This window comes from Cupriavidus basilensis (assembly GCF_008801925.2).
GTDB lineage: Bacteria > Pseudomonadota > Gammaproteobacteria > Burkholderiales > Burkholderiaceae > Cupriavidus > Cupriavidus basilensis.
In genome coordinates this window covers 680,760-737,741 of record NZ_CP062804.1, presented here as the reverse complement: position 1 = coordinate 737,741, position 56,982 = coordinate 680,760, and the positions used below count along the sequence as shown (strand labels likewise).

Sequence of the window (56,982 nt, the reverse complement as noted above, 5' to 3'; positions counted from 1 at the left end):
CTCATGACATTCGGATACGGCTTGCGGCAGCGCTGCCGGCGGCTGGCCCAGCATGACGGCGAGCCGGTAGGCCGCGCCCTCCTTCTCCGCCTTGAAGCGCGGCAATGCCGCGCGCAAGGTCTCGGCCTGCGCGCGGGCGCGCAGCATGTCGGAAGGCTGGCCACGGCCGGCGGCCACCATCTTGGCGGCGATCTCCACGCCGCGCGTCTGCAGCGCGAGCTGCTCCTGCGCCACCGCCAGCTCATGCGTGGCTGCGCAACCCTGCACATAGGACCGCACGGTTTGCGCGACCACGCTCACGCGCGCCATGTCCAGCGCGGCTTGGCTGGCCTGCGCGCTGGCCAGCGCGGCCTCGTCGGCGCGGGCCAGCTTGCCGAAGAAGTCCACCAGGTACGACACCGAGAAGCCGACGTCGCCCAGGTTGAAGACCGGCACCTTCTCCTTGAGCAGGAAGCTCTCGCCCGCGATCTGCGCGCGTTCGGCCTTGGCGGAGAAGGCCGCCTGCGGCAGGTTCTCCGCTTCCACCTCGTGATAGGTCGCCACGGCCCGGCGCAGGTTGGCGGCGGCCACGCGCAGGCTGGTATTGGCGCTGAGCGCCTGCTGCACCAGTGCGTTGAGCTTGGGGTCGTCGTACAGGCGCCACCAGTCGTCCGGGACCGGCGTCACCGAGACGGCGGGGCTGTCCGTGCCGAGCAAGGGGCCGTTGGCCTCGGGCGCGCGCACGGCCGCCTGCTCCGGCACGTGATAGTCAGGGCCCACGGTGGTGCAGGCAAACAGCAACGGGACCAAGGCTGGCAGCAGGGCAACGCAGAGCTTGCTCATTGCGCGCGCTCCTCCGTGGCCTCGTCGCGCAGCACGGCGATGGTATTGCGCGGCTGCGCCACGGAGACCGTCGCCGTGCGGCCCGACACCAGCCGCACATCCGCCGGCACGTCGTCCAGCGCGATGCGCACCGGCACACGCTGCGCCAGCCGCACCCAGTTGAACGTGGGGTTCACATTGGGCAACAGGTTGCTGCCATTGCTGCGGTCGCGGTCCTCGATGCCGGCGGCGATGCTCTGCACGTGGCCATGCAGGATCGTGCGCTCGCCCATGATGTGCACGGAGACCGGGTTGCCAATGCGGATACCCCCCAGCTTGGTTTCTTCGAAATAGCCTTCGACGTAGAACGAGTTCAGGTCGACCATCGACAGCACCGGCCGGCCCAGAGCCACATAGTCGCCCAGGCGCGGCAGGCGGTCGTTGAGAAAGCCATCCACGGGGCTGGCCACCCGGGTGCGGGCGAGGTTGAGCCTGGCCAGCGCGACCGCCGCCTCCGCCTGCGCCAGCGCCGCCTCGCCCTGCTGCACGCGCGCCTGCCCTTCTTCCACCACCTCGGTAGCAACCACCTCGGACAAGGCGTGGCTGCGGGCGGCCTCCCGGCGCGCCTGCGCCAGCGTGGCGCGCTGCGCGGCAGCACTCGCCATGGCCTGCTGCAGCGCCAGCTGGTAGCGGTCCTGGTCGATCACGAACAGCACCTGCCCGCGCCGCACGCGCTGGTTGTCCTTGACGAGTACCTGCGTCACCAGCCCCGAGACATCCGGCGCGACCTGCACCACGTCGGCCCGCACGTGGCCGTCGCGCGTCCACGGCGCCACGGTGTAGTAATCCCACAGATGCTTGCCGACAAAGAGCGCGGCCACGGTGGCCAGCAGGGTCAACATCACGGGGACCAGCAAACGGAACTTGAATTTCATGATTGCAGCCAGCGGGCCATGGCGGCCACGCCACCCAGCACGATGACGTAAAGGGCTAGATTGAAAAGCGACCGGTGCCAGACCAGCCGGTAAAAGCCTGCGCGCGCAAGGGCCGCGCGCATGCAGGCGGTGATGACGAAGGTGAGGAGCATCAACGCCAGCAAGCCGGGCACGAAGACGCCGTAGAGATCGATTTCCGCGCTTAGCATCGGGGCTCCGCGCGTAACGGGCGGGGCACGGCCCGCGACGGCTGCTCCTGCGGCGCCGCGGCTTGCGGCAGGGTCTGCGTCTGCGTCTGCGTCTGCGTCTGCGTCTGCGTCTGCGTCGGATACAGCGTGACCCGCAACGCAATCAGCGCGCCCAGTGCGCTGCACGCATGCTCGCCGGGACTTTGCGATGCGCCGCCTTGCATGGCCACCTCGCGCAGCGCCTTGTCGATCCGCTCGGATAGCGCATCCGGCGGCGCCATCGCGTGGCCGGCCTTCAGGCGCGCACGGAAATGCAAGGCAACCGCGTTGAGCACCCTGGCCACGGCGCGGCGCGCGGCCGGGCGCTGCCCAGGCAGGCTGCGCTGCAGCGCCAGCGCGCCAAACCCGACCTGCAGCTCGGCAAAGCCATCCGAAGCCATCTTGTCGTCGCTGGCCGCAAGCCTTGGCACCAGCTGGCTGAGCCGGTCCAGCATGCGCCCGCCGAGCCGGGCGTGCTCGCCCGGCTCGCGTCGCGTGGCGGCTTGCGCCAGGTCCTTCCAGCTCGCGCGGATCAGCCGGTGCGCCGCCACGCGCGCGCCGAACGGCCGCGTCGCCATGGCCCACAAAGGCGCGAACAGCATGCCGCCGATGCTGGCCAGGCTGCCGTTGAAGGTGGTCAGGAAATTCGTGTCGTAGACGCTCTGCACATTGGCGAACGACGCCGTATTGACCGACAGCAGCATGGCGATCAGGTTGAAGCCGGGCCGCGATATCAGCATGCCGATGCCCATGTAGGGCAACGCCAGCATGCCCACCAGGGTTTCGAAGTTGTGCGCGTTCGGCACCACCAGGAACAGGTAGAAGGACGATACGGCGAAGCAGAATCCGCTCCAGCGCAAGAACGAATGCGCGACCGGCCGGGGCTCCTCGATGGTGGCAAAGAAGCAGCAGGCGATGGACGCCACCGCGACCGATCCCGCGCCGTCCTCCCATCCCGAGGCGATCCACAGCATGCCCGCGCAAAACACTGCCAGGCTGGTGGAGCAGGCATAGAACAGCAACATGGCGTGATCGTGGTGATGCGCCCGGTCGGCGCGCTCGGCGCCGCGCCCAGGCGCGCGCACGGATGGCGCGGCGGCGCCGGGCGCCTGGTCGCCAATGCCGTGCTGCAGGGCGTGGCAGTCTTCGCACAGCGCGGCCAGCGTGCGCAGCTGATCGTTGGCGGTGGCAACCAGCCCGCCATGCCAGCCCGGCGCGCGCGCATAGTCCGCCCACGGGAGCGCTTCCGGCTCCAGCGCGGGCGCGGGGCCGTCGAAGCCCGCGCGAATCCAGGCAGACATGGCGGCCATATGGCGCGCCAGGCTATCGGGTATGCCCTCGGCGTGGCGCCGCAGTGCCTGCAGCACGCCGGCCAGCGAGGACAGCACGGGCAGCAGCATCGTCATCCGCTCGCGCAAGGCGCGCGCGTGGCGCAGCGTGTGCGCGCTTTCCGTGTCGTAGGAGAGCTGGGTGATGAGCTGGTCCAGCGCGAGGATGTCGGCGGCCAGCCGGTGGCGGCTGCCGTGGCGCGTGGCATTGGCATCAGGATCGGCGGACAACATGTCGGTGGCCCACAGTGCCGCGTCGGCCATCCAGGTGGCGGAACGGGCACGCAGCGCGGGCGCCACCTTGGCCGGGAAGACAATGGAGCCCACCATGCCGGCGCACAGGATGCCGATGACGATCTCCTCGATGCGCGCCACGGCAATGTCGAAGACTTGCGCCGGCTCGCTGACCGCCGGCAGCGCCACGATCGGCAACGTATAGGCGGCCAGCAGGAAGACATAGCTGCGCGGCGTGCGCTGCAGCAGCGAGAAATAGAGCAAGCCCCCCGTCCACAGGGCGATCGCGGCCATCAGCAACACCGGCGCATTGACCAGCAAGGGCACCGTGACCACCGCGGCCGTCGCGCCCAGCACCGTGCCCGCCACGCGATAAGCGGCCTTGGAGCGGGTCGCGCCGGTCAGCGGGTGAGAAACAAAATAGACGGTTGCCATGGCCCAGTACGGGCGGGGCAAACCCAGCGCAAGCGCGATATAGAGCGCTAGCATCGAGGCGGCAAACGCCTTCAGTGAAAAGAGCCACTGTCGTGCGCTGGGCCAGCTAGCCATGACGCGAATATCCATTGGAAAGAGCGTAGGCCCGAAGTGTAGCCAACTGGCGAACATTCCTCACATGATTTAAAATTGCAAATCACATTCGCTTTTTTCATGAAAAGGAAGTGCCTGATGCCCATCGACATCCGCGCGTTGCGCTACTTCGTTGAAACCGTTCGGCTGAAGAGCTTCACCCAGGCGGCGACGTCCCTGTTCGTCACGCAATCCACCATCAGCAAGATGGTGCGGCAACTGGAAGACGAGATCGGCCAGCCACTGCTGATCCGCGAAGGCAAGCAGGTGCGGCTGACTGACGTGGGGCGGGTGGTCTACGAGCGCGGGCAGGAAGCGCTTGGCGTGGTGCACCGGCTTACGCTGGAAGTGGCCGACCTCTCCTCGCTGGGCCGCGGCCAGCTGACGGTGGGAATCCCGCCCATGGCCAACCTGTTCTTCTCGCCGGCCGTCAGCGCCTTCCGCCAGCGCTATCCCAACCTGGAGCTCAGCCTGGCAGAACATGGCGGCCATATGGTGGAGCAGCAAGTGGCGAGTGGCGAACTCGAAGTCGGCGCCACCGTACTGCCCCGGGACAGCGGCCTGGAACTGGCCACGCGCGAATTCGCCAAATACCCGATCTGGGTCGCGGGCCCCCGCAAGGCCAGCTGGGCCAAGGGCAAGACCGTGACGCTGGCCGCGCTGCGCGACGAGCCCCTGCTGCTGCTGACCGAAGACTTCTCCCTGACCCGCAAGCTGCGGCAGGCCTTTCTCGACGCCCGGCTTGAGCCCCGCATCGTGGCCCAAAGCGGGCACTGGGACTTCCTCGCCTCGATGGCCGCGGCCGGGCTGGGCACCACCTTCCTGCCGCAACCGCTGCTGGACAAGCTCGATATCCGCGACAAGCTCGCCGTGGCACGGCTGACGGAGCCGGCCATGGACTGGGCGCTCGCCCATATCTGGTCGCCGGGCCGCTATCTATCGCATGCGGCGCGGGCGTGGTTTTCGGTTTGCGAGGAAGTGCTGGGGGCGTAGGCACGGACCGGCGCCTACGCCCCCAGTGCGAATGCGCAGTGTCAGAAATCCAGCTGGTCGGCAGCAATGCCAAGGGCGGCAGCGATCTTTCCGCGCGACGCCTTGCGCAGTTTGTCACTGCGCTCCTGCTGCGCGTATGCCGATTGCGAAATGCCAAGACGCTCGGCAACCTCGGCCTGAGTCAAGCCCAGGTGTTCCCGCCAGGCCCGGGCGGGGCTCGCACCGCCGACGGTGCGCGTAACCACATCATGCGGCACAAGATTGCGCTCGCTCGCTTGGCTGGCCACATACTCTGCGTAGGGGATCACCACAAAGGCGGGATTCCCATCCGGCCCATGGATCACTTGGACGTTAGTAGGTGCGTTCATCGCGTTTCCTCACTTCCTGAATTTCGACGATCTTGATGCCGCCGTCCCAATCGAACAGAACCCGGTAGTTGCCAACCCGAAGCCTGTAGCCGTAGTCGTGCTTCGTCAGGGCCTTCACGTTCTGACAATCCGGCATTGCGGCCAGATCGCCAACGGCATCCACCACGGTCCGTTGATGCTGGCGGTCCAGCTTACGGAGCTGCCTGGCTGCTTTCAGGGTCCAGTTGATCGCGTTCATGGGCACAAATTATAAGTCAATTATAAGTTTCCAGAAACAAACTCAAGCCCTCATCGAAAGAGCGCGATCATATGCGCCTTAAGCACCGCTACCTCGAAAACTCCTCAAACACCACTTGCCGCAACCATTGGTTAGCCGGTTCCCGATTGTTCCTGGCGTGCCAGAGCACGTTGATCACGATATCGGGGATCTTCACCGGGCACGGCGCCGTCTCCAGCCCGAAGGGCGTTAACGTGCGCTCGGCGTAGGCCTGCGGCACCACCGCGATCAGGTCGGTCGTCTGCAGGATATGGCCCACCGCCACGAAATGCGGGACGTGCAGGCGGACCTGGCGCGGCACGCCGGCGCGCTGGATCACTTCGTCCACCATGCTGTGCCCGGTGCCTGCCGCGACGATGGCCACGTGCTCGGCACTGCCGAACGACTTGAGGGTCATGCCCTCGCGGGCCAGCGGATGGCCCTGGCGGAACAGGCAGACGTAGCGCTGGCGGAACAGCCGCCGCTGGAAGAAGCCCGCCTTGAGGTCGGGCATGAAGCCGATCGCCAGGTCCACGCGGCTGCTTTCCATTTCCTCGCGCAAGTTCACCGTATGGTTGCGCACCGTGCTGATGGTCACGCCGGGCGCCACCTCGGACAGCCGCTTCATCAACTCGGGCAGGAAATAGATCTCGCCGATATCCGTCATGGCGATGGTGAAGCCGCGCGTGCTGGTGGCCGGCTCGAACACGGACTGCGCGTTGAGCGTGTTGTGGATGGCGCCGAGCGCGTAGCCGATCGGCTCCGCCAGGTTCTCCGCGAAGGGCGTGGGCACCATGCCCTTGGAGGTCCGCAGGAACAGTTCGTCGCCCAGCAGCTTGCGCAGGCGATTGAGCGCGTTGCTGATGGCCGGCTGCGAAGTGCCCAGCGTTTCGGCCACGGCGGACACCCGCCTCAGGCGCAGTAGTTCATTGAACACGACCAGCAGGTTCAGGTCGATCTCCCGCAACTCCATCCCAGCCCCCTTTATCACTCACAGTGATATGACGTATCACCTTCCTTCTATTTATTAATTCTACCCGCGGCGCCAACATACGCCCATCGGCAAACGGATGCCAAGAAGAACTAGTTGGAGACGCCCCCATGGAAGTATCCATCCACCCACTGGACAGGACGCTGCACGCGCAAGCCGGCGACAACCTGCTGGACGTGCTGCGGGCCAACCAGGTGCCCATCTCGTATAGCTGCATGGCGGGGCGCTGCGGCACCTGCCGCTGCAAGGTCCTGGCTGGCCGCACCCAGGCGAGCGGCCCCGAGGATTCGCGCGCGCCCATGGCCGCCGGCCAGTCGGTGCTGGCATGCCAGACCACGCTGGTGGAGAGCTGCGCGATCGAGATCCCGGAACTCGACGAGGTCGTGGTGCATCCCGCCAGGATCCTCAAAGGCACCGTGACTGCCCTGGACGACCTGACCCATGACATCAAGCGGGTCCGCGTGGCGATTCCCAAGCCGCTCGACTTCTCGCCGGGACAGTACGCCACGCTGCAGTTCACGCCGCGCCATATCCGGCCTTACTCGATGGCGGTGGCGCACGGCGCCGACGCGCTCGAATTCCATATCCGGCTGGTGCCCGACGGGCGCGTGACGTCCTATGTGGCGTCGGAACTCAAGGTTGGCGACGCCATCCGTGTTTCCGGCCCGCTGGGCACCGCGTACTTGCGGCGCAAGTTCGACGGGCCCGTGATCTGCATCGCGGGCGGCACCGGGCTGGCCCCGATCCTGTCGATCCTGCGCGGCATGCTCGACAGCGGCATGCGCAACGAGGTGCACGTCTATTTTGGTGTTCGCACGCATGCCGACCTCTATGGCCTGGAATGGCTGCGCGAGCTGCAGGCGCGCCATGCGGCAATGCATGTGCACGTGGTGGTGGCATCGGCCGGCGACGGCAACGGCTACCGGGGCGGCGTGGTGACCAAGGCGGTGGCCGACGACTGGGCGCACATGCAGGGCTGGCGCGCCTACCTGGCGGGCGCCCCGGTCATGGTCGACGCCGCCTCCATCCTGCTGCGCCAAAGAGGCATGGACCCCGACCACATCCATGCCGACGCCTTCCACGCCAGCGGCGTCTGACCCGCTGAGCCCCACATCACAAACATCGCGGAGACAAACCATGCGCGAGCAAGCTGTTGTATTCAAGAAAAGAGAATGGAAGGACGAAGGCTCCAGCCGGATCCCCTTCTGGGCCTATACCGATGATGACGTCTACCGGCAGGAGCTGGAGCGCTTCTTCTACGCCGGCCACTGGTGCTATATCGGGCTGGAAGCGGAAATCCCGAACGCCGGCGACTTCAAGCGCACCGCCATCGGCGAGCGCTCGGTCATTGCCAGCCGCGCGGCGGATGGCGAGATCTACGTGGTGGAGAACGTCTGCGCGCATCGCGGCGTGCAGTTCTGCCGCGAGCGCTCCGGCAACCGCAAGGACTTCACCTGCCCCTATCACCAGTGGAACTACGACCTCAAGGGCAACCTGGTCGGCGTGCCGTTCCGGCGCGGCGTCAAGCTCGACGGCAAGGTCAATGGCGGCATGCCCGCCGACTTCGACCCGAAGGCGCACGGCCTGACCAAGCTCAAGGTGGCGCGCCGCAACGGCGTGATCTTCGCCTCGTTCGACCATGAGGTGCCGGCGCTGGAGGACTATCTCGGCCCGACCATCCTGGCCTACTTCGACCGTGTCTTCGACGGGCGCAAGCTGACCATCCTCGGCTATAGCCGCCAGCAGATTCCCGGCAACTGGAAGCTGATGCAGGAGAACATCAAGGACCCGTATCACCCGGGGTTGCTGCACACATGGTTCGTGACCTTCGGGCTCTGGCGCGCCGACAACAAGTCGGCGCTCAAGATGGACGAGCATTTCCGCCACGCGGCAATGATCTCCACGCGCGGCCAGGGCGGCAAGGGCGATGTCACCAGCGGCGTGTCCAGCTTCAAGGAGCAGATGAGCCTGCATGACGACCGCTTCCTCGATGTGGTGCAGGAACCCTGGTGGGGAGAGCCCACGGCGGTGATGATGACGCTGTTCCCCAGCGTCATCATCCAGCAGCAGGTCAACTCGGTGTCGACGCGGCATATCCAGCCCACCGGCCACGGCGCGTTCAATTTCGTGTGGACACACTTCGGCTTCGAGAGCGACGACGCCGACATGACCCGGCGCCGCCTGCGCCAGGCCAACCTGTTCGGCCCGGCCGGCTTTGTCTCGGCCGACGACGGTGAGGTGATCGAGTTCTCCCAGCAAGGCTTCGAGCAAAAGCCGTTCCACCGGACGGTGGCGGAACTCGGCGGGCGCGAGATCGGCGACACGGACCACATGGTGACGGAGACGCTGATCCGCGGGATGTACAACTACTGGCGCCGCGTGATGGAGGCCTGAGACATGCTCGACTTCGAAACCTACACCCAGGTGCTGGCGCTGTATGCGGATTACGCTGCGGCGCTTGACAACAACGAATGGGACAAATGGCCCGCCTTCTTCACTGAAGCTTGCGTCTACAAGCTCCAGCCGCGCGAGAACCACGAAGCCGGCTTCCCGCTTGCCACGCTCTCCTTCGAGAGCCGAGGCATGCTCAAGGACCGCATCTATGGCGCAACCGAGACCATCTTCCACGATCCGTACTACCAGCGGCATGTGGTCGGCATCCCGCGCATCCTGAAGACCGATGCGGAGCGGATCGACGCCGAGGCCAGCTACGCCGTCTTTCGCACCAAGCCGGATGGGCAATCCACCGTGTACAACGTGGGCCGCTATATCGATGTGATCCGGCGCACCGGGGAGGGCTTGAAGTTCGAGTCCCGGCTATGTGTGTTCGATAGCGAGATGATCGCCAATTCCATCATTTATCCGATTTGAGGTGTGCTATGTCGAAGCAGTGGATTCAAGTGATACAGCTGGTCGCAATTCCCAAGGATGACGTCGTGGCAGTCAATGCGGGGGGCAGGGAGATCGCCCTGTATAGCGTGGACGGCGAAGTCTACGCCACGGACAACGCTTGCAGCCACGGCAACGCGCGCCTGTGCGATGGCTTTCTCGATGGGCACGAAATCGAATGCCCGCTGCATCAGGGCAAGTTCGACGTGCGCACCGGGCGGGCGATGTGTGAGCCGCTGACTAGTGATATTGAGGTGTTTGGGGTGAGGGTTGAGAATGGGGAGGTGTTTGTGGAGGTTTAGAGGGTGTTGCTGTTTTTTTGAGTGGTGTTGGCATTTTGCGCCCAAGGGGCCATACGACATTGCCCTGCTGGGGGTGTCGCTGTTTACTTCGTCGGCGTTGGTTTTTGCACCCAAGTGCCATACGACATTGCCCTGCTGGGGGTGTCGATGTTTACTTCATCGGCGTTGGTTTTTGCACCCAAAAGCCATACGACATCCCCCTGCGGGGGCTGCCGGTCACTCTTCTTTGCGTCGGCAAAGAAGACTAACGAGAAGAAAGCCGACCCTGCCGGGAGCAGAGCAATCGCGGGTGCGCAGGGTGCTGGTTTCGTCGTAGGGCCAGCGGTTCTGCACGCATCTGCCGGTACCGGTTTGACCGGCCACGACGCTGCCAATTTCCGGGATACGTAGTGCGGCCCCCGGTAGCGGAATCCATGCCCATTCGCCAATCTGCCGTTACCGGCGCGAAGCACCACGACACTGCGCCCGCCAATGGTTTCGTGGTGGGGCGGGCGCGGTGGTCAAGGTTTCTGGATTGTCAAAGCGGCGCCACCGCGCCCGCGACGAATGGCATCGCTTGCAACTTCGTGACGGGTACGCCTCACTCCACCACGATCGACGCGCTCTTGATCAGCGCCTGGCTCCGGCCCAGTTCGTCGCGGATGAGGCGGGCCGTCTCTTCGCCATTGCCGTTCTTCACAACAAAGCCCTGCGCGGCGAACAGCTCCCGCGCCTTGGGTGCGGCCAGCGCCTTGACCAGCGCCTGCTGCAGCCGCGCGGCGACGTCCTTGGGCAACCCGGCGGGACCGACCAGTGCGATCCAGGCATCGTAGGCATAGTCCTTGACGCCCGATTCCGCCAGGGTCGGCACCGCCGGCAGGCTGTCGAGCCGCGCCGGCGTGCTGACCGCCAGCGCCCGCAGCTTGCCGGCCTTGATCTGCGGCAGGGCGGATGGCGTGGCCAGGAAGGCCGCGTTGATCTGTCCGCCGAGCACATCGGTCATCAGCGTGTTCACGCCCTTGTAGGGCACGTGCAGCATATCGATGCCGGCCTTCGATTTAAGCAGCTCGCCCGCCAGATGCAGCACGCTGCCTTTGCCTGACGAGCCGTAGCTCAGGCTGCCCGGATGCGCCCGCGCCGCCGCGAGCAGTTCCTGCACGGTCTTGTACGGCGAGCCCGCACCCACCACCAGCACCAGCGGGGTGGTGCCGATCAGCCCTACGGCAGTGATGTCCTTCACGCTGTCATAGGGAATATTGCGGTACAGGCCCGGGTTGATGGCATGGTTGGACGACACCACCGCAAGCGTGTAGCCGTCCGCCGCGGCGGCTACTAGTTGCCGCGTGCCGGGGATGCCCGCCGCACCGGGAAGGTTCTCCACGTAGAACGGCTGCCCGAGGTCCTGGCCCAGGCCCTCGGCCACCACGCGCGCCACCACGTCGGCGGTGGAACCCGGCGAGTTCGGCACGATCAGGCGCACGGTCTTGGCGGGATACTTGTCTGCGGCGTGTGCACCGATGACCGGGAATGCGATGGCGGCGACGGCAAGCAGCCGCCCCGCCGCGCGCAGCACGCGCGAGGTATTGGGGAACATCGTTGTCTCCTGTGGATGGCGGCCGGGATCTGTTGTCCGGCTATGGATGCCGCCGCGTCCCCGCTTGCGCGCGGACGCCGGGGTGCGCCGCTAGGGTGCGGGTGCGGCGCGGCTTGCCTGCAATTGCCCGAATGTGCTGATCTGCCCCGCCAGCGCGCTCGCGGCCACCGTGTAAGGACTGGCCAGCCAGACCTGGCCCGGCCCCGAGCGGCCGGGGAAATTGCGGTTGATGGCGCTGATGGTGACCTGCTCGCTGGTGGTGGAAGCGCCCGGCCCGCAGTTGGCGCACGAGCCGCAGCCCGGCATGACCAGCGTGGCGCCGGCGGCAGCGAAGGTGTCCATATAGCCGCGCGCTTCGCAGTAGGCCTTCACGCCGAGCGTGCCGAACTGCAGGAACAGCTGGGTGCGGGGCGACACCTTGAGGCCATGCGCCAGGCCCCAGCGCAGCACTTCGTGGTAGTAGTCGAAATCCTCCCGCTTGCCTGCGGTGCATGACCCACCGTAGGCAATGTCCACCGGCACCGGCGCGTCCAGCGTGTGCGCCGCAATGCCATTGCCGGGGTCTCCGGGGCGCGCCACCATGGGCGCGATGGCGCCGGCGTCGATGCGGATCACATCGCGGTAGGCTGCGCCGGCGTCGCTGCGCATCCAGTCCTCGATCGCAAAATCGACGCCGCGCCGCGCCTTCAGGAAGGCCACGGTCTTGTCGTCTGGCTCGACGATGCCGGTAAAGCCGCCCAGCTCCGCCACCATATTGGTCAGCGTGGCGCGCTCGTCAATGGACAAGGCGCGCACCGTGCTGCCGGCGTACTCGAACACCACGCCGATGGCGCCGCCCGAGCGGATGGCGTCCATCTGCAGCAGGTAGAGCACGATGTCCTTGGCCGTCACGCCCGGAGCCAGCTCGCCGTCCACCTCCACGCGCAGGGTTTCAGGCACCTTGCAGCGCACGTAGCCCGTGACCCAGCTATTGGCGACATCGGTGGCGCCCGCGCCGAACGCCAGGCAGCCGAGCGCACCGGAATGCGGCGTGTGCGAATCGGTGCCCACCACCACCTGCCCCGGCAGCGCGTATTGCTCGGCCATCAGCGCATGGCAAATGCCTTCCGAGCCCGGTGTTTCGCCCGCAAGCGCGTGATGCGAGCGCACCGGGTAGTCGTGCGCAAAACGGCTATGCCCCTGCATCAGGTTGGCCACCCCTGGCAACAAGCCGTCGCGCACATGCGGGAAGCTCTGGGCCGCCAGCACCAGGTGATCCTGGAACGCGATGATGTGATCCGGCTCGTGCAACGTTGCCGGCTTGCCGAACGCGCGGTGCATCAGGTGCGCGCACATGCCGGTGAAGTAATCGTGCGAGAAGCGCCAGTCCGCCGCCACGAACACACCCTGGCCGCGCTCGGCGCTCGGCGTGCCAGGCAGCAGATGGCGGGCGATGATTTTTTCCACCAAGGTGCGCGGTGCGGCGTTGCCGGTTGCCTCAGCTGCCTGCGTTGCCTCCGTGCCCGCGCCCGCCGCCGGCCAGCTTGCCGCGCGGCTATAGGCAAGCAGGCCGCCGGCACGGATCACCTGCTGGGTCAGCGCATCGCGCCCGGTGAGGAACGCCTCGATGGGAATCGCCTCGCCCGCCAGCACGCGGTCGAGCACGGTGAAATCCGTGGTGGTCAGGATGCCGATGTTGTCGCAGTTCTGCTGGTAGATGCGCTCGAAGCTCTCCGCCACGATCAGGCGGATGCCGGCCGACAGCTCCGCCAGCGGGCTGGACTCGCGCGAGGAACCCTTGCCGTAGCGCTTGCCCGCCACCGTGACGGCAAAGCCGCCGTTGCGGATGGCATCGCGGCCGATCGGCAGCTCGCCCCCCGCCTGGAACCCCACGTAAGGGAATTGCCCCAGGCGCTCATCATAGGTAAGCATGATCGTGACGGGGGTGATCTCGTCGGTGGAGATGTTGTCGCGCAGCGGGCCGGCCTCGGCCCGGGTCATCGGCTTGCCGTCGAGCTGGGCGCGCACGCAGGCTGGATCTTGCGACAGGTACAGCACGCGGCCGTCGAAGCGGATGGTGGCTTCCATTGCGGGGACTCTCGTTATGATGATCCCACTATATGGTTTGGCGCCGCCGGGGCAAAGTGCACAGTCGGCATGGCAGGCATCTCGGTTTGCGACGGCTGGCTATTTGCCCACGCTCGCTTCGCTTTGCCTACCTTATTCCTGCCTTGCTCCTATTCCCGGCAAAGAAAGCCGACCAAGGCCAAGGCACTCGCCGAGAGATGCTCCCGGGAGTGAAACACCACCACCAGTTGCCGCGTCGCCCAGGGGTCCGATAGCGGCCGCGCCACCACGTCCAGGGTGTTCAGGTAAAGCTCGCCCACCTGCCGCGGCACGACAGCAATCCCCAGACCGACGTGCACCATGCGGCACAAGGCGTCCAGGCTCGCCACCCGGATCTTGATCTTGAGCGTCTCGTTCAAGCGCGCCGCCTGCTCCGCCAGCAGGCGGCTCAGCGCACTCTCATCGCGCAGCGCAACAAAGGTCTCGCCCAGCAAGTCCGCAAAGCTCACCTGCTGCGCCGACGCCAGCGTATGCCCGCGCGGCACCAGCACGCAAAGCTGGTCCTCCCGGTAAGGCAGCGAGACAAATTGCTCCACGCCCTGGATCGCATTGCAGATGCCGAAGTCCGCGCTGCGCTCGCCCACCATGCGCAGCACCTCGGGGCTGTGCTGCTCCTCCAGCTCGATGCCGATATCGGGATACACGCGCCCAAAGGCAGCCAGGTCCTCCGGCAGGAACTGCACGATGGCGCCAAGGTTGCACACCAGGCGCACGTTGCCGCGCGCGCCGGAGGTAAAACGCGACAGTTCCGCGCTGAGCGCCTCAATATTGCCAATGATGGCAAGCGCATGCCGCAGCACCGTCTCGCCCACCGCCGTCACCGTGATGCCGCGCGGATGCCGCTCGATCACGGGCAGGCCAATCAGCGTCTCGATCTCCGCAATGCGGCGGCTGACCGCCGACGGCGCAATGAACTCGCGCTCGGCGGCGCGGGCAATGTTCTGTTCCTGGCAAACGGCAACGAACAGCCGCAGCGAGGTCAGGTCGAGTTTTCTGAGCAGGTTGTCCATGGCAGCGATGCTACAACGATCCTGCATCGCAGGCGACGGCGGACGACGATCGCGGGCGCGGCACGGCGGCGCGGCGTGGATTTGTGCTGCGCACAATGCGCTACCTCAATGTCGCCCCAAACGGATGACACGGCCGTGATAAGCAGTATTCAGCCAGCCCCGTTGCTACCGCACCCCCGACGGCGCAGAATCCGCGCCCCGGCGTGCACTTCCACGCCTAGAATAAAACCTTGCATTGCCCCACAGATCACCAGCCCAGTCTTGCGTCGTAATCCGCGCCGGTGCCGTACTTCGTGCCCGCGCCCCCATGCACGGAGACCTTGATTGCCGCTGCCCCCCGCCTTCCGGCTCCTCCCGTTTCGTTTGCCCGGCTGCCCAGGCCGGACGCATCAGGCCGCGTATCTCGGCCGGACGCCGCTGCGGCGGCATCCGCGCATTCTCAAGGAAAATCCATGGCTAACTTCAGCCCAACGCGCCGCACTTTCCTGAAAGCCAGCGTCGTGGCCGGGGTGTCGGTGTATATCGCGCCGATCGGCGGCAAGGCCTTCGCAGCCCTGTTCGAAGAAAAGATCCTGACCCCGGTCCAGTGGGACCCCAAGACCGGCGCCCCCAGGTTCCGCATCGACGGCATGGCCAAGGTCACCGGCGACAAGGTTTTCGCGCGCGATATCCGCTCGCGCGACATGCCGCACTGGCCCAAGGCGCAATCGCATGCCTTCATCCTGCGCGCCACCAGGGCGGACCGCAGCTATGCGGGCTTCGACCTGGCGCTGCTGGGTGACGATCTCAAGCCCGACCGCGTGGTCACCGCCGCCGACCTGGCGCGCGACGGCGTGGCCTTTCCCGCCTTCTACGGCGAGGACATGCTGCTGCCGGAAGGCAAGACGCCGGCCTATCTCGGCCACGCCGTGGCCATCCTGATCTATCACGACTTCGCCCGCTTCCGCTTTGCCAAGGACAAGCTCAAGTTCCACGACGAGATCATCCGCTACGGTGCCGAGACCGGCCCGCTGGAGCGCGATCCGTGGGGCACGTTCCGCTTTGTGCGGGTGGGCGGCGAGACGCCGTTCGACGACGACGTATTCTCCAGCCTGAAAAACGCACCGCTGTTCCCCAGCATGATGCGCAAGCACGAGCCGGTCTGGCCCGATGGCAAGGACCACGGCCAGCTTGGCGAGCAAGGCATGTTCCATGCCGGGCAGATCCGCCAGCAGCTGGACCAGCCGCCGGCCGACTGGCTGGTGCTGGAGCGCGAGTACAACACGCAGTCCATCGACACCGCCGCGCTGGAGCCGGACAACGCCAACTGCTGGTACGACGCCAGCGCCCAGGCGCTGCACATGGTGGTGCCGACCCAGTCGCCCATCGAAGTCGGCGACAGCACGGCGGAGATGATGGCCAAGGCCAAGGGCGCGTTCCCGGTCAGGCAGGTGTTTGTCCATCCCTGCTACACCGTGGGCTACGGCTCCAAGGATCACTACAACTTCCCGTTCTACGGCCTGGTGACGGCGCTCTACGCCGACGGCAGGCCGGTGCGGCTGGCCAACGACCGCTATGAGCAGTTCCAGACCTCGATCAAGCGCCACGCCTTCAAGATGCGCTACCGCATCGCGGTGGACAAGAACACCGGGCTGTTCCAGTCGTTCCAGGGCGACTTCGAGGCCAACGGTGGCGGCCGCGCCAACTTCTCGCCGTCCGTGGCGATGGTGGGCGCCACCGCGGCGCAGTCGATCTATTACTTCCCGAAGAATGACCTGACCGCGGTGGCGATTGCCTCGCGCGCCATCGACGCGGGCTCCGCGCGCGGCTACGGCACGCTGCAGAGCATGGCGGCGACCGAGATGATGGTCGACGAGTTCGCCGAGCAGTTGAAGCTCGACCCGATCGAGTTCCGCCTGAAAAACGCGCTGCGCTCTGGCATGAAGAACACGCAGGGCGCGATCCCCGCCGGCGCGATTCGCGTGGATGAGGTGCTGCAGGCGGCCAAGGCCCATCCGCTGTGGGCCAACCGCGCGAAGCGCAAAGCAGATTTTGAAGCCAGCCATCCCGGCCGGCACTACGGCGTGGGCTTTGCCTGCGTGCAGAAGGACTTCGGCACCGGCGCCGAGGCCTCGTTCGCCAAGGTGGAGATGCGCACGGACGGCACCATCGCGCTGCATCACTGCGGCGCGGAAATCGGCACCGGCATGTCCACCTCGCAAGCGGTGGCCGTGGCGCGCTGGCTGGGCAAGCCCGCCACCGAGGTGCGCGTGGCGGTCACCGACTGGCCCGACCTGCCCGTCACCGCCACCGGCGATCCCTACATCATGAGCCAGGCCGACCAGGACAAGCTGTCGGCCAACCCACGCTGGTCGCCGGCGTATGCGTCGCCATCGAGTGCGACCAACTCGGCCTACTACTTCAGCCACAGCACCCGTGAAGCCGCCCGGGTGGTCTTCATGCATGGGCTGTGGCCGGCGGCCATGGCAATCTGGAGCCAGGGCATTGGCGGCGGCCAGGCGGCCTCGCTGGTGGTGCGCGTGGAAGACGCACGCTGGGTCGAAGGCAAGCTCACCGCCGGCGGCCTGCAAGCGCTGCCCTACGAGCAGCTGGCCAGGAAGGCACACGAGCTCGGCCTGGTCACGGGCGCCACGGTGCACGTGTTCAATCGCTGGCAATGGACCGAAGCCGACTTCGACGTCAACGGCACGGCCACCCGGCTGCCCATCGACGGGCTGTCGGTGCGCTACGGCGACGGCGCCGACGCCGCGCGCAAGGCGCGCATGACCACCAGCGGCGGCTACCAGGTGCTGGACCGCAAGAAGGTCTACATCGCGCCGACCCAGCGCAACAACGCCAGCGTGACCTACTACAGCGCGGTGGGCACACTGGTGGAGCTGTCGGTGCATGCGGCCAGCGGCAAGGTGGAAATCCTCAGCCATCACTCCATCATGGAATGCGGCTCGCAATTGTCGCCGGCGCTGGTGTCCGGGCAACTGCAGGGCGGCATCGCCATGGGCATCGGCCATGCGCTGCACGAGTTCCTGCCGCTCTACGAGGACGGGCCCGGCAACGGCACCTGGAACTTCAACCGCTACGCGTTGCCGCGCGCCAGCGACGTGGCCGTATGGACGCAAACCGGGACGGTCCTGCCGCCCGTATCCGAAACCGATCCGCCCAAGGGCATCGCCGAAGTGGTGATGATTCCGGTGGTAGGCGCCATCGTCAACGGCATCGCGCATGCCATCGGCCATCGCTTCACCGCCCTGCCGGTCAGCGCCGACAAGATTCAGGAGATCCTGGCATGAGCCTCGCCACCCAACCGCTTTCCCTCAATATCAACGGCAAGGACGTTGGCCCCATCGATGTGCCGGAAGGCCTGATGATGATCGACTTCCTGCACGAGTACCTTGCGCTCACCGGGTCGCGCCTGGGCTGCGGCCAGGGCATCTGCCACGCCTGCGTGGTGATCCACGACAAGGCCGACGGCACCAGCGAGGAAGTGCGCGCCTGCATCACCGGCGCGCATTACTTCCAGGGCAAGAAGGTGCGCACGGTGGAGGGCCACGCCAAGCGCAACGACAAGGGCGAGGTGGTGGAACTGTCGCCCGTGCAGCAGAAGTTCCTGGAGCACTTCAGCTTCCAGTGCGGCTACTGTACGCCCGGCTTCGTCAACGGCGCGACCATCCTGGTGGAGCGCCTGAAGCGCCAGCCGGTGGCCAGAGGCAAGGTGGATGAAACCATCACCGCGGCGCTCAACGACCATATCTGCCGCTGCACCGGCTATGTGCGCTACTTCGAAGCCGTCAAGGACGTGGTGGTCAACACCCCGGGCCTGGTAAAGGAAGACAAGTGATGACGAGTACGATGCGCCAGCCCAACCTCCTCCGACACGCGCGCGCCACGCTGGCCACCCTGGCCGCGCTGGGCGCCGCCATGCTGGCCGGCTGCGGCGACCATGCCGCCCCGATCGACACCGCCGCCGACCAGCAACCCGCCACCCGGCTCTCGCCCGCCGACCAGATCGCGCGCGGGCGCTACCTGGTGCGCGCCGCCGATTGCGCCGCCTGCCATACCAGCGCCCAGGGCGCGCCGTTTGCCGGCGGGGTGGAACTGGCCTCGCCGTTCGGCACCTTCTACGGCACCAACATCACGCCGGACAGGGACCACGGCATCGGCAAGTGGAGCGCCGACGATTTCTATAAGGCGCTGCATGATGGCGTCACGCCGGACAAGCATCTCTACCCCGCCATGCCCTACACCTCGTTCCGCGGCCTGTCGCGCGGCGACACCGATGCGATGTACGCCTACCTGATGCAGCTAAAGCCAGCCGCCGTGGCCAACCGGCCGCACGACCTCAGCTTTCCGTACAACATGCGCGTGGCGCTGGTCGGCTGGAACCTGCTGTTCCTGAAGGACCAGTTGCCCGATGCCTCCACCGGCCAGACCCCGGCCTGGCAGCGCGGCCGCTACCTGTCCAACGCACTGGGCCACTGCGCCGAATGCCACACGCCGCGCGCCACGTTCGGCCGCCTGGACGCGGCCAGGCCATTGGCCGGCGCCGCGCTCGGCCGCGTGGCCGCACCGGACATCACACCGGCGGGCCTGGCCGCGCGCGGCTGGACGGGCGCGGACCTGCAGACCTTCTTCGCCACCGGCATGGCGCCGCAGGGTTCGGCCTACGGCGAGATGTTCCCCGTGGTCCATCTCAGCAGCCAGTACCTGAACAAGGCCGACCTCACCGCCATGTCCACTTACCTGCTGGGTGACCAGCCGCCGCAGCCCCAGCCAGTGAAGCCGGCCAGCGCGGACGCAGCGCAGTTCAAGCCTGGCCGCCAGCAATACCTGGCCGTCTGCGCCGGCTGCCATGGCCGCGAGGGTGAAGGCAAGCCGCATGTGGCGGTGGCGATGCTGGGCAACTCCACCGTGCGCAACGCCGATCCGCATAACCTGATCGTGTCCATGCTCGACGGCATCGAAGCGCAGAAATTCCCCGGGCTGGAGAGCCTGCAGGACATGCCGGGCTTTGCCTCGCGCCTGAGCGATGCGGAACTGGCCGACCTGGCTAACTACCTGCGGGCAAGCTATGGCGGACAGCCCGGTGATGTGAGCGCGGACAAGGTGAAGGCGCTACGCGTGGAGGCGGGCAAGGGGCATTGAGGCAGGACGCTGTGCTGCCGGTGCTGGCGTATCGGATGAATGCAGCCGGACAGGATGACCTGGCCGCGCAAACAGGCGCGGCGAACAGGGCATTCTGGCTGGCTACATGGCCACAGGGCCGCATCCCATTGCGGCCGATGCCGGCTGCGGTATAGTCCTCGCGTTCAATTTCGGCGGAGAAGTAGCATGGCTGAAGCAAAGGTGCGGGTGTCGCATATTGCTGTTCCTGGCAACCTGAGTGTTTTGAAACTCAAATCGTATCTCCGGACCGCGTTTGCCGATGCGGCCAAGGCGAAAAGTGAAGAGGAGGTCCTGCTGGTCAAGGTGCTGGTTCCCCGCCCGCTCGGCTTGCGTGCGGGGGAGAAGTTCTTCGACAAGGTGCTGCAGGGCATGATCGACAAAGATCCGCGTGTTACCCGTGTCTCGGTTGAGTTCGTCGACGGCGAAATCACGCCGCAGGCGATTGACGCGAGCATGGCGCGGATCCAGAAGGAGCTGGATGAGTTCGGGCACTTGCTGGATGAACCCTCAGCGGATGTGGGCCGGGATTGAGTCGTGCTGCGTGCAGCAGGCTCGGCTGTTGACGCACATGGAGCTGTTGGGGGGGGCCGTTTGATGGGGCCATATGATGAGGCCGTTCGATGGCCCCCTCCCGCTTCATCGCCATCCTCTGCCTCCCGCGGCCTGCGCCCCTTTGCTGTGCAAGCCGGACAGGAGACAAGCGCGCACGCGCTGCCTTAACGCGCCCAGGGCGCATCCACCTCCGTCCTCACACCATAGCGCTCCAGCCCCTTGGCATGCAGCGCCGGAGAAATCGACCGCAGCGCGGCAATCGCCACGTGGTAGCGGTCGATCTCGAAGAAGCGGCGCAGCGCGGCGCGCGTATCGCTGCGCCCGAAGCCGTCCGTGCCAAGCGCGGTGAACGGCGCGTGCAGGTACGAGGCGATGAGCTGCGCGTAGGCCCGCACGTAGTCGGTGGCGGCGATGACCGGGGTAGCGCCCGGCAGCGAGCGCTGCAAATGGCTTTGCGTTTCGCCGCCGCTGGCGAACAGGCTGGCGCGCTCGCATTCGCGGGCGTCCCTGGCGAGCTCGGAAAAGCTGGTCACGCTCCAGATCTCTGACTTGATATCCCAGTCACTTGCCAGCAAGTCCGCGGCGGCGATGACTTCGCGCAGGATGGCGCCCGAACCGAGCAGCCTCACGCTGGTGGCAGCGCCTTCGGGGCCGCGCGTGCCGAAAAGGTACATGCCCTTGATCACGTCGTCGTGCGCGTCCTCGCGCAGCGGCGCCTGCACGTAGTTCTCGTTGTTGACGGTCAGGTAGTAGAACTCGTCGCGCTGCGCTTCCAGCATGCTGCGCGCGCCGTGGTGGATGATGACCGCGGCTTCGCTGGCGAAGGCCGGATCGTAGGCACGGCAGTTCGGCACCGTGGCGGCAATCAGCTGGCTGGTGCCATCCTGGTGCTGCAAGCCTTCGCCGGCAAGCGTGGTGCGCCCGGCGGTGGCGCCGATCAGGAAGCCGCGCGCGCGCTGGTCCGCCGCCGCCCAGATCAGGTCGCCGACGCGCTGGAAGCCGAACATCGAGTAATAGATATAGAACGGCAGCATGGCGACGCCGCTCACGCTGTATGACGTTGCCGCAGCCGTCCACGAGGCCAGTGCGCCGGCTTCGGTGATGCCTTCTTCCAGCAGTTGCCCTTGCTGGCTTTCCTTGTAGTACAGCATCGAGCCGGCGTCTTCCGGCTCGTAGAGCTGCCCTACCGGCGAGTAGATGCCGATCTGCCGGAACAGGTTGGCCATGCCGAAGGTGCGCGCCTCGTCGGCCACGATGGGCACCACGCGCGGGCCGATTTCCTTGTCCTTGATCAGGTTGGTGAACAGGCGTACCACGCCCGTGGTGGTGGAGACGGCGCGCTCGTCCGGCTCCATGGCGAAGCGGCCGTACTGCATCAGGTCGGGCATGCGCAGCGCGGGCGCGGTGCGCGCGCGGGCTGGCAGGTAGCCGCCCAGCGCTTGCCGGCGCGCATGGAGGTAGGTCATCTCCGGGCTGTCGTCGGCCGGCTTGTAGAAGCGCAGCTCCGCCACGGCATCGTCGTCCAGCGGCAGCGCAAAGCGGTCGCGGAAGGCACGCAGCGCGTCGATATCGAGCTTCTTTTGCTGGTGCGCGGTCATGCGGGATTCGCCCGCTTCGCCCATGCCGTAGCCCTTCTTGGTCTTGGCGAGGATCACGGTGGGCTTGCCCTTGTGCGCCTGCGCATCCTGGAATGCGGCGTACAGCTTGCGAAAGTCATGGCCGCCCCGGCGCAGCGCATCGATATCCGCGCTGCTCATGCTGGCGACCAGCGCCTTGAGCTCGGGGTCCGTGTTGAAGAAGTGGGCCAGGTTGTAGTCGCCATCCTTGGCGCCGAGGTTCTGGTACTCGCCGTCCACCATCGCAGCAAAGCGCCGCAGCAGCGCGTGATTGGTGTCGCGCGCAAACAGTGCATCCCACTCGGAACCCCAGACCACCTTGACGACGTGCCAGCCTGCGCCGCCAAACAGCGCCTCCAGCTCGTGGATCACCTGGCCGTTGCCGCGCACCGGGCCGTCGAGCCTCTGCAGGTTGCAATTGATGACGAAGGTGAGGTTGTCGAGCTGCTCGCGTGCCGCCAGCGAGAGCGCGGCAAGCGACTCCGGCTCGTCCATCTCGCCATCCCCGAACACGCCCCACACGCGCCGCGCAGCGGTGTCGGCAATGCCGCGATGCCCGAGATAGCGCAGGAAGCGGGCCTGGTAGATCGCGCTGATCGGGCCGATGCCCATGGAGCCGGTCGGGAATTGCCAGAAATCCGGCATCAGCCAGGGATGCGGATAGGAGGAGAGGCCGCCGCCGCCGGTTTCCTGCCGGTAGCTCGCCAGTTGGGACTCGGACAGCCGTCCCTCCAGGAAGGCGCGGGCATAGACGCCCGGCGCGGAATGCGGCTGGAAGTAGACCAGGTCGCCCTTGTGGTCCCCATCGTCGGCGCGGAAGAAGTGATTGAAACCCACCTCGAAGATCTCGGCGGCGGAGGCATAGCTGGCAAGGTGGCCGCCTAGTTCGCCGTAGGCCTTGTTGGCGCGCACCACCATGGCCAGCGCGTTCCAGCGGATGATCGAGGTCAGCCGCTGCTCCATGGCAAGGTCGCCGGGATAGCGCGGCTGCTCGCCTACGCCGATGCTGTTCTGGTAGGCCGAGTACGGATGCGCCCGTTCGCCAAGGCCGAGATGGCTGGCATGCTCGGCAAGGCGCTCCAGCAGGAAGCGCGCACGCGCCGCGCCGCCGGTGCGAAAGACGCCGGCCAGGGCGTCGAGCCATTCGCGGGTTTCCTCAACGTCGGGGTCGTGCCCTTCGCCAGGGGCAATCTGGATGGCGGCTGTCTTTGGCAGGGCACGCATTGCGGTCTCCGTGGGCTTTGTTCCTCTTTATAGGATTGTAGGGAGGAGACCGCGGCAGAAGCTGCCGAATTGGCAGGCGAAGCCGGCCGCCGGCAGCGTAGCGTGCTGCGGCTGGGCGGCTGGCAGCGCAACGTGCCGTGGGGACGGGCACGCCGGCTGCAAGTGGTGGCAGATGGGCTTGGCGTATCGCCGGTGCGCCTATCAATTGCCCGGGCGCGGCAAAACCCGGCGGGGACGATGATCATGCCGGGTGCTTCCAGCGTGGCTCAACGCGAAGCGCGCCTGATGAGGCGGGTATTCAGCGCACGCAAACTGCAATAAATGGGACTGACCGGACCCGATGCATCCGGTGCAGTTGCCCGAAGTTACTTCGCCGTCGGCATAGCGAACTCGGCGCCCTTGCCGATGCTGTCGGGCCAGCGCTGCATGACCGACTTCTGCTTGGTGTAGAAGCGCACGCCTTCCTCGCCATACGCGTGGGTGTCGCCAAACAGGCTGCGCTTCCAGCCGCCAAAGCCGTGCCAGGCCATCGGCACCGGGATGGGCACGTTGATGCCGACCATGCCGACCTGGATGCGCCGCGCAAACTCACGCGCCACGCCGCCGTCGCTGGTGTAGCAGGCCACGCCGTTGCCGAACTCATGGTCGTTGACCAGTTGCACGGCCTGGGCAAAATCCTTCACGCGCACGCAGCCCAGCACCGGGCCGAAGATTTCTTCCTTGTAGATGCGCATGGCGGGGGTCACGTTGTCAAACAAGGTGCCGCCCGTGAAGAAGCCCGCTTCATGGCCGGGCACGCGGCAATCGCGCCCGTCCACCACCAGCGTGGCGCCTTCCTCCACGCCGAGGCCGACGTAGCCTTCGATCCGCTCCAGGGCCTGGCGCGTGACGATGGGGCCCATCTCGGCCTCGGCGTTCATGCCATTGCCGATCACCAGTGCCTTCACGCGCTCGGCCAGCAGCGGGAGGATCTTGTCCGCGACATCGCCCACCAGCACGGCGATCGAGATCGCCATGCAGCGCTCGCCGGCCGAGCCGTAGCCGGCGCCGATCAGGGCGTCCACGGCTTGTTCGATGTCCGCGTCGGGCATGACCACCAGGTGGTTCTTGGCGCCGCCGAGCGCCTGCACGCGCTTGCCGAAATGCGCCGAGCGCTCACTGATGTACTGGGCGATCGGGGTAGAGCCGACAAAGCTCACCGCCTTGACGTCAGGATGTTCGATCAGTGCGTCTACCACGACCTTGTCGCCCTGCACCACGTTGAACACGCCGGCCGGCAAGCCGGCTTCGGTCAGCAGATCCGCCATGAACAGGCTGGCGCTGGGATCGCGCTCGCTGGGCTTGAGCACAAAGGTGTTGCCGGCCGCCAGCGCAATCGGGAACATCCAGCACGGAACCATGCAGGGGAAGTTGAACGGCGTGATGCCAACCACCACGCCCAGCGGCTGGCGCAGCGTCCAGTTGTCCATGCCGGTGCTGACCTGGTCCGTGTAGTCGCCCTTGAGCAATTGCGGAATCCCGCAGGCGAACTCGATGATGTCGATGCCCCGGGAGACTTCGCCCTGCGCGTCGGAAAAGACCTTGCCGTGTTCCGCCGTGATCATCGCCGCGAGCGTGTCGCGATGCTCGTTCATCAGTTGCAGGAAGCGTTGCATGACCCGCGCGCGGCGGATCGGGGGCGTGTCCGCCCAGGCCGGGAAGGCCGCGGCCGCAGCGGCAACCGCGCTGCCGGCTTCGTCGACCGAGCCCAGCGCCACGGTGCGCGCGGCGGCGCCGGTGGCCGGATTGAAGACATCCTGCGTGCGTCCGCTGACGCTGGCAACCCGGCTGCCGTTGATGTAGTGGCCGAGCTGGCCGCCTTCGGTGTATGCGATGGGAGTCTTCACGTTGCTGCCTTGCAGGAAAGAGGGTTTAGCCAATGCGACGAGTGTAGTCACGGCCCCTTCCCCCATCAATGCCGCGCGGCTTGACTCATTGTTTAGCAAAGTAAACAATGCCGCGATGGAAGACGAAAATAAAGAACCCAACTGGGCGCACCTTTACTCGCTGGTCGTGCTGGGTGAGCTTGGCAGCTACACCGCTGCGGCCGTGCGCCTGGGCCTGAGCAAGGGGGCCATGAGCCAGCGCATCGCGGAGCTGGAGCGCAGCGCCGGGGTGCCGCTGGTGCAGCGGACCACCCGCAGCGTCCGGTTGACCGAAGCGGGCCAGCAACTCGCGGACACCACGCGCAACGCCTTCGCGGACATCGAGCGCGGCTTTGCAGGCGTGCGCGATCTTGCCGGCGAGCCGCGCGGCTTGCTGCGGGTCACGGCGCCGGTGGCGCTGGGCCGGCAGCAGATCGTCCCGCGCATCCCGGCCTTCCTGAAGGCCTATCCGGAGGTGCGGATCGAGATGGAGTTTTCCGACAAGTTCACCGCGCTGGCGCAGGAGGGCTTCGACCTGGCAATCCGGCATGCCTCGGTGGCGCCGGATACGCATATCGCCTGGACGCTATGCCGCACGAACACGGTGCTGGTGGCAACGCGCAGTTACCTGAAGCGCCATGGCTCGCCCGAAACCCCGGAGGAACTGGCCGAGCATGCCTGCCTGCATTACTTCCGCCGGGGCGAATCGCCCACCTGGAGCTTCGAGCCGCTGCGCTGCGCCGGCACCCGGCGCAGCGTGGCCATCCACGGCAGCTTTGCCGCCAACAACAGCGAGGCCCTGCGCGAGGCGGCGCTGGGCGGACTGGGCATCGCCCTGCTGCCGGACTTCACCGCCCAGGCGGACGTCGCCGCCGGCAGGCTGGTCAAGGTCCTGCCCAACTGGCGCCCGGCGGGGGCCTTTGGCGACCACCTGTTCGCCATCCGCCCCTACAGCCCCTACCTGCCGCGCGCCGTGCGCGTGTTTGTGGACTACCTGCGCGAGACGCTGAAGGATGGCTTCACGATGGGCTGACGCCCTGCCTTACTGCAGGTTGCCCCAGCGCGGCACCGCCGGCTCCGCCGCCGCCCATTTCCAGCCGGCGGGCTGCCGGCAGGCGGTGGTCAGGAACCAGGCGCGCTGTTGCCTGGCGTCGTCGTCCACCGAGAACAGCGCCTCCCGGCATTCCGCCAGCGGCGTGCGGATGACGCGCACCACCCGCACCCAGCCATGCTCGTTGGCATAGGGCAAGGGGTGGCGGATTTCCCAGCGCTGCTGCGCATCGACCGGCATGGCGCCGATGGTGGCGGCGATGCTGTCCTGCTCCGCCTGCTGCCAGTTGCGCAAGACGTATTTGGCGCCGGCATCCGTGGCAGCGCTGACGCCGATGGCCACACCGGCGGCCAGGGCCGGGTTGCCGGTGACCGCGCCGGTCGCCACGCCGGCCACCGCGCCGGTCAGGTCGCCGACCGACGAGCAGCCGGTGGCCAGGGCGGCCGCAAGCACGGGCACGATGACCCGCAAGCGGTGCGGGCCGCTCATTGCAGCGCCCCCCAGCGCTCGGTGGCCGGCTCCGCCGACGCCCACTTCCACGTCTGGCCGTCCCGGCAGATCGCCGCGATATAGAACGCGCTGGCTTTCGCTTCGTCGTCCACCGAGAACACGATCTCCTTGCACTGCAGGGACTTGCCGCCGATCTCCCGGCTGACCGTGACCCGGCCATGCTCCGCAGGCTCGAGCGGCACGGCGTGGTCGGTCTTCCAGTCCGCCACCGCATCCACGGCCAGCGGGCCGGCGGCCATGGCGATGCGGTCTTGCGCCGCTGCGTGGATTTTGCGTTGGCTGTACTGCAAGGCGGCCCTGGCACCCGCCTGCACACCCAGGCCGATGCCGGTCGCCACCGCCGCGTTATCCGTCAGTGCACCGGCAATGCTGGCGCCGGCAATGCCCGCACCGGCCGCCGTGCCCTCGCTCAGCAAGGAACTGCAGCCCGTGGCGGATAAGCAAAGGGCAAGCGCGGCGGCAAGCGCGGCCGGGCCACGCAGGCCGGTCCCGGGCCGCGCGCGGAGGGAATCAGGAGTGATCATGGGGGATGGGAAATCGGGGAAGGCGATGCCCGGCATGGCCGGCGCATTCGCAAATGCGGGCCAGCATACGCGCGCGCACTTGCGTCGCAAAGCGCAGAAATGTCAAAGATTGTAAGAACGACAGCGTGCGCTGGATGCAGCCGGTGAGCGGCGCATCCGCCCGGCGCGTCGCCAGCGCCGAATCGTCTGCCTTTATACTGCGGCATGGCCTACGATCTCACAGACAAACTCGTCATCGGCATCTCGTCCCGGGCGTTGTTCGACCTCGAGCACGAGAACGGCATCTATCAATCCGAGGGGGTGGCGTCCTACTCCGCCTACCAGCGCCAGCATGAGGACGAACCCCTGCTGCCGGGCACGGCCTTTCCGCTGGTGCAGGCGCTGCTCGGACTCAATCACCTGATCCCGGACCGAAGGCTGGTCGAGGTCGTGGTGATCTCGCGCAATTCGCCGGACACCGGGCTGCGCGCATTCAATGCCATCGAGACCCACCGGCTCGACATCACCCGCGCGGCGTTCACCGGCGGCGAACCGATCTCGCGCTATCTGCAAGCCTTCAAGGTGGACCTGTTCCTCTCACGCGAAGCCACCGACGTGCAGGCCGCCATCGACGGCGGCGTGGCCGCGGCCCAGCTGTACGCCGCGCCCGCCGACTATCACGCCCCCGCCGGCCAGATCCGTATTGCCTTCGACGGCGATGCCGTGCTGTTCTCGCCAGAGTCCGAGCAGATCTTCAAGCAAAAGGGGCTGGAAGCCTTTGTCCGGCATGAGCAGAAACACCGCCACAAGGCCATGGCCGAAGGGCCGTTTGCCAAGCTGCTGCTCCGGCTGGCGGAGATCCAGTCGCACTTCGCGCCTGGGCAATGCCCGGTGCGCATCGCCATCGTGACGGCGCGCAACAGCCCGGCGCACACACGGGTGGTGCATACCCTGCGCGCGTGGAACGTCAGCATCGATGAAGCCTTTTTCCTCGGCGGCTTGCCCAAGGATCAGGTTCTGCAGGCGTTCGGCGCGCATATGTTCTTCGACGACCAGGAAGGGCATGTGGAGCTGGCGTCGGCGGTGGTGCCGTCGGGGCGGGTGCCTTACAAAGGTGGAGAACTGGGCGGCGGCAAACGCAGGCCCGCGCGCAAGCGCGCCAGGCACGACGACACCGATGCCGCCAGCCAGGCCGGCAACGCACCCATCTCCGCCGCATGAAGACCTTCGCCCTTTACCTCATCACGGCCTGCGCGGAGATCCTGGGCTGCTATTTCCCCTACCTGTGGCTGCGCCAGGGTGCCAGCGCATGGCTGCTGGTGCCAGGCGCGCTGTCGCTGGCGCTGTTCGCCTGGCTGCTGTCGCTGCACCCGGATGCTTCCGGGCGGGTCTATGCGGCCTATGGCGGCATTTATATTGCGGTGGCGATTGCGTGGCTCTGGCTGGTGGATGGGGTGAAGCCCAGCCACTGGGATCTGGCGGGGGTGGCGGTGGCGATCGCCGGGATGGCAATCATTGTTTTTCAGCCGCGTTGAAGCGCAGAGCGTGATGGGGCGCTCGCGCAACGGCTAGCGCCCGCCCTCCCGATCCCCGCCCCGCCAGCCATTGCGCCCGCGACCACTCAGGCCGCGACCCGCACCGCCTCCCCGCGATACTGCGCCAGCAGCGCCACCCGCCGCGCCGCCACCTTCTCCATATTGGCTTCCTTGACATGCCCGAAGCCGCGGATGTCGTCGGGCAGGCTCGCCAGCGCGACCGCCGTATCCAGCCGGTCCGCATTCAGCGTTGCGCCGAACTCCTGCGCCATCGCGATGTAGTCCTCGATCAGCTTGCGTTCCGCGCGCCGCTCGGCGGTCTTGCCGAACACGTCGAAGGCGGTGCCGCGCAAGCCCTTGGCGCGTGCCAGCAGACGGAAGGCGGTCAGCATGGCCGGGCCAAAGCGGCGCTTGACCAGGTGGCCATGCGAGTCCCGCTTGGCCAGCAGCGGGGGAGCCAGATGGAAGCTGAGCTGGTAGTCGCGGCCAGGTTCGCCTTCGAACTGCGCGCGCAGCTTGTCCAGGAAGGCCGAGTCGGCGTACAGGCGGGCGACTTCGTACTCGTCCTTGTAGGCCATCAGCTTGGCCAGGTTGCGCGCCACGGCTTCGGCGAGCGGCAAGCGAGGGTTGGCGCCCACGCGCTTCTCGGCAGCGCGCACGCTTTCGACCGCGGCGCGGTACCGGGCGGCGTACGCCGGGTTCTGGTAGGCCGTGAGCAGGGCTTCGCGCTGGCGGATGACGCTATCGAGCGTTTCCGGCATGGCCACTACCTGGGCACGCGGCGCGGTCTGCAATTGCGCCGCGAGCGCAGCCTCGCCGTGATGCGCCAGATAGCGGCCCCAGTCGAAGGCCAGCAGGTTCTTCTCGACCGATACGCCGTTCAGCTCGATGGCGCGCACGAGGCTATCGCGCCGCAACGGGACCCAGCCCTTTTGCCAGGCAAAGCCCAGCAGCAGCGGGTTGGAGTAGATCGAATCGGCCAGCAGCGTCACGGCCCACGCATTGGCGTCGATAAAGGCGCAAGCGTCGCCGACGCTGGCGCGCAGGTCCTGCTCGGCCGAGGCACCCGGGAATTTCCAGTTCGGGTTCTTGATGAAGTCGGCGGTGGGCGTGTTGGCGCTGTTGATCGCGGCCGCCGTTACGTCAATCCGGGTCTTGGACAAGACCTCGGGCGAGGCGGAGACGATGGCGTCGCAGCCGATCACCAGCCGTGCCTCGCCGGTGGCGATGCGGGTGGCGTGCAGCGCGGCCGGGGTCGGAGCGATCTGCACATGGCTGATCACCGCGCCGCCCTTCTGCGCCAGGCCGGCCATGTCGAGCACGGTCACGCCCTTTTGCTCCAGGTGGGCAGCCATGCCGAGCAGGCCGCCGATGGTGACCACGCCGGTGCCGCCAACGCCTGTTACCAGCACGCCGTAAGGCCGCTCCAGCGTGGGGAGCGCCGGCGGCGGCAGCGCGCTGAAATCGGCGAGCGCGCCCTTGCCGCCCGCCGCGGCCGGCTTGCGCACCTGTGCGCCCTCAGCCGTGACAAAGCTCGGGCAAAAGCCGTTGACGCAGGAGAAGTCCTTGTTGCAGGAGGACTGGTTGATCTTGCGCTTGGTGCCCAGCGGCGTTTCCAGCGGCTCCACCGACAGGCAGTTGGACTTGACCGAGCAGTCGCCGCAGCCTTCGCAGACCGCGTCGTTGATAAACGCGCGCTTGGCGGGATCGGCCATGGTGCCGCGCTTGCGGCGGCGGCGCTTTTCGGTGGCGCAGGTCTGGTCGTAGATCAGGATGGTGACGCCGGCGGTATCGCGCAGCTGTACCTGGATCTCATCGAGCTGGTCGCGGTGATGCACGGTCACGCTGGCGGGCAGCATGCCACCGTCGCCGTATTTCTCGGGCTCGTCGGTGACCACCACGATCTTGCTGGCGCCTTCGGCCAGCACCTGGTGCGCGATCTGCGGCACCGTCAGCACGCCGTCCACCGGCTGGCCGCCGGTCATCGCCACGGCGTCGTTGAACAGGATCTTGTAGGTGATATTGGCCTTGGCCGCGATGGACGCGCGGACCGCCAGCAGTCCCGAGTGGAAATAGGTGCCGTCGCCCAGGTTGACGAATACATGCTTCTCGCCGGTGAAATGCATCTGCCCGGTCCACGCCACGCCCTCGCCGCCCATCTGGCTGAAGGTGTCGGTATTGCGGTCCATCCACATCGCCATATAGTGGCAGCCGATGCCGGCCAGCGCGCGCGAGCCTTCGGGCACGCGGGTGGAGGTGTTATGCGGGCAGCCCGAGCAGAACCAGGGCTTGCGCTCCACCGAGATGCGCGGGCGCGCGGCTTCGCGCTCCTTGGCCTCGATCAGCGCCACGCGCGCGGCGATGCGCTCGCGCACGTCGGTGGGCAGGTCGCTCTTCTCCAGCCGGGTGGCGATGGCCTTGGCGATCAGCGCGGGCGATAGCTCGTAGTGCGCGGGCAGCAGCCAGTTGCCGCGCGGCAGCGACCATTCGCCGCCGTGGTTGCCGCGCTCGTCGAACTTGCCGTAGACCTTGGGGCGCACGTCGTCGCGCCAGTTGTAGAGCTCTTCCTTGAGCGCGTATTCGAGGATCTGGCGCTTTTCTTCCACCACCAGGATCTCTTCCAGGCCGGTGGCGAACTCGCGCGCGTCGTGCGCGTCCAGTGGCCACACGCAGCCCACCTTGAACACGCGGATGCCGATGCGGCGGCAGGTATCGTCGTCCAGGCCCAGGTCGGACAGCGCCTGGCGCACGTCGAGGTAGGCCTTGCCGGCGGTCATGATGCCGAAGCGCGCGTTGGGCGAATCCAGCACCACGCGGTTGAGCTTGTTGGCACGGATATAGGCCAGCGCCGCGTACCATTTGTGGTCGAGCAGGCGGGCTTCCTGCGCCAGCGGCGGATCTGGCCAGCGGATATTGAGGCCGCCCTCGGGCATGGTGAAGTCCTCCGGCAGCACGATCTGCACGCGATCCGGATCGACCTCCACCGAGGCGGTGGATTCCACCACGTCGGTCACGCATTTCATCGATACCCACAGGCCGGAGTAACGGCTCATGGCCCAGCCATGCAGGCCGTAGTCGAGGTATTCCTGCACGTTGGACGGATAGAGCACCGGAATGCCGGAGGCCAGCAGCACGTGCTCGGACTGGTGCGCCACCGAGGACGACTTGGCGGCGTGGTCGTCGCCGGCCAGCAGCAGCACGCCGCCGTGCCTGGCGGAGCCGGCCGAGTTGGCATGCTTGAGCACGTCGATGGAGCGGTCCACCCCCGGACCCTTGCCGTACCACATCGAGAACACGCCGTCGCGGGTCGCGTCCGGGAACAGGTTGACCTGCTGGGTGCCCCACACGGCGGTGGCGGCCAGGTCTTCGTTTACGCCGGGCTGGAACACCACGTCGCTGGCGGCCAGGTGCTTCTTGGCCTTCCACAGCGCCTGGTCCACGCCGCCCAGCGGGGAGCCGCGGTAGCCGGAGATAAAGCCCGCCGTATTCAGTCCGGCGGCAAGGTCGCGCGCCTTTTGCAGCATGGGCAGGCGCACCAGCGCCTGGGTGCCGCTGAGATACACGCGGCCTTTTTCCAGGGTGTATCTATCGTCAAGGGAAACCGACGCTAGCGCATCTTGCTGGGCTGAGGATAGGGGGGCATTCATCGATGCTGTCTCCGGGTGCTCTTGTGGGCTGTCGCTGAGTGTAGGAAGGCTGGCCGATATCGTAAAATCATGAATTCAGAGAGCTGGTATCCGAAAAACACATAGCGGAGTGGCATATGGCGAAAGCGCGGTACGGGAAGGAAGACGGCGGGCAGCGCATCGCCAAGGAAATCACCCTGCGGCAGTTCCGCTATTTCGCCGCGGCGGCGGAGACCGGCCAGTTCTCCATGGCCGCCACCGCCGAGCATGTGTCGCAATCGGCCATTACCAATGCCGTGCTGATGCTGGAGCAGCAGCTTGGCGTGCGCCTGTTTGACCGCCTGCCGCACGGCGTGGCCCTGACGGCGGAGGGCCACCGGCTGCACCAGCGCGCCCGGCAGATCCTGGACGCCGTGCAGGACACCCTGCGCGAGCCGCGCTTCCAGGCGCACAACCTGAGCGGCACGGTGCGCCTGGCGGCGTCGTACACCGTGCTGGGCTACCTGCTGCCGGGCCTGCTGGCGCGGTTTCGCACCAACTACCCGGATATCGATTTCGACCTGCACGACATGGACCGTCCGGGCATCGAGCGCGCCGTGCTGGCCGGGGAGATCGAGCTTGGCATCGGGCTGCTGTCCAATATCGAACGGCTGCAACGCTTTGCCCACCACACGCTGATCCGCTCGCGGCGCCAGCTATGGGCGTCGCCGTCGCATCCCCTGCTGGCGCTGCCCAGGCTGACGCTGAAGGACATCGCGGCGCATCCCTACATCCTGCTGACGGTGGATGAAGGCGAGCGCTCCACGCTGCGCTACTGGCGCAGCAAGCGGCTGGCGCCATCGATCGCGTTTCGCACCAGTTCGATGGAGGGGCTGCGCGGGCTGGTGGCGCACGGCTTTGGCGTGACCGTGCTGTCCGACATGGTGTACCGCCCGTGGTCGCTGGAAGGCAAGCAGATCGAGGCGCGGCCGATCGCCGAAGGCGTGCCGGACATGGAACTGGGGCTGCTGTGGCAACCGGGGCGCAAGCTGGACAAGCCCGCCGATGCGCTGCGCGAGTTCCTGATCCATGCCAGCGGCAGCTAGGCGGCAATCCCCTGTGCCAAGGCGCCACATGCTGTTCCAGATTGGTACACCCTGGCGCACCGCGGCACACTGGCGGCCGCCGGCATAGCCCCCTGCTTGCCAGGTTTTACGTGGTTTCGCCGTTCTCGCTGCGTCGTGTCCGCCAGGCACAGCTTTTGCGGATGGATGCTTGTGCGCGAACAACGTGGCACGACAGACATCACAGCACAGAACGGAGACAGACATGAACATGGCGGAAATCGCCCAGCTGGGCGTTGCGTATCCCTACAAGGAACAGTACGAAAACTATATCGGCGGCGCCTGGGTGTCCCCGGCCGATGGCCAGTACTTTGAAGCGATCTCGCCGATTACCGGCAAGCCCTTCACGCGCGTGCCGCGCTCCAACCAGAAGGACGTGGACGCCGCGCTGGACGCCGCGCACCGCGCCAAGGGCGCCTGGGGCCGCACCTCCACCACCGAGCGCGCCAACATCCTGAACCGCATCGCTGACCGCATCGAGGCCAACCTGGTCACGCTGGCGGTGGCCGAGACCATCGACAACGGCAAGCCCATCCGCGAAACCACGGCGGCCGACCTGCCGCTGGCGGTGGACCATTTCCGCTACTTCGCCGGCTGCATCCGCGCGCAGGAAGGCGGCATTTCCGAGATCGACCACGACACCGTGGCCTATCACTTCCATGAGCCCCTGGGCGTGGTCGGCCAGATCATCCCGTGGAATTTCCCGCTCCTGATGGCCACGTGGAAGCTCGCGCCCGCGCTGGCCGCCGGCAACTGCGTGGTGCTCAAGCCCGCGGAGCAGACGCCGGCCTCGATCCTGGTGCTGATGGAAATCATCGGCGACCTGCTGCCGCCGGGCGTGCTCAATGTGATCAACGGCTTCGGGCTCGAGGCAGGCAAGCCGCTGGCCTCCAGCTCGCGCATCAGCAAGATCGCCTTTACCGGCGAGACCACCACCGGGCGGCTGATCATGCAGTACGCCTCGCAGAACCTGATCCCGGTCACGCTGGAGCTGGGTGGCAAGTCGCCCAACATCTTCTTTGAAGACGTGCTGTCCGCCGACGACGCCTACTTCGACAAGGCGCTGGAAGGCTTCGCCATGTTCGCGCTGAACCAGGGCGAGGTCTGCACCTGCCCGTCGCGCGCGCTGATCCAGGAGTCGATCTACGAGCGCTTCATGGAGCGCGCGCTCAAGCGCGTGGCGGCGATCAAGCAAGGCCACCCGCTCGACAAGGCCACCATGATCGGCGCGCAGGCTTCGCAGGAGCAGCTTGAGAAGATCCTGTCGTATATCGACCTGGGCAAGCAGGAAGGCGCGCAATGCCTGATCGGCGGCGAGCGCAACGCGCTGGGTGGCGACCTTGCGAGCGGCTACTACGTCAAGCCCACGGTGTTCTCCGGCCATAACAAGATGCGCATCTTCCAGGAAGAGATCTTTGGCCCGGTGGTTTCTGTCACCACCTTCAAGGATGAGGAAGAAGCACTGGAAATCGCCAACGACACGCTCTACGGGCTGGGCGCCGGCGTATGGACACGCGACGGCTCGCGCGCACACCGCATGGGCCGCGGCATCCAGGCCGGCCGCGTGTGGACCAACTGCTATCACGCCTACCCGGCGCATGCGGCATTTGGCGGCTACAAGCAATCCGGCATCGGGCGCGAGAACCACCGCATGATGCTGGACCACTACCAGCAGACCAAGAACCTGCTGGTGAGCTACAGCCCGAACGCGCTCGGCTTCTTTTGATACAGCGCAAGAATGGGCGCTCGCGCCCATGACATGATCGGCATGGTGCCCGCCCCCGCCGGCTTACCGCCGCGCGGCGCGGGCGTCCTTGCCAACAGAATCAGGAGTCGAGATGACAGCGATGATGAAAGCCGCCGTGGTGCGGGAGTTCGGCACCCCGCTCACGATCGATGAAGTGCCCGTGCCGCAGCCCGGGCGCGGCCAGATCCAGGTCAAGATTGAAGCTTCCGGCGTATGCCACACCGACCTCCATGCCGCCGAAGGCGACTGGCCGGTCAAGCCGACCCTGCCCTTTATTCCCGGCCACGAAGGCGTGGGCTATGTCTCGGCGGTAGGCGCGGGCGTGAGCCGCGTGAAGGAAGGCGATCGCGTCGGCGTGCCCTGGCTGTATAGCGCCTGCGGCTACTGCGAGCACTGCCTGCAAGGTTGGGAAACCCTGTGCGAGAAGCAGCAGAACACCGGTTACTCGGTCAACGGCGGCTATGGCGAGTACGTGGTAGCCGATCCCAACTACGTGGGCCTGCTGCCGGACAGCGTGGGCTTCGTGGAGATTGCGCCAATCCTTTGCGCGGGCGTGACCGTCTACAAGGGCTTGAAGGTGACCGATACGCGGCCCGGCCAATGGGTTGTGATCTCCGGCATCGGCGGGCTTGGCCATGTGGCGGTGCAATATGCGCGCGCCATGGGGCTGCGCGTGGCGGCGGTGGATATCGACGACAAGAAGCTCGAACTCGCCCGCAAGCTGGGCGCCGAGGTCACGGTCAATGCGCGCACCACCGATCCCGTGGCGTTCCTGCAGAAGGAAATCGGCGGCGCGCACGGCGCGCTGGTGACGGCGGTTTCGCCCAAGGCGTTCGGCCAGGCGATCGGCATGGTCCGGCGCGGTGGCACGGTGGCGCTCAACGGCCTGCCGCCTGGAGACTTCCCCACCCCGATCTTCGACGTGGTGCTCAAGGGCATTACCATCCGCGGCTCCATCGTCGGCACCCGCAGCGACCTGCAGGAGTCGCTCGACTTCGCCGCGCATGGAGCGGTCAAGGCGACCGTGTCCACCGCGCCGCTGGAGAAGATCAACGAGATCTTCACGCGCATGCGCGCCGGCGATATCGAAGGCCGGGTCGTGATGGACTTTGCTGCTTGAGGTTTGCCAGCCGAAGTCGTCGTCTGAAGTTGCCACCTGAAGGCAAGGATCCGCCCGATGCCCGCCCCCCAGTCACCTGACGCCGTGCAGCGCGTCGTCGCCACGCCTGCCGCGCTGGCGCTGATCGAGCGCCTGCGCGCGCAGCACGGTGCGTTGATGTTCCACCAGTCGGGCGGCTGCTGCGACGGCAGCGCGCCGATGTGCTACCCGGACGGCGACCTGATCATTGGCGAGGCCGATGTCTGCCTCGGCGAGATCGGTGGCGCGAAGTTCTACATGACGCGTGCGCAGTTCGAGTACTGGCAGCACACGCGGCTGGTGATCGACGTGGTGCCGGGATCGGGCGGGATGTTTTCGCTGGAAGGGCCGACCGGGTTGCGGTTCCTGACGCGCTCCGAATTGTTCAGCGATGAAGAGGCGGCGCGGCTGGAGCGGGAGCCGGCGCCGTGAAGCGCCGGCATGACGTGAAACCGGCGCATTAGCGGCGCATTAGCCGCGCTTCAGCTGCGCTTTAGCCGCCGGTAAATCGTATTGCGCGACAGGCCAAGCTCGCGCGCGGCCAGGCTGACATTGCCGCCGTGGCGCGCCAGCGCCTGGTGGATCATGGCGGCTTCCCGGTCGCGCAGGCGCTCGGGGGTACCGGCGGGCATCACGGGCATCATGGGCGTCGTGGGCATGAAGGCTGGCGCGGCGTCCCTGTCCTGCGCGAACACCGGCTCGCGCTCAAAATCCTCCGGCAAATGCTCCACGCGAATCTCGTCTTCGCCTTCGGCCATGATGGCCGCGGTGCGCAGCACGTTGACCATCTGGCGCAGGTTGCCCGGCCAGGGATGGCGCTGAAAAAGCGCCAGCACGTCCGCGGCAACGCGGGTTGGATGCGCATCGCCGTGCTCGCCCTGCTCCGCCTGCGCGAGTTGCTGCGTCAGGATGCGCTCCACCAGCACCGGCAAGTCCGTGCGCTCGCGCAGCGCCGGCAGCGTCACCGATAGCGCATTGATGCGGTAGTACAGATCCTCGCGGAAGGTGCCTGCCGCGATCATCGCGCGCAGGTCGCGGTGGGTGGCGCAGATGATGCGCAAATCCACGGGAATCGCGTGGGCGCCGCCCAGCGGGGTCACCGCGCGCTCCTGCAGCACGCGCATCAGCCGCACCTGCTGCGCCAGCGGCATGTCGCCAATCTCGTCAAGGAACAAGGTGCCGCCGTGCGCCTGCACCAGCTTGCCCGGGCTGCCGCGCCGCCGCGCGCCGGTGAAGGCCCCGTCCTCGTAGCCGAACAGCTCCGCCTCGATCAGGGACTCCGGGATCGACGCGCAATTCACGGCCACGAATGGCGCGGCGCCCCGTGGCGAATCGCGATGGATGGCGCGCGCCAGCCACTCCTTGCCGGTACCGGTGCGGCCCAGCACCAGGATGGGAATATCGCGTCCGCGCACCTTGTCGACCCGCTGCAGCACGGCGGCCATGCGGGCGTCCCCGGTATCGAGAGCGGCCAGCGCCGAGGTGGCAGCCGATCTGGGGGCACGCGCGGCCTGCGCGCGGCGCGGCGGCGCGAGCAGCGACATCCGCGCGAACACGAGCACACGGCTTGGCAGGGTCAATGTCAACAACTGGCCCGACGCATCGGCGCCCTCTTTGAGCGCGGTGCCCAGCGGCATGCCGAACAAGGCGGCAAAACTCTCGCGGTTCAGCGCGTCGGGCGACAAGCCGAGCTGGAACAGCCCGCTGCGGTTGGCCGCCAGGAAGGTGCCATCGGCCGCGAACGCCGCCATGCCTTCGAACAGCGTGCCGACGAACTCCGGGCGCGCATGAAAGCGCACCAGCGCGGCATCGGTGAAATGCGTGGAGAACAGATGGTTCTCGATCATCTGCGCCGACATGCGCACCAGCGCCATGGTGTGCTTGTGGAAGCCGCGATGATCGCCGCTGACGTCGAGCGCCCCCAGCACCTGGCCAAAGGGCCCGGAGATCGGTGCGCAGGAACAGGTCAGGGTGCGGTTGGCGCGCAGGAAATGCTCGTCGGCATGGACCACCGCGGGCCGGGCCTCGGCCAGCGCCGTGCCGATGGCGTTGGTGCCCTTGCTCGACTCCGCCCACGAGACGCCCGGGGCCAAGGCCACGCGCCTGGCCCGGTCGGCAAAATCGCCGTCGCCCAGGCTGTGCAGGATCACGCCGCCGCTGTCGGTCAGCAGCACCATGCTCTCGGTATTGGCGATCTGCGCGTGCAGGGTTTCCATGACCGGCAGCGCGTGCTTGTACAGCATCTGGTTGGCGTCGACCAGTTCGTGCAGCGCGCGCGTGCCCAGCGATTGATAGTCCGCCGCATGGGTGGCTTCGAGGCCGAAACCGGTGGAGCGCGCGTGCGCGCGGGCAATCAGGATGCGGCGCTCCGGATCGGCGTCCGGCATTGCGGCGTGGCTGGCAAGCGTGCTGCTCATGGCGGCAGGTCTCCTGTTCTGGATCCCGGCGTGGCCGGGTCAGGCCGTCTATCGTGCCGGCCTGTCTGGCGGCATGGCGACCTTGCCGCCAGACCTTATCACATGCCGGGCGCGCATCGCGCGCGCACCACCCGTAAGTCGGGTGTAAAGTACATGTTTGCCGCACGCGCGCTACGCGCCCGGCCTCCGCCGTTTCACTCCCTCGAGGGGCGCACGATGAGCATTGTGATAGATCGCTTCGACCATATCGTCCTGAATGTGAAGGACGTGGAGACCAGCGCGGCGTGGTACGAGAGCGTGCTGGGCATGCAGCGCGAGGACTTCGAGTCGCGCACCGGCAAGCGGGTCTCGGTGCGCTTCGGCCAGCAGAAGATCAACCTGCGCCCGATCGATACGGACACCGTGGCGTGGTTCACCGGCGTTCACCCGACCACCGGCAGCGACGATCTGTGCTTTATCACCCACAACACGCTGGAGAGCGTGATCGCGCACTGGATTGCGCACCATGTGCCGATCGAGGCAGGACCGGCGGCGCGCACCGGCGCGCTCGGCCCGATGACCTCGGTCTATTGCCGGGACCCGGACGGGAACCTGATCGAAGTGGCGGCCTATCCAGCACACTGAGCGCCGGATGCGGCGCCCACCGGAATCAACGCTTGCCGTCGAGCAGGTCGTTCAGCACGTCGTCAAATGCCGCTTGCGCATCTTCCAGCGCCTGCAGCGACGCATCGAAGGTCTGCAGCGCCATCTTTGACGGCTTACCGCTGCCCTGCGGCGCAAACTGGCCCTGCAGCGCGGTAAAGGCCACCTGCACCTGGCGGGTGGCGTTGACGACGCGCTCCATCGCCTGGGCTTCTTCCGCGCGGTTATTGACGTCGTTTTGCTGGTCTTTCTGGTCGTTTTGTCCGGTCATGCCCTTGGCTCCGTGCGCGGCCGCACCGGCCGCCGTTGATGTGAGGCGTATCGTACAAGAATCGGACAAGAACTTGCGCACGGGTTGCCCGGTCGAATGCCGTGCCCCCCGGAAAATGATCCGGGAGACGCCGGGAAACACCAGAAAACACCAGGAAATGCCAGGAAACGCACCCAGGCATTGCGCTGTAAAGCCAGGCAGAACAAACCCTCCGAACCCATGCCACCCCATTCACGCAAGGCCCTCGCCGCCGTCCTGCTGACCGCAGGCGGCTTCACCTGCTACTGGACCTACCTCACGCTGAACCAAGGCAGGCTGCTGTTCGACGCTCGCCGGCGCCCGCCACGGGACCTGCCCGAGGGCATTTCCGCTTACTCGCACGAAGTGCCTGGCGGCTTCCTGCGCGGCTATGTCTACGGCGCCCAAGGCGAACAGGACGCGGAAACCGGGGAAACCGTGCGCAACGCACAAACCGCGCGCGACCTGCTGTTCTACCTGCCCGGGCGCGGCGAGGATGTACTGGACACCATGCAATACCTGGCCTGGCTGCCGCCGGGCGTGGGCTTTGCCACCATGGACTACCGCGGCCTGGGCCACTCGGACGGCCAGCCCTCCGAAGCCGCCGCCGTGGCGGACGCCAGCCAGTTCCTGCTGCACCTGCGCCGCAAGTTCCCCGGCACGCGCGTGCATGTGGTCGGCCGCAGCCTCGGCACCGGCGTAGCGATCCAGCTGGCGGACCTGCAGGATTTCGAGAGCCTGCAACTGATCACGCCTTACGACTCCTTGCTGGAGATCGTGCGCAAGCGCTTCCCGCTGGTGCCGCTGCGGCAACTGATGCGCCATCACTTCGACTCGATCTCCCACTGCAAGAAAGTGGTGCAGAGCACCAAGGTGCTGCTGGCCGAGGTCGACGAGGTGGTGCCCCACGAATGCTCGGAGCGCCTGATCGCGGCCTGGCCCGGCCACGTGGCGCAGCAGATGATGCCGGGCACCAACCATTTCACCATCATCGAGCAGCCCGAGACCTGGCGCGCGCTGGCGGAGTTCGCCCAGCAGGTAGGCCGGCCCGGCGCCCGGCCGGTTGCGCCGGAAGTGCCCCGGGCCGATGGCGAAGAACCGGCAGCGGCGAACGCCCCGGATGGTATGCCCGGCTTCCCGATCTTCGCCCCAAGGTAGAATGCGCGCATGAAAAGAGTCGTTGCAAAGGCAGTAAGCGTCACCCTGGCGCTGGCTGCAGCCTCCACCCTGCTAGTTGGGTTCGCCGCCGTGGTGAGCCTTCGTCAACTCCCCGCCGTCGATGCGCTGCGGGACTACCGCCCCGACCTGCCGCTGCGGATCTTTACCAGCGACAACGTGCTGATTGGCGAGTTCGGCACCGAGCACCGCGAGTTCGTCCCGCTGGAGCGCATGCCCAAGCAGATGTCCAACGCGCTGCTGGCGGCGGAAGACGATCAGTTCTACCAGCACGCCGGCGTGGATGTCCCTGGGATTTTCCGCGCCGCGCTCGCCAATATCGGCGAGGGCTACGCCCAGGGCGCCTCCACGATCACCATGCAGGTGGCGCGCAACTTCTACCTGTCGCGCGAGAAAACGCTCTCGCGCAAATGGTATGAAATCCTGCTGGCCTGGAAGATCGACCGCTCCCTGCCGAAAGACCGCATCCTCGAGCTGTACATGAACCAGGTCTACCTGGGCGAGCATGCCTACGGCTTTGGCAGCGCGGCGCAGGCGTACTTCGGCAAACCGCTGGAGGCGCTGTCGCTGGCGGAAACCGCGATGCTGGCCGGCCTGCCCAAGGCGCCGTCGACCATGAATCCCGTGGTCAATTTCCCGCGCGCCAAGCTGCGCCAGCAATATGTGCTGGGACGCATGCAGGCCCTCGGCATGATCTCGCACCAGCAATACCAGGCGGCCCGCGCGGAAACGCTGAAGGTGGCCGGCTCGCATAACGGCCGCTTTGACGGGCACGCCGAGTACGTGGCGGAGCTGGCCCGCCAGCTCGCCTACGACCGCTTTGGCGAGGCCGCCTATACCCGCGGCCTCAATGTCTACACCACGGTATCGTCGGTGCGGCAAAGCCTGGCCTACGAGGCTGTGCACGCGGGCCTGGACCAGTACGGCAAGCGCCATGGCCAGCAAGCAGCGCCGCAGGCCGCGCTGGTCTCGCTGGACAGCAGATCGGGCGCCATCGAAGCCATGATCGGCGGCGCGGACTTTGCCACCAGCCGCTTCAACCATGCCACGCAGGCGCTGCGCCAGCCGGGCTCGACGTTCAAGCCGTTCATCTATTCCGCCGCGCTCGAGCGCGGCGTGTCGGCCACCACGCTGATCAACGATGCGCCGCTGGATGCCTCGTCGCGCTGGCAGCCGGGCAACGACGATGGCCGCTTCCTGGGTGCCGTGAGCGTGCGCCAGGCGCTGGCGGAGTCGCGTAACCTGCCTGCCATCCGCACCTTGCAGACGATCGGCATTCCCTATGCGGTTGACTATGCGGGCAAGTTCGGCTTCTCCGAGCAGCGCCTGCCGCGCTACCTGCCGATGGCCCTGGGCACCGGCACCACCACGCCGCTGCGGCTGGCCGCCGCCTATGGCGTCTTCGCCAGCGAAGGCTACCGCACCGAGCCCTACCTGATCGAGCGCATCAGCGACGGCGCGGGCAACGTGTTGTTTACCGCCGACAGCGAACCCCAGCCACACCGCGTGATTCCCGAGCGCAATGCCTATGTGATGAACAGCCTGCTGCGCAGCGTGGTGACCAGCGGCACCGGCGCAGGCCTGCAACGCTACCTGCGGCGCGCGGACGTGGCCGGCAAGACCGGCACCACCAACGATTCGGTCGATGGCTGGTTCGCCGGCTACGCGTCTGGCATCGTCACGGTGGCGTGGATGGGGTTCGACGACAACCGCAGCCTGGGCCGGCACGAGTTCGGCGCCACCACGGCCCTGCCGATCTGGGCCAGTTACATGGAAGGCCGCCTGGCGGGCCAGCCCGAGGTGGAATTCGTTGCGCCCAAGAACCTCGTGCGCAACGGCGACGACTGGGTCTACCCGGAATACGCCGACGGCAGCCACGGCATTGCCGCGCTGGGCTTCCCGTCCGCGCCGGCGGACGCCGATCCGGGGGCGGCGACGGCATTGACCGACACTAGCGGCGGTAGTGGCACTACCGCCGCGACCAGTGCAACCAGCGCCAACGGCACCACCGGCGGCGCCGAGTCCGTCAGAGCGCTGAGCCCTGCGCCGGCCGGCGTACCGCCCCGCGCATCGCAGCCCACAACCTGAACCACCACCCGCCCCCCGCAAGGCTCCGATGCCATTCTCCCAGTACAGCGGCCCCTTGATCTGGGCAGTGGCTGCCGCCACCACCATTGGCGTCATCACACGGCCGTTCCGGCTGCCGGAAGCCTTCTGGGCGGTAGCTGGCGCGCTGCTGCTATGCGTCACCGGCCTGCTTGCCGTGCCCGATGCCATGGCCGCCGTGGCGCGCGGCTATGACGTCTACCTTTTTCTCGGCGGCATGATGCTGGTGTCGGAACTGGCGCGCAAGACCGGGCTGTTCGACCATGTAGCGGCCGTGGCGGTGCGCCAGGCCGGCGGATCGGCACGGCGGCTGTTCCTGCTGGTCTATGGCTTCGGCACCCTGGTCACCGTGTTCATGTCCAACGATGCCACCGCCGTGGTGCTCACGCCAGCGGTGCTGGCCGCCACCCGCGCCGCCAAGGTCAAGCATCCGCTGCCCTACCTGTACAGCTGCGCGTTCATCGCCAACGCCGCCAGCTTTGTGCTGCCGATCTCGAACCCCGCCAACCTGGTCATCTTCGGCGAGCACATGCCGTCGCTGATGGGCTGGCTGGCGCGCTTCACGCTGCCGTCGCTGGTGGCCATCGTGGCCACCTTCGCCGCGCTCTACTGGACCCAGCGCGACGCGCTGCGCGAGCGCATCGCGACCGACGTGCCAGTGCCGCCGCTGTCGCTGGAGGCCAAGCTGACCGCCGCCGGCATCGTGGTCATGGGCCTAGTGCTGCTGACGGCCTCGCTGCTGGGCGCCGACCTGGGCTGGCCGACCTGCCTGGCCGGCGTGGCGACGCTGCTGCTGGTCTGCGCCTGCCGGCCCGGCTTGTGCCTGCCGGCGCTGCGCGAGATCTCCTGGGGCGTGCTGCCGCTGGTGGCGGGGCTGTTCGTGCTGGTGGCCGGCCTGGAGCAGACCGGCCTGATCAGCAAGCTCGCCCACGTCGTGCAGGCACTGTCGCAACAGTCGCCCACGGCCGGCGTCTGGGTAACCGGCGGCACGGTGGCGCTGGTGTCCAACGTGGTCAACAACCTGCCGGCCGGGCTGTTCGCGTCCTCGGCGCTGGCGGCCAGCCATGCCTCCACGCAGGTCACCGACGCGGTGCTGATCGGCATCGACCTCGGGCCCAACCTGTCGGTGACCGGCTCGCTGGCGACCCTGCTATGGCTGACCGCGCTGCGGCGCGAGGGCCAGCACGTCGGCGCGCTGCAGTTCCTGCGCATTGGCGCGCTGGTGATGCCGCTGGCCTTGGTGCCGGCCCTGGCCACGCTGCTGCTTTAAGCGCCGCCGAGGTTAGTGCATCAGGCCGGATCAGGCGTGGGCTGCCCGGCACCTTGCCCGCTCTCTTGCTGCCGGTGAAATTGCGTATGGCGGTACAGGCCGTAGATGCTGGTCGCGGTAAAGCCCAGTTGCTGCACGAACAGGCCGTAGGTGCCGGTCACCAGGGCGAACACGCTCCACACGATGTTGGAGCACAGGTAGGCGATCCAGCCCCAGCGCGACGCCTTGTTGTGCAAGGCCACCAGCAAAGAGCCGCTCATCGCCAGCGCGCAGCCGGACCACTCCAGGCCATTGAGCAGATTGGGAATGTACTGTTGCGCCAGATCCATCGCGCTTGTCTCCTGATTGGGTTCAGATTTATTTTGTGTTCACGTTTTGCATACAATGCAGGGCGAAGCTTAGCGTGACAGATCGGGCGGAGCAAGAGGTTTCCAGGGATAGTTAGCGCTGATGGTGCGCTTGGCTTACTTGGTCAGGCAGATGACGATCACGATGACCCCGAAGCCGGCGAGGGTGAGCAGCAGGAAGGCAAGCATTCGACGGCAATAGGGTTGGTGTCTCTCCAGTATGGAGTGGCTGGCACGACACTGCCGTAGGGGGGATTCTGATTCGGGTGGGGTGATGTCCTACAGGGAGAGCGGCGGGATGGGGGGCCTTGCATCCCGCGCCGTGGCCACCTGCTACTGCCGCGACAGGACCTCCGCCAGGGCTTCCAGCGCCAGTGGCTTGGTCAGGTGGGAATCAAAGCCGGCTGCCGCGCCCCGGGCCTTGTCGGCTTCCGAGGCATAGCCGCTCAATGCCACCAGGCGGGTGCGCGCGAAGGCGGGTAGCTCACGCAGGTGTTGCGCCAGCTGGAAGCCGTCGATGCCTGGCAGGCCGATATCGATCAGCGCCACGTCGGGCGTGAACCCTTGCGCGATCTCCAGCGCGTCTTCGCCGCTGACGGCGAGCTTGACCTCGTGCCCGTCCATCTCCAGCAACATGCCTAGCGCCCGCAGGGCTTCGGTATTGTCGTCCACCAGCAGGATGCGCATCGCCGCAAGCGTGCCCGCCTGCCCGGCGCTGGGCGCCCCTGCATGAGCGCAGACCACGGGCAGGCGCGCCTGCACCGTCGTGCCCAGGCCCTTGCCATCGCTGTGCACCGTCACCGTGCCGTTGTGCAGCTCCACCATGCGCTTGACGATGGCCAGGCCCACGCCAAGGCCGCCGCCTTGCGGTTCGCTTGCGTACTGGCTGAACATATCCAGCACATTGGGCAGGAACGCCGGATCGATGCCGATGCCATCGTCCTTGACGGTGATCACCAGGGTGCCCATGCGATCGGGATCGATCTCCGGCGCCGGCGCGCCGCCAGCGTTGCCGGCGTTGTGCTCTGCCGGCGCCTCGCCGCGGGGCGATGGCTCCACCCGGACCGACAGCGCCATGGCGCCGCAGCGCGGCGTGTACTTGATCGCATTGGACAACAGGTTGGTGACCACCTGTGTCAGCCGCGCCGTATCCGCGTACACCATGACGGGTGTCTCGGGCAGGTCCGTGGTCAGCACATTGCCGTGCCATTCGATATCCGATGCTACGGAGGAAAGCGCATCGGCCACGATGTCCTGCATATTGCCGTGGGTGCGCACGATCGGCACCTTGCCTTGCTTGATGCGCGAGGCATCGAGCAGGTCGTCGGTGAGGCGCTTGAGCTGGCGCATCTGCCGCTCGGCGATATCCAGCATGCCGGCGCCAGCCTGCTGCACCTGCGCGAGCCGCTTGCTGACCTTGATCGCGCTGTCGATGGCAGCGATCGGGTTGCGCAGCTCATGCCCAAGCATGGCGAGGAATTCGTCCTTGCGTTTGTCCGACAGTTGCAGCGCCTCGCGCGCGGCCCGGGCCTGCGCGGCTTCGGCGATCGCGGCATCCTTGCTGCGCGACATGCTGAGCACCGCGCCGGCAAAGCTGGCCAGGCTCTCCAGCAGGCGGGCATCCTCTTCGTCAAACACGCGCCCGTGATCATGCGTCAGGACCCAGATGGTGCCCCAGGGCTCGCCATCGCCGGGGATCGGGACGACAAGTTCCTCGACCACCTCGGGTGACAGCGGCGGCAGGCAGCTGAAATGCCGTTGCGGGTAGGCCAGCAGTTGCGGGCTACCGAGTTCCAGCGCAATGCCCGACGGGCTATCGTCGTAAGGCACGGCATGCCCGACCAGGTCATTGCACAGGCCGGCCGTGGCGGTCCAGTGCAACGTCTGCGTACCATCCCCGGCGGTCTCGGGCAGGCTGATGCCGGCGCTGCCGGCGCCGCAGAGCTTCAGTGCCGAATCGGCCAGGGATTGCAATAGCGCCAGGTCAGACGACACCAGCGCCCTCGCCAGGCGCCGCAAGGCCACGCATTCCGCCCCATGGTCGGGAGAACGGCCGGCGCGCTGGCCAAGCTCATCGGTCTTCAGGATGCCCGCGCTGCGTGCCCGCAGCAGCGAAGCGGAAGGGGAAGCAGGTGCCGCAGCCATGGAGTGTCGCTTTTGCCTTGTTTTGCCCTTGGAACGCAGGACCGGTTGCCTGCAAGGCATGGTAGCGGATTTCCGCATCCGATCGTACGGGGGAGCGCGCAGCCGCAAGCACGGCGGGCGCGCGACGATCGCTATCGCACATTCAAGGCGATAGCGCACCAGTGAAAACCCGCATCCACAGACCCCGGGGGTGGCTTTTCAGGACGGAATCGACGATGCCGGCTGCCCAGTACGCGAATCTACTTAAGAACTATCCCTAGGCACCGTAAAGCCAGTCTGAACTTAAGATACGAATAACAGCCCGAAGGGCAGGAGGGCAATATGCGCCCGCACTATGCAAACGAAAAAGACAGTAAGGAAGTGCAGGATCTGCTCCAGGCTTGCGGCTTGCCGGTTGACGGCGTAGCCGAGCAAATCGGCAATTTCCTGGTGGTACGCGACAACGCCGGCCTGCTCGGTTGCGCCGGCGTGGAGAACTATGGGCAAGTGGCCGTGCTGCGCTCGGTCGCCGTGGCCGAGCGCGCGCGCTCGGCTGGCCTTGGCGAATTGCTGGTGGCTGCGATGCTGGCCGAGGCCCGCACGCGCGGCGTGCAGTCCGTGGTGCTGCAAACCACCACCGCCGTCGACTATTTTGCCCGGCTGGGCTTTGAGCGCGTGGAGCGCGCCTGCATGCCTGCGGAACTGCTCAATACCTCGCTGAGCCGCGAAGCCTGCCCGCCGTCCGCCACCTTGATGCAAGCCGCGCTGTAGCCATCCCTGCCAAGGGCCCGCGCCCGCGATGCGGCCCAGCCACATCGCGATCTGGCCGGCCCCTCTTCCCATCCCCCCGCGCTGTTGCGTGCCATGCACCCGAGGCTAGCCGGTGCCGGCGCAGGATATTGTTGTAAAGTAGGCGCAAAGAGGCGATCAAGGGCGACCGGATGCAACCAGACGCCTTTCCGGGCCAGAGGTAGATCGGCACGCCATGCCCGCCTGCTCGCCCCCCTTCAACGATCCTTCAACGACAGCCACGAACCGCACGATATGGAATCCGACCACCAAGCACCTGATCCCGGCCTCGACGAGGCCTTGGGTAGTGTGTCGACCCGCATACGGTCGCGTTTGCAGGCGGCACGCGAGCGCTTCCACGCCAACGACAATATCGCCGCGTATGTCGAGCCCGGCGAACTGGACGAGTTGCTCGATGAAGTGCAGTCGCGCATGGAAGAGGTGCTGCGCAGCCTGGTGATCGATATCGACCACGATCACAACACCCGCGAGACCGCGCGCCGCGTGGCCAAGATGTACCTGAAGGAGATCTTCGCTGGCCGCTACGTCAACCAGCCCAATGTGACCGAATTCCCCAACGCGGAGCGCATCAACGAGTTGATGATCGTGGGCCCGCTGCGCGTGCGCAGCGCCTGCTCGCATCATCTGTGCCCGATCATCGGCAAGCTGTGGGTGGGTGTGATGCCCAACCAGCATTCCAACCTGATCGGCTTGTCCAAGTATGCGCGCCTGGCCGAATGGATCATGTGCCGCCCGCAGATCCAGGAGGAAGCCGTGACCCAGGTGGCCGACCTGCTGCAGGAAAAGATGAGCCCGGACGGGCTGGCCATCGTCATGGAAGCCGAGCATTTCTGCATGCACTGGCGCGGCGTGCGCGACACCGATGCAAAGATGACCAACAGCGTGATGCGCGGCTCGTTCCTCAAGGATGACAGCCTGCGCCGCGAGTTCCTGACCCTGCTGAACCGGACGCGCGACTAAGCCAGCGCGATTCACCTGCTCGCACGCAAACCCAGTGGAGATAACATGCTCGTACGCCTGCTCTACGCCAGCCGCGCTTGCCAGCCGGCCGATCCCGCGCTGGTAGACGCCATCGTCGCTACCAGCGTGGCGAATAACCCGAAGCACGGCATTACCGGCGTGCTGTGCTACGGCAACGGCATCTTCATGCAGGCGCTCGAAGGCGGCCGCACGGAAGTCTCACGCCTGTACCAGCTGATCGGCCGGGACGCACGCCACGAGGACGTGGTGCTGCTGCACTACGAGGAAATCCTCGAGCGCGAGTTCGCTGGCTGGGCAATGGGCCTGGTCAATACCGGCAAGGTCAATATGGCCACCATCCTGAAGTATTCCGCCCACGGCGAGCTCGATCCCTACCGCACCAGCGGCCACGCCTCGCAAGCGCTGCTCAAGGAGCTGATCGCGGGGGCGTCGATCGTGGGGCGCACCTCGGAGCGCCATCGCTTCTGAACGCGTTCGTGCCGTGGCCCGGCCAGCCGCCCGCTACTCAACAACCCATCATCCATCACCGATCACCCAGGAGAATTCGTGAGCGCACCCTTCAACCCCGGCCCCGCGGCGATGCTGCTGACCGACGCCTGCCGGCGCGGCGTGCAATTCGCTGACCTGCCCGCCGACGCCAAGCCGGCAACGCTCGGCAGCGGTTATGACGTGCAGGATCATTTCATCGCCGCGCTCGGCGATCCGGTGGTGGGATGGAAGCTGGGTGTCGGCAGTGCCAACGCCATGCGGCGCGCAAAGCTGGCGCGCCCGCTGGTGGGCCAGGTGGGCGCATCGCGCTGTTATGCCTCGGGCGACACCGTGCCGGTCCCCAAGGGAGCGGTCGTGACCATCGAGTTCGAGATTGCCGTGCGGCTGGCGCGCGACGTCGCGCCGCAGCAGGCCGAACTCGCGCCGGCAGCGCTGGCCGATCTGATCGACAGCGCGCAGGTTGCCGTCGAGGTGGTGCTGTCGCGCTATGAAGACCGCGTTGCGGTGGGCATGCCGGCTTTTGCCGGCGATAACGTGGGCTTCCACGCGCTGGTGCTGGGCGCAAAGATCGACGCCGACAGCATGGAAGACGTGCGCTCAAGCGCCAGCGTGGCGCTTGACGGCGTGACGTGCGCACAACCGCTTGCCGGCGACGATGCGATCTACCCGCTGGAAGCCCTGCAATCGCTGCTGGCGCATGCGGCCGAGCGCGGCGTCACCTTGCGCAAAGGCGCCGTGGTGACCACCGGCACGCTCACGCGCCCGTTCGACGTGCCGGCCGGCGCGCATACGATCCAGGCCACCTATGGCGGCGGCGAACTGGTGGTCAAGCTCGCGCCGCAAGCCGCGGGCTGAAACCGGGGCCCTTGCGGCCCGATTCCTCGCGCTTCGTTCTCGTCACCCAGGCCGGCGCCCGAGGCGCTTTGCGCGCACTCGCGGCCTTGGCATTTCCAGCGGATAGGCTAGAACTATCACAAGGGCCTGGCTTTCAGGCCGCTGGTGAGAAGGAGCCGTTCATGGAACTCCATTTGCATATGCAGCCGCACCATTTCGCCCGCCGCGCGCCGGACTGGCGCGCCGCAGCGATTGCGGGGCTGATCGCGGGCACGCTGTACGTCGTACTGGAGCTGCTGACGGCGCGCTTTGTGCTGTACCAGGGGGCGTGGGGCACGGTAAAGATGGTGGCTGCCCTCATGCTCGGCCGGCAGGCGCTGGCCTCCGCCGATGCGTTCAGCTGGACCATCGTGCTGGCCGCGGGCATCGTGCACTTTGGCCTGTCGATCGTGCTGGCGACGATCCTGGCCATGCTCATTGCGTCGTTCCGCTTTGATTCCAGCATCGGCATGGCCACGCTTGCGGGCGCGGTGTTCGGGGTGCTGGTCTATCTGGTGAATTTCTACGTGATGGGCCGGTACTTCAACTGGTTCGACGAGGCACGCGGGTGGGAAAGCCTGTTCGCCCACATCATGTTCGGCGTGATCGCGGCGGATGCCTACGCCAACCTGGAACGGCGTGAGCCGGATGCGCCGGGGATGACACGGGGCGGCTGAGCGCGCCCCGGCAAAGACACATCGCGCCCGCTGGCTACAGGTAGCATTCACCACCCAGATAGGCCTTGCGCCAGCGCGTGATGCGCACCTCGGCAAACAGGCCGGCCTGCGTGAACGGGTCGGCATCGATGAATTGCTGCGCCGCTTCGCGGGTGTCGAGGTCGACGATATAGAAGCCGCCGCCGGCATCGCTGCCGTCATCGTTGAGCTTGGCCCCGCAGGCCAGCAGCAGGGCCTTCTGGGCGTCCAGGAACGCCAGGTGCCCCGCTCGGGCCGCTTGCCGCACATGCTGGTGCTGTGGCTTGTCCCAGGTTTCGATCAGGAATGGCATGGTGTTGTCCTCGGGTGATGGCGGGTTGGAATCGATAACAGGGAATAGGGCATGGGGTATCGCGGCATGGGGTATCGCGGCATGGGCATGGCGGCAGCCAGTGCCATGCCCATCACTCCCGGCGACGAGTTGCGCCGATTCCGCGCTGGCAGCACAAGCCGGCAGGACCTGCGCACCGGACGCCGCCGCGCCCACCGCCGCCAGCAAAAACCTGGCCCCGGGGCTTGACAAACCCGCCGGACCTCACATCTCCGCTGCTGCCGCCCGGCAGTGTTATCCACACTTTATGTGGATAACACTGTCAACAAGCTCCGCAAATGGCTCTAGCACGCGGACCCCATCGGACTGCCCACAAAACGGGCAACGGCAAGCCGGCCAGGCAGGCGAGTCCGTCATCCGCGCTGCCTACAACGGAATCACAGCGTCGTCAATGGGGTGCCAACGCAACGAAGCGGGTGGTCTGGATGCCGAAGTGGTCAAGGATGCCAATCACCGGCACCACGTTCAGCGTGACCGTGATGACCGGGCTCAGCTGGCCAGCTTCGCGGCCGCATCGCGCAGCGCGGTGCGCAGGCCCTCTTCCACCACCGGGTGGTAGTACGGCATGGCCAGCATCTGCTCGATGGTGAGCGCTTGCTGGTAAGCCCAGGCCAGCAAGTGCGCGATATTCTCGGCGCGCGGGCCGGTCCATTCCGCACCGAGAAAGCGCCCGCTAGCCTTGTCGGCATAGACGTGCATCAGTCCACGGTTCTTGAGCATGACGCGGCTGCGGCCCTGGTCCTCGAAGCTCACCTCGCCGATGACAAAGCTGTCGGGCTCGAGGTCGGCATGGCGCTGGCCCACCATGGCGATCTGCGGGTCGGTGAAGACCACGCCGATGGGGGCGCGGCGCGACAACGGGCGCACCTCGGGATAGGCCGCGGCGTTCTCGCCAGCTGCCTTGCCTTCGTCGGCCGCTTCATGCAGCAGCGGCAGGACGTCGTTGGCGTCGCCGGCGATGAAGATCGGCGCCGTGCCGCATTGCAGGGTGGTCGGATCGAATACCGGCAGGCCGCGCCAATCCAAATCCAGGCCGGTGTGCTCAAGCCCGAGGCCGCGCACATTGGGCTGGCGGCCGGTGGCGGCGAGCACGTAATCAAAGCGCTCCGTCACGGTATTACCCGAGAGATCGGTAAAGCTGATCACCGCCTCGTCGCCGTCGCGGTGCATCTCGGCCAGCCTGGCATCCGGGTCGAGGTAGAACTCCTCGCGGTAGCTAGCCACCGCATTGGCCTTGATGGCCGGATCGGTCAGCGGGCCCACGCCGCCGCGCAGGCCGAACACGCGCACCTGCACGCCCAGGCGGGACAGCGCCTGGCCAAGTTCCAGCCCGATCACGCCAGGGCCGAACACGGCGACGCGGCGCGGCAGGTCGTCCCAAGCGAAGACGTCGTCGTTGACCACCAGGCGATCGCCGAACACCTTGAACGGCGGTGGGATCACGGGGCTGGAGCCGGTGGCGATCACCACGCGGCTGGCACGCACGGTGGTATGCTCGCCAACCTGCAGCACGGTGTTGTCGATGAAGCGGGCATAGCCGCTCACTTTGTCCTCGGCGGGAATGCCGTCCACGCCGCGCACCACGAAGCCGACAAAGCGGTCGCGCTCGCGCTTGACGCGCGCCATGACTTCGCGCCCGTCGATGCGGATCTCGCCATCCACATGCACACCGAAGGCAGCCGTGTGGCGCACTTCATGCGCGGCCTCGGCCGCGGCGATCAGCAGCTTGGAGGGCATGCAGCCCACGCGGGCGCAGGTGGTGCCATAGGGGCCGCCTTCGATGATGACGGCGCGCTTGCCGGCAGCGCGGGCCGCGCGATATGCGGCCAGGCCCGCCGTGCCGGCGCCGATCACGGCGACATCGGTCTGGATGGTTTGCACGGTCTTTGCGTTCTGCAAGTTCTGCGCGTTTTGCACGTTCTGCGGGGTGGTCATGTCGGCGTTCCTGGTAAAGGCTGTGTCAATCAACGGACCGGATGGCACCGGGTGGCGCTGCCATCGGGTCCGCCGACTGGGGCACGGCTGCCGGCCTTGCCGGCGCCGCGCCCTGCGGCGTTCAAGCGTGTTGTGTGTCTTGCGTCGTGTGTCGTGTGGCTGGCTAACGCTTAGCGAACCAGGTAGGTTTCAAGCGCATCGGCGCCGCCGATCAGCTTGCCGTTGATGAAGATCTGCGGTGCGGTCATGTCGCCCGACAAGGCGCCCAGCACCTTGCCGCGGATCTTGTGTTCCAGCGGCACGTCGATGTACTCGAAGCCGTGGTCCGACAGCATCTGCTTGGCCTTGGCGCAGAACGAGCAACCCACCTTGGAGAACACCACGACCTGGTCGGGCTTCTTGGCGTTGGGGGCAATGTAGTTGAGCATGGTGTCGGCGTCCGACACCTTGAACGGGTCGCCCGGCTCTTCCGGCTCGATGAACATCTTGTCGACCACGCCGTCCTTGACCAGCATCGAATAGCGCCAGCTGCGCTTGCCGAAGCCCAGGTCAGCCTTGTCGACCAGCATGCCCATGCCTTCGGTGAATTCACCGTTGCCATCGGGAATCATCACGATGTTTTCCGACTCCTGGTCTTTCGCCCACTCGTTCATCACGAACGTGTCGTTGACCGAGACGCACAGGATCGCGTCCACGCCGTGCTTGGCAAACACCGGCGCCAGCTCGTTGTAGCGCGGCAGGTGGGTGGACGAACAGGTCGGGGTGAATGCGCCCGGCAACGAGAACAGTGCGATGGTCTTGCCTTCGAACAAGTCGGCCGTGGTCACGGTCTTCCATTCGTTGTTCTCGCGAACGCGGAACGTGACATTGGGAACGCGTTGACCTTCACGGGATTGCAGCATGGGTTAGCTCCTGGATGACTTGGGGGTGGATGGCCGCGTGTTGCAGCGAAGACCCGATTTTGTCCGCGCCAAGGTGATTTGTACAATTCATCGTTACAAACATAACGATTGGTTTTTACTATAATTGGTGGATAGCCTGGGCCTATCACGATATAAGAAGCCTCCGAAACGGCGTCCACGCGCCTCAAACGTCACTCCAGAGCAGAAGCATTACCGGACGTGACCCGCCCGGATCCCATTCCCCGTGCGCAAGCCTCGGAAAGTTCTGCAGGTCTTTTCAGACACTTCTCAAATCTGAGCGCAAGCGCGGCCCGTACATTTGGGCCAAGGCATGCACTTCCCGGCTGGCGCCCGGCGCCGCCTGGAGGCTGCAGCCCCATGCGTGCGCAAATCAGTCACACCGCGGCGCGCCTCCCTCCACGAGATTCCCTTATGCGCATCTGCAGTTCCCCGCAGCCGGCGGACGGCTCGCCCACCGCGAGCCGGTGCGTGCCGGCCAACTGGTGGCGCCGACAACTGCTGGTGCTGCTGCTGGCGCTTTGCCAGGGCACGCTGGCGCTGGCTGCCCCGCCTGCCGAGTCCCTGCGCCCGTTGCGCCTGAATGCCCAGGTCCGCCTGGACCCCGCCGGCGCAAGCGACGCCATCGACCGTACCGCATCGCCCCGGGGCGACGATGCGGCGTCGCATGCATGGCGCCGCGCGCATAAGGTCTTGCGGGTGGCCGTGGTTGGCAACTACCTGCCGCCGTTCGACCTGGTCGACCTGAGTGGGAACTACCGCGGGATTTCCGCCGACTACCTTGCTGTGGTGGTGGCCCGGCTTGGCGTGCGGGTGCAGATCCAGCGCTACCCCTCGCACGAACTGGCACGCAGCCATCTGGCCAGCGGCGCCATCGACCTGATCACCACCTCGCTGGACAACCCGGGCACCGGCTTGCGCACCGCGCCATACCACGACCATCGCCTGATCGAGGTCGTATCCCGGCGAGACCTTGCGCGCAACCGGGCCAGCCGCACCATCGGCTACCTGGCGGGCGAAGTCTCGCCGGCCTTGCTGCAGCGAGCCTACCCTGGCGCGCGGCTGCTGCCGTTCCAGAACCTGCTCAGCGCGCTCGACCAGCTCTCCCGGGAAGCGGACTTCGTCATGGTCACCAACGCCACCGCGGCCGGCTACCTCGTCGAGCAATACCGCTACGATGAACTGACGGCGCGCAACTTCGCGCCGCTGGCGCACGAGGGCGTCACGTTCGCGGTGAGCGACCCCGCGCTGGGCCGGATCATCAACCAGGTGCTGGCGCAGCTGCCCGCTGCGCTCAGGCGCGAGATCGACACCTTCTGGACGCCCAGCTCGCTCGAATTCGATATCACCGACAAGCTCAAGCTCACCACCGCAGAGCGCGCGTGGGCGGCCCTGCATCCGGAGGTGCGCTACCTGGCGACGCGCGACCTGGTTCCCTTCCAGTTCGTTGACGCCAGGCAACGCCTGGGCGGACTCACCGAGCAAGTGCTGCAACTGATCGCGCAGCGCACCGGGCTGCGTTTCGTCCCTTACTGGCCGGCTAGCGCCGCGGACGCGACTGCCGCGCTCAAGAACGGCACGCTGGACGTGGTGCCCATCCTGCCGCTGAACCCTGCCGCCACCGGCAACGCCCCGCTCTCGGTCAGCGCGCCCTATTTTTCCGGCAACTGGGTCGTTGTCACGCGCGCCGGCAACGACAGCATCGAGAGCCTGCCCGACCTTGCCAGCAAGGTCATCGCGGGACCGCCGCTCGACGGGTTCTACGATCTCGTGCGGGCCAGCTACGCGGTGAGCCAGCGCGAGACCAACTCGTACGATGAGGCCTTCCGCATGGTCGCCACGGGACGCGCGGATGCCACCCTCTCCAGCGCCTTCATGGCCGACCGCATGCTCAGGCAAACCTATGCCGGCCGGCTCAAGGTCGCCGCGGACGCGGGCGGTGTGCCGCTGGAAATCGGCGTGGGTGTCAGCAACCGGCATCCGGAATTGCTGGGCATCATCAACAAGGCCATCCTCAGCATCTCGCACGACGAGCTTGGCGCCATGCGCGCACATTGGACGGAACCCAGGTCGCCGGGCTTCGCCTGGCGCCGGTTCATGCCATGGCTGATCGCTGGCGCGGCCGCCCTGGTGCTGGCCGGCCTGCTGTTTCTGGCTTGGGTGACCTCGCTGCGCCGGCAGGTAACGCAGCGCAGCGCGGCCGAGCGTGCCTTGCAGGACCAGGTCGCGTTCCAGACGGCGGTACTCGACGGCATTCCCCAGCCGATCTACCTGCGCGACAGCCAGTTCCGCATGATCACCTGCAATACCGCCTACGAAGCGGCGCTGGGCACGACACGGCGCGCGCTGGCCGGGACCGGGCCGGCCTTCGTGCACTCCGCCTTCAACCCCGATATCAGCCACCAGGAACTGATGGCCGTTTATCAACGCGTGCTGCGCACCGGCCTGCCGTTCAGCGCCGATCGCCAACTGACCATCGGCAACGCGCCGTGCAGCGTGATCAGCTGGGTGGTGCCGCTGCGCCGCGCCGATGGCGGCACGGCGGGCATCGTCGGGGGCTGGATCGATGTGACGGAGCGCCAGCAGATGCTGGCCGAACTGGCTGCCGCCAAGAACCGCGCGGAGGCCGCCAACCGCGCCAAGTCGACATTCCTGGCCTCGATCAGCCATGAGATACGCACGCCGATGAACGCCATCCTCGGGATGCTGGAACTGGTACTGACGCGCCGGCACGCCCGGCACGAGGATCGCGAGCAACTCGACACGGCGCATGGCGCGGCCACATCGCTGCTGGCGCTGCTGGACGATATCCTGGACCTCTCCAAGATGGAGGCCGGCAAGTTCACGCTGCAACCCCGCGCCGCCAGCCTGCGCCAGGGCCTGCATGAAGTCACGCAGATGTTCGGTCCCGTCGCCGCCCAGAAGGGCGTGGCCTTGAACGTCTGCGTGAGCGATGCCGTGGCGCCGGCGCATCACGTGGATATCTTTCGCATGAAGCAGGTCATCAGCAACTTTCTCTCCAATGCCATCCGCTTCACCGAGCGCGGCAGCGTGGATATCCGGCTCGACGGCTCTGCCGCGACGGGGGCATCGCAAGCGCTGTGCCTCAGCATCAAGGACACCGGCATCGGCATTCCCGCGGAGGCGATCGGCAAGCTGTTCCGGCCGTTTTCCCAGGTGGAGTCAACCGGGCGCGCGAACACCGGCGGCACCGGGCTCGGCCTGTCCATCGCACAAAACCTGGTACGCAAGATGGGAGGCGAGATCACCCTGGAGAGCGAACCGGGACGCGGCACGCACGTGCTGG

Annotated in this window: 48 protein-coding genes and 1 pseudogene (2 of these 49 running past the window's edge); 26 read left to right on the top strand and 23 right to left on the bottom strand. The window is 66.8% G+C overall.

From position 1 onward, the window contains the following. The 4 genes in view from F7R26_RS24235 to F7R26_RS24220 are tightly spaced (each overlapping or abutting the next) and all read right to left on the bottom strand, a layout consistent with a single transcriptional unit that may run on beyond the window. Positions 1-822, bottom strand: the 5' portion of a protein-coding gene (locus tag F7R26_RS24235; protein ID WP_150985051.1) for an efflux transporter outer membrane subunit. The gene continues 636 nt to the left of window position 1, outside the view; only the first 822 of its 1,458 coding nucleotides appear in the window; its start codon is at positions 820-822; the stop codon falls past the left edge of the window. Next, the gene (locus F7R26_RS24230; protein ID WP_150985050.1) at positions 819-1,736 is read right to left on the bottom strand and encodes an efflux RND transporter periplasmic adaptor subunit; all 918 of its coding nucleotides are present in this window, start codon (positions 1,734-1,736) and stop codon (positions 819-821) included. The genes F7R26_RS24235 and F7R26_RS24230 overlap by 4 nt, the downstream gene beginning before the upstream one ends. After that, on the bottom strand, positions 1,733-1,945 hold the full coding sequence (locus F7R26_RS24225; protein WP_150985049.1) for a DUF1656 domain-containing protein: 213 nt from the start codon (positions 1,943-1,945) through the stop codon (positions 1,733-1,735). The genes F7R26_RS24230 and F7R26_RS24225 overlap by 4 nt, the downstream gene beginning before the upstream one ends. Continuing rightward, on the bottom strand, positions 1,939-4,074 hold the full coding sequence (locus tag F7R26_RS24220) for an FUSC family protein (RefSeq protein WP_150985048.1): 2,136 nt from the start codon (positions 4,072-4,074) through the stop codon (positions 1,939-1,941). Before F7R26_RS24220 ends, F7R26_RS24225 begins: the two co-directional genes overlap by 7 nt. 117 nt (positions 4,075-4,191) lie before the next feature. Here F7R26_RS24220 and F7R26_RS24215 point away from each other — a divergent pair, with 117 nt between their 5' ends. Continuing rightward, complete coding sequence (locus tag F7R26_RS24215) at positions 4,192-5,085, top strand: LysR family transcriptional regulator (protein WP_150985047.1); 894 nt, start codon at positions 4,192-4,194, stop codon at positions 5,083-5,085. Between the two features lie 41 nt (positions 5,086-5,126). Here the strand turns inward: F7R26_RS24215 and F7R26_RS24210 are convergent, their stop codons facing one another. The 3 genes from F7R26_RS24210 to F7R26_RS24200 all read right to left on the bottom strand — a co-directional run bounded on the left by F7R26_RS24210 (position 5,127) and on the right by F7R26_RS24200 (position 6,682). Beyond that, positions 5,127-5,453 (bottom strand): helix-turn-helix domain-containing protein, encoded by a 327-nt coding sequence (locus tag F7R26_RS24210; protein WP_150985046.1) that lies wholly within the window; start codon positions 5,451-5,453, stop codon positions 5,127-5,129. After that, a complete protein-coding gene (locus tag F7R26_RS24205) occupies positions 5,437-5,691 on the bottom strand; it encodes a type II toxin-antitoxin system RelE family toxin (RefSeq protein WP_150985045.1) in 255 nt (84 codons plus the stop codon). The genes F7R26_RS24210 and F7R26_RS24205 overlap by 17 nt, the downstream gene beginning before the upstream one ends. Before the next feature lie 88 nt (positions 5,692-5,779). Then, positions 5,780-6,682: a LysR family transcriptional regulator gene (locus F7R26_RS24200; protein ID WP_150985044.1), complete on the bottom strand. Its 903-nt coding sequence runs from the start codon at positions 6,680-6,682 to the stop codon at positions 5,780-5,782. Positions 6,683-6,810: 128 nt separating this feature from the next. Between F7R26_RS24200 and F7R26_RS24195 the strand changes: the two genes are divergently transcribed. Genes F7R26_RS24195 through F7R26_RS24180 form a run of 4 tightly spaced genes read left to right on the top strand, consistent with a single transcriptional unit; the run spans position 6,811 to position 9,891 of the window. Continuing rightward, on the top strand, positions 6,811-7,797 hold the full coding sequence (locus tag F7R26_RS24195; RefSeq protein ID WP_150985043.1) for a 2Fe-2S iron-sulfur cluster-binding protein: 987 nt from the start codon (positions 6,811-6,813) through the stop codon (positions 7,795-7,797). 40 nt (positions 7,798-7,837) lie between these two features. Beyond that, positions 7,838-9,094: an aromatic ring-hydroxylating dioxygenase subunit alpha gene (locus F7R26_RS24190; protein WP_150985042.1), complete on the top strand. Its 1,257-nt coding sequence runs from the start codon at positions 7,838-7,840 to the stop codon at positions 9,092-9,094. A gap of 3 nt (positions 9,095-9,097) precedes the next feature. Further along, positions 9,098-9,571: an aromatic-ring-hydroxylating dioxygenase subunit beta gene (locus tag F7R26_RS24185; protein WP_150985041.1), complete on the top strand. Its 474-nt coding sequence runs from the start codon at positions 9,098-9,100 to the stop codon at positions 9,569-9,571. 8 nt (positions 9,572-9,579) lie between these two features. After that, positions 9,580-9,891 (top strand): non-heme iron oxygenase ferredoxin subunit, encoded by a 312-nt coding sequence (locus tag F7R26_RS24180; protein WP_150985040.1) that lies wholly within the window; start codon positions 9,580-9,582, stop codon positions 9,889-9,891. A gap of 580 nt (positions 9,892-10,471) precedes the next feature. Here F7R26_RS24180 and F7R26_RS24175 read toward each other — a convergent pair. From F7R26_RS24175 to F7R26_RS24165, 3 genes are all read right to left on the bottom strand, one after another. Further along, positions 10,472-11,464, bottom strand: coding sequence for a Bug family tripartite tricarboxylate transporter substrate binding protein (locus tag F7R26_RS24175; RefSeq protein ID WP_150985039.1), 993 nt, complete (start codon positions 11,462-11,464; stop codon positions 10,472-10,474). 90 nt (positions 11,465-11,554) lie between these two features. Next, entirely contained in the window at positions 11,555-13,531 is a 1,977-nt protein-coding gene (locus F7R26_RS24170) for an aconitase family protein (protein WP_150985038.1), read from the bottom strand. A gap of 149 nt (positions 13,532-13,680) precedes the next feature. Beyond that, positions 13,681-14,580 (bottom strand): LysR family transcriptional regulator, encoded by a 900-nt coding sequence (locus F7R26_RS24165; protein WP_150985037.1) that lies wholly within the window; start codon positions 14,578-14,580, stop codon positions 13,681-13,683. Positions 14,581-15,032: 452 nt separating this feature from the next. On the opposite strand from F7R26_RS24165, the gene F7R26_RS24160 reads away from it, so the two are divergent. The 4 genes from F7R26_RS24160 (at position 15,033) to F7R26_RS24145 (ending at position 20,271) form a co-directional block, all read left to right on the top strand. Then, positions 15,033-17,867: a xanthine dehydrogenase family protein molybdopterin-binding subunit gene (locus tag F7R26_RS24160; RefSeq protein WP_150985036.1), complete on the top strand. Its 2,835-nt coding sequence runs from the start codon at positions 15,033-15,035 to the stop codon at positions 17,865-17,867. After that, entirely contained in the window at positions 17,864-18,415 is a 552-nt protein-coding gene (locus F7R26_RS24155; RefSeq protein WP_150985035.1) for a (2Fe-2S)-binding protein, read from the top strand. The genes F7R26_RS24160 and F7R26_RS24155 overlap by 4 nt, the downstream gene beginning before the upstream one ends. Next, positions 18,415-19,719: a c-type cytochrome gene (locus tag F7R26_RS24150; RefSeq protein ID WP_416351361.1), complete on the top strand. Its 1,305-nt coding sequence runs from the start codon at positions 18,415-18,417 to the stop codon at positions 19,717-19,719. Before F7R26_RS24155 ends, F7R26_RS24150 begins: the two co-directional genes overlap by 1 nt. 186 nt (positions 19,720-19,905) lie before the next feature. Then, entirely contained in the window at positions 19,906-20,271 is a 366-nt protein-coding gene (locus tag F7R26_RS24145) for a hypothetical protein (protein WP_150985034.1), read from the top strand. Between the two features lie 185 nt (positions 20,272-20,456). Here F7R26_RS24145 and mdeB read toward each other — a convergent pair whose 3' ends face one another. Beyond that, positions 20,457-23,132 (bottom strand): alpha-ketoglutarate dehydrogenase, encoded by a 2,676-nt coding sequence (gene mdeB / locus F7R26_RS24140; RefSeq protein ID WP_150985033.1) that lies wholly within the window; start codon positions 23,130-23,132, stop codon positions 20,457-20,459. 365 nt (positions 23,133-23,497) lie between these two features. Then, positions 23,498-25,018 carry a CoA-acylating methylmalonate-semialdehyde dehydrogenase gene (locus tag F7R26_RS24135; RefSeq protein ID WP_193692235.1) on the bottom strand — a complete coding sequence of 507 codons (1,521 nt, stop codon included), beginning with the start codon at positions 25,016-25,018 and terminating at the stop codon, positions 23,498-23,500. A 115-nt stretch (positions 25,019-25,133) separates the two neighbouring features. On the opposite strand from F7R26_RS24135, the gene F7R26_RS24130 reads away from it, so the two are divergent. After that, positions 25,134-26,069: a LysR family transcriptional regulator gene (locus tag F7R26_RS24130; protein ID WP_150985032.1), complete on the top strand. Its 936-nt coding sequence runs from the start codon at positions 25,134-25,136 to the stop codon at positions 26,067-26,069. A 9-nt stretch (positions 26,070-26,078) separates the two neighbouring features. On the opposite strand, the gene F7R26_RS24125 is transcribed toward F7R26_RS24130, so the two are convergent. Beyond that, positions 26,079-26,576, bottom strand: coding sequence for a hypothetical protein (locus F7R26_RS24125; protein ID WP_150985031.1), 498 nt, complete (start codon positions 26,574-26,576; stop codon positions 26,079-26,081). Next, positions 26,573-27,121 carry a hypothetical protein gene (locus tag F7R26_RS24120; protein ID WP_150985030.1) on the bottom strand — a complete coding sequence of 183 codons (549 nt, stop codon included), beginning with the start codon at positions 27,119-27,121 and terminating at the stop codon, positions 26,573-26,575. Before F7R26_RS24120 ends, F7R26_RS24125 begins: the two co-directional genes overlap by 4 nt. 204 nt (positions 27,122-27,325) lie before the next feature. On the opposite strand from F7R26_RS24120, the gene F7R26_RS24115 reads away from it, so the two are divergent. Both F7R26_RS24115 and F7R26_RS24110 read left to right on the top strand, forming a co-directional pair. Further along, the gene (locus tag F7R26_RS24115) at positions 27,326-28,321 is read left to right on the top strand and encodes a 5'-nucleotidase (RefSeq protein WP_150985029.1); all 996 of its coding nucleotides are present in this window, start codon (positions 27,326-27,328) and stop codon (positions 28,319-28,321) included. Beyond that, a complete protein-coding gene (locus F7R26_RS24110; RefSeq protein ID WP_150985028.1) occupies positions 28,318-28,635 on the top strand; it encodes a YnfA family protein in 318 nt (105 codons plus the stop codon). The genes F7R26_RS24115 and F7R26_RS24110 overlap by 4 nt, the downstream gene beginning before the upstream one ends. A gap of 86 nt (positions 28,636-28,721) precedes the next feature. Here F7R26_RS24110 and F7R26_RS24105 read toward each other — a convergent pair whose 3' ends face one another. Beyond that, the gene (locus tag F7R26_RS24105; protein ID WP_193692234.1) at positions 28,722-32,282 is read right to left on the bottom strand and encodes an indolepyruvate ferredoxin oxidoreductase family protein; all 3,561 of its coding nucleotides are present in this window, start codon (positions 32,280-32,282) and stop codon (positions 28,722-28,724) included. A 116-nt stretch (positions 32,283-32,398) separates the two neighbouring features. On the opposite strand from F7R26_RS24105, the gene F7R26_RS24100 reads away from it, so the two are divergent. The 4 genes from F7R26_RS24100 (at position 32,399) to F7R26_RS24085 (ending at position 36,681) form a co-directional block, all read left to right on the top strand. Continuing rightward, positions 32,399-33,346, top strand: coding sequence for a LysR family transcriptional regulator (locus tag F7R26_RS24100; protein ID WP_150985026.1), 948 nt, complete (start codon positions 32,399-32,401; stop codon positions 33,344-33,346). A gap of 223 nt (positions 33,347-33,569) precedes the next feature. Then, a complete protein-coding gene (gene adh / locus F7R26_RS24095) occupies positions 33,570-35,090 on the top strand; it encodes an aldehyde dehydrogenase (protein WP_150985025.1) in 1,521 nt (506 codons plus the stop codon). A gap of 112 nt (positions 35,091-35,202) precedes the next feature. Further along, positions 35,203-36,231 (top strand): alcohol dehydrogenase AdhP, encoded by a 1,029-nt coding sequence (gene adhP, locus F7R26_RS24090; protein ID WP_150985024.1) that lies wholly within the window; start codon positions 35,203-35,205, stop codon positions 36,229-36,231. A 57-nt stretch (positions 36,232-36,288) separates the two neighbouring features. Further along, positions 36,289-36,681, top strand: a complete 393-nt coding sequence (locus F7R26_RS24085) for a DUF779 domain-containing protein (protein ID WP_150985023.1) — start codon at positions 36,289-36,291, stop codon at positions 36,679-36,681. A 50-nt stretch (positions 36,682-36,731) separates the two neighbouring features. Here F7R26_RS24085 and F7R26_RS24080 read toward each other — a convergent pair whose 3' ends face one another. Further along, positions 36,732-38,666, bottom strand: a complete 1,935-nt coding sequence (locus tag F7R26_RS24080) for a sigma-54-dependent Fis family transcriptional regulator (RefSeq protein WP_193692233.1) — start codon at positions 38,664-38,666, stop codon at positions 36,732-36,734. Between the two features lie 216 nt (positions 38,667-38,882). Here F7R26_RS24080 and F7R26_RS24075 point away from each other — a divergent pair, with 216 nt between their 5' ends. Next, entirely contained in the window at positions 38,883-39,290 is a 408-nt protein-coding gene (locus F7R26_RS24075; RefSeq protein ID WP_150985022.1) for a VOC family protein, read from the top strand. A 25-nt stretch (positions 39,291-39,315) separates the two neighbouring features. Here the strand turns inward: F7R26_RS24075 and F7R26_RS24070 are convergent, their stop codons facing one another. Further along, entirely contained in the window at positions 39,316-39,579 is a 264-nt protein-coding gene (locus F7R26_RS24070) for a hypothetical protein (protein WP_150985021.1), read from the bottom strand. Between the two features lie 219 nt (positions 39,580-39,798). Here F7R26_RS24070 and F7R26_RS24065 point away from each other — a divergent pair, with 219 nt between their 5' ends. From F7R26_RS24065 to F7R26_RS24055, 3 genes are read left to right on the top strand one after another with little or no spacing between them, the layout of a single operon-like run. After that, complete coding sequence (locus F7R26_RS24065) at positions 39,799-40,755, top strand: alpha/beta hydrolase (RefSeq protein ID WP_150985020.1); 957 nt, start codon at positions 39,799-39,801, stop codon at positions 40,753-40,755. Positions 40,756-40,764: 9 nt separating this feature from the next. Then, a complete protein-coding gene (locus tag F7R26_RS24060; protein WP_150985019.1) occupies positions 40,765-42,861 on the top strand; it encodes a penicillin-binding protein 1A in 2,097 nt (698 codons plus the stop codon). Positions 42,862-42,889: 28 nt separating this feature from the next. Then, positions 42,890-44,149: an arsenic transporter gene (locus F7R26_RS24055; protein WP_150985018.1), complete on the top strand. Its 1,260-nt coding sequence runs from the start codon at positions 42,890-42,892 to the stop codon at positions 44,147-44,149. Positions 44,150-44,169: 20 nt separating this feature from the next. Here F7R26_RS24055 and F7R26_RS24050 read toward each other — a convergent pair whose 3' ends face one another. Both F7R26_RS24050 and F7R26_RS24045 read right to left on the bottom strand, forming a co-directional pair. Then, entirely contained in the window at positions 44,170-44,478 is a 309-nt protein-coding gene (locus F7R26_RS24050) for a nicotinamide mononucleotide transporter (RefSeq protein ID WP_150985017.1), read from the bottom strand. 351 nt (positions 44,479-44,829) lie between these two features. Further along, on the bottom strand, positions 44,830-46,641 hold the full coding sequence (locus F7R26_RS24045; RefSeq protein WP_150985016.1) for a hybrid sensor histidine kinase/response regulator: 1,812 nt from the start codon (positions 46,639-46,641) through the stop codon (positions 44,830-44,832). 321 nt (positions 46,642-46,962) lie between these two features. Here F7R26_RS24045 and arsN2 point away from each other — a divergent pair, with 321 nt between their 5' ends. From arsN2 to F7R26_RS24020, 5 genes are all read left to right on the top strand, one after another. After that, positions 46,963-47,391 (top strand): arsenic resistance N-acetyltransferase ArsN2, encoded by a 429-nt coding sequence (gene arsN2, locus F7R26_RS24040; RefSeq protein ID WP_150985015.1) that lies wholly within the window; start codon positions 46,963-46,965, stop codon positions 47,389-47,391. A gap of 273 nt (positions 47,392-47,664) precedes the next feature. Further along, a complete protein-coding gene (folE, locus tag F7R26_RS24035) occupies positions 47,665-48,390 on the top strand; it encodes a GTP cyclohydrolase I (protein WP_043356575.1) in 726 nt (241 codons plus the stop codon). A 45-nt stretch (positions 48,391-48,435) separates the two neighbouring features. Next, positions 48,436-48,879: a BLUF domain-containing protein gene (locus F7R26_RS24030; RefSeq protein WP_150985014.1), complete on the top strand. Its 444-nt coding sequence runs from the start codon at positions 48,436-48,438 to the stop codon at positions 48,877-48,879. A 78-nt stretch (positions 48,880-48,957) separates the two neighbouring features. Further along, positions 48,958-49,755: a 2-keto-4-pentenoate hydratase gene (locus F7R26_RS24025; RefSeq protein ID WP_150985013.1), complete on the top strand. Its 798-nt coding sequence runs from the start codon at positions 48,958-48,960 to the stop codon at positions 49,753-49,755. 161 nt (positions 49,756-49,916) lie between these two features. Next, on the top strand, positions 49,917-50,450 hold the full coding sequence (locus tag F7R26_RS24020) for a hypothetical protein (RefSeq protein WP_150985012.1): 534 nt from the start codon (positions 49,917-49,919) through the stop codon (positions 50,448-50,450). Positions 50,451-50,484: 34 nt separating this feature from the next. Here the strand turns inward: F7R26_RS24020 and F7R26_RS24015 are convergent, their stop codons facing one another. The 4 genes and pseudogenes from F7R26_RS24015 to F7R26_RS24005 all read right to left on the bottom strand — a co-directional run bounded on the left by F7R26_RS24015 (position 50,485) and on the right by F7R26_RS24005 (position 53,657). Further along, complete coding sequence (locus F7R26_RS24015) at positions 50,485-50,781, bottom strand: YciI family protein (protein ID WP_150985011.1); 297 nt, start codon at positions 50,779-50,781, stop codon at positions 50,485-50,487. Between the two features lie 439 nt (positions 50,782-51,220). After that, positions 51,221-51,304: pseudogene (locus tag F7R26_RS41095) on the bottom strand (mechanosensitive ion channel family protein); the annotation flags it as partial. Positions 51,305-51,309: 5 nt separating this feature from the next. Next, on the bottom strand, positions 51,310-52,701 hold the full coding sequence (locus F7R26_RS24010) for a dihydrolipoyl dehydrogenase (protein ID WP_193692262.1): 1,392 nt from the start codon (positions 52,699-52,701) through the stop codon (positions 51,310-51,312). 224 nt (positions 52,702-52,925) lie between these two features. Further along, entirely contained in the window at positions 52,926-53,657 is a 732-nt protein-coding gene (locus tag F7R26_RS24005) for a glutathione peroxidase (RefSeq protein ID WP_150985009.1), read from the bottom strand. 432 nt (positions 53,658-54,089) lie between these two features. On the opposite strand from F7R26_RS24005, the gene F7R26_RS24000 reads away from it, so the two are divergent. Further along, positions 54,090-56,982: the 5' portion of an ATP-binding protein gene (locus F7R26_RS24000; protein ID WP_241754706.1), read on the top strand. It continues 482 nt past the right edge of the window; 2,893 of the gene's 3,375 nt are visible here — the first part of the coding sequence; it begins with the start codon at positions 54,090-54,092; its stop codon lies off the right edge, out of view.

Bases quoted from the DNA above. Each gene is read 5' to 3' on its own strand.
- adhP (WP_150985024.1), top strand. From the start codon at position 35,203: ATGACAGCGATGATGAAAGCCGCCGTGGTGCGGGAGTTCGGCACCCCG.
- F7R26_RS24065 (WP_150985020.1), top strand. From the start codon at position 39,799: ATGCCACCCCATTCACGCAAGGCCCTCGCCGCCGTCCTGCTGACCGCA.
- F7R26_RS24210 (WP_150985046.1), bottom strand. From the start codon at position 5,453: ATGAACGCACCTACTAACGTCCAAGTGATCCATGGGCCGGATGGGAAT.
- F7R26_RS24015 (WP_150985011.1), bottom strand. From the start codon at position 50,781: ATGCCATTCCTGATCGAAACCTGGGACAAGCCACAGCACCAGCATGTG.
- F7R26_RS24055 (WP_150985018.1), top strand. From the start codon at position 42,890: ATGCCATTCTCCCAGTACAGCGGCCCCTTGATCTGGGCAGTGGCTGCC.
- F7R26_RS24230 (WP_150985050.1), bottom strand. From the start codon at position 1,736: ATGAAATTCAAGTTCCGTTTGCTGGTCCCCGTGATGTTGACCCTGCTG.
- F7R26_RS24110 (WP_150985028.1), top strand. From the start codon at position 28,318: ATGAAGACCTTCGCCCTTTACCTCATCACGGCCTGCGCGGAGATCCTG.
- F7R26_RS24050 (WP_150985017.1), bottom strand. From the start codon at position 44,478: ATGGATCTGGCGCAACAGTACATTCCCAATCTGCTCAATGGCCTGGAG.
- F7R26_RS24150 (WP_416351361.1), top strand. From the start codon at position 18,415: ATGACGAGTACGATGCGCCAGCCCAACCTCCTCCGACACGCGCGCGCC.
- F7R26_RS24125 (WP_150985031.1), bottom strand. From the start codon at position 26,576: ATGAGCGGCCCGCACCGCTTGCGGGTCATCGTGCCCGTGCTTGCGGCC.
- F7R26_RS24100 (WP_150985026.1), top strand. From the start codon at position 32,399: ATGGCGAAAGCGCGGTACGGGAAGGAAGACGGCGGGCAGCGCATCGCC.
- F7R26_RS24145 (WP_150985034.1), top strand. From the start codon at position 19,906: ATGGCTGAAGCAAAGGTGCGGGTGTCGCATATTGCTGTTCCTGGCAAC.
- F7R26_RS24075 (WP_150985022.1), top strand. From the start codon at position 38,883: ATGAGCATTGTGATAGATCGCTTCGACCATATCGTCCTGAATGTGAAG.
- folE (WP_043356575.1), top strand. From the start codon at position 47,665: ATGGAATCCGACCACCAAGCACCTGATCCCGGCCTCGACGAGGCCTTG.
- adh (WP_150985025.1), top strand. From the start codon at position 33,570: ATGAACATGGCGGAAATCGCCCAGCTGGGCGTTGCGTATCCCTACAAG.
- F7R26_RS24105 (WP_193692234.1), bottom strand. From the start codon at position 32,282: ATGAATGCCCCCCTATCCTCAGCCCAGCAAGATGCGCTAGCGTCGGTT.
- F7R26_RS24080 (WP_193692233.1), bottom strand. From the start codon at position 38,666: ATGAGCAGCACGCTTGCCAGCCACGCCGCAATGCCGGACGCCGATCCG.
- F7R26_RS24045 (WP_150985016.1), bottom strand. From the start codon at position 46,641: ATGGCTGCGGCACCTGCTTCCCCTTCCGCTTCGCTGCTGCGGGCACGC.
- F7R26_RS24205 (WP_150985045.1), bottom strand. From the start codon at position 5,691: ATGAACGCGATCAACTGGACCCTGAAAGCAGCCAGGCAGCTCCGTAAG.
- F7R26_RS24190 (WP_150985042.1), top strand. From the start codon at position 7,838: ATGCGCGAGCAAGCTGTTGTATTCAAGAAAAGAGAATGGAAGGACGAA.
- F7R26_RS24115 (WP_150985029.1), top strand. From the start codon at position 27,326: ATGGCCTACGATCTCACAGACAAACTCGTCATCGGCATCTCGTCCCGG.
- F7R26_RS24020 (WP_150985012.1), top strand. From the start codon at position 49,917: ATGGAACTCCATTTGCATATGCAGCCGCACCATTTCGCCCGCCGCGCG.
- F7R26_RS24155 (WP_150985035.1), top strand. From the start codon at position 17,864: ATGAGCCTCGCCACCCAACCGCTTTCCCTCAATATCAACGGCAAGGAC.
- F7R26_RS24220 (WP_150985048.1), bottom strand. From the start codon at position 4,074: ATGGCTAGCTGGCCCAGCGCACGACAGTGGCTCTTTTCACTGAAGGCG.
- F7R26_RS24160 (WP_150985036.1), top strand. From the start codon at position 15,033: ATGGCTAACTTCAGCCCAACGCGCCGCACTTTCCTGAAAGCCAGCGTC.
- F7R26_RS24130 (WP_150985032.1), top strand. From the start codon at position 25,134: ATGGAAGACGAAAATAAAGAACCCAACTGGGCGCACCTTTACTCGCTG.
- F7R26_RS24175 (WP_150985039.1), bottom strand. From the start codon at position 11,464: ATGTTCCCCAATACCTCGCGCGTGCTGCGCGCGGCGGGGCGGCTGCTT.
- F7R26_RS24195 (WP_150985043.1), top strand. From the start codon at position 6,811: ATGGAAGTATCCATCCACCCACTGGACAGGACGCTGCACGCGCAAGCC.
- arsN2 (WP_150985015.1), top strand. From the start codon at position 46,963: ATGCGCCCGCACTATGCAAACGAAAAAGACAGTAAGGAAGTGCAGGAT.
- F7R26_RS24200 (WP_150985044.1), bottom strand. From the start codon at position 6,682: ATGGAGTTGCGGGAGATCGACCTGAACCTGCTGGTCGTGTTCAATGAA.
- F7R26_RS24215 (WP_150985047.1), top strand. From the start codon at position 4,192: ATGCCCATCGACATCCGCGCGTTGCGCTACTTCGTTGAAACCGTTCGG.
- F7R26_RS24060 (WP_150985019.1), top strand. From the start codon at position 40,765: ATGAAAAGAGTCGTTGCAAAGGCAGTAAGCGTCACCCTGGCGCTGGCT.
- F7R26_RS24185 (WP_150985041.1), top strand. From the start codon at position 9,098: ATGCTCGACTTCGAAACCTACACCCAGGTGCTGGCGCTGTATGCGGAT.
- F7R26_RS24070 (WP_150985021.1), bottom strand. From the start codon at position 39,579: ATGACCGGACAAAACGACCAGAAAGACCAGCAAAACGACGTCAATAAC.
- F7R26_RS24005 (WP_150985009.1), bottom strand. From the start codon at position 53,657: ATGCTGCAATCCCGTGAAGGTCAACGCGTTCCCAATGTCACGTTCCGC.
- F7R26_RS24180 (WP_150985040.1), top strand. From the start codon at position 9,580: ATGTCGAAGCAGTGGATTCAAGTGATACAGCTGGTCGCAATTCCCAAG.
- F7R26_RS24165 (WP_150985037.1), bottom strand. From the start codon at position 14,580: ATGGACAACCTGCTCAGAAAACTCGACCTGACCTCGCTGCGGCTGTTC.
- F7R26_RS24030 (WP_150985014.1), top strand. From the start codon at position 48,436: ATGCTCGTACGCCTGCTCTACGCCAGCCGCGCTTGCCAGCCGGCCGAT.
- F7R26_RS24120 (WP_150985030.1), bottom strand. From the start codon at position 27,121: ATGATCACTCCTGATTCCCTCCGCGCGCGGCCCGGGACCGGCCTGCGT.
- F7R26_RS24225 (WP_150985049.1), bottom strand. From the start codon at position 1,945: ATGCTAAGCGCGGAAATCGATCTCTACGGCGTCTTCGTGCCCGGCTTG.
- mdeB (WP_150985033.1), bottom strand. From the start codon at position 23,132: ATGCGTGCCCTGCCAAAGACAGCCGCCATCCAGATTGCCCCTGGCGAA.
- F7R26_RS24085 (WP_150985023.1), top strand. From the start codon at position 36,289: ATGCCCGCCCCCCAGTCACCTGACGCCGTGCAGCGCGTCGTCGCCACG.
- F7R26_RS24170 (WP_150985038.1), bottom strand. From the start codon at position 13,531: ATGGAAGCCACCATCCGCTTCGACGGCCGCGTGCTGTACCTGTCGCAA.